52 protein-coding genes and 2 pseudogenes (1 of these 54 running past the window's edge) are annotated in these 57,671 nt (G+C 57.8%); 42 read left to right on the top strand and 12 right to left on the bottom strand.

Features of this window, described 5'->3' with window-relative positions; translation table 11 throughout:
* Positions 1-74: 74 nt before the first annotated feature.
* The 3 genes from NTD86_RS14860 to NTD86_RS14870 all read right to left on the bottom strand — a co-directional run bounded on the left by NTD86_RS14860 (position 75) and on the right by NTD86_RS14870 (position 2,486).
* Positions 75-476: a DNA polymerase III subunit chi gene (locus tag NTD86_RS14860; protein WP_262203295.1), complete on the bottom strand. Its 402-nt coding sequence runs from the start codon at positions 474-476 to the stop codon at positions 75-77.
* 7 nt (positions 477-483) lie between these two features.
* Positions 484-912: a DNA polymerase III subunit chi gene (locus tag NTD86_RS14865; RefSeq protein ID WP_262203402.1), complete on the bottom strand. Its 429-nt coding sequence runs from the start codon at positions 910-912 to the stop codon at positions 484-486.
* Between the two features lie 83 nt (positions 913-995).
* Complete coding sequence (locus tag NTD86_RS14870; RefSeq protein WP_262203297.1) at positions 996-2,486, bottom strand: leucyl aminopeptidase; 1,491 nt, start codon at positions 2,484-2,486, stop codon at positions 996-998.
* A 319-nt stretch (positions 2,487-2,805) separates the two neighbouring features.
* Between NTD86_RS14870 and lptF the strand changes: the two genes are divergently transcribed.
* The 8 genes from lptF to pdxJ all read left to right on the top strand — a co-directional run bounded on the left by lptF (position 2,806) and on the right by pdxJ (position 11,256).
* Positions 2,806-3,924: an LPS export ABC transporter permease LptF gene (gene lptF, locus NTD86_RS14875; protein ID WP_262203404.1), complete on the top strand. Its 1,119-nt coding sequence runs from the start codon at positions 2,806-2,808 to the stop codon at positions 3,922-3,924.
* On the top strand, positions 3,917-4,978 hold the full coding sequence (lptG, locus tag NTD86_RS14880; protein WP_262203299.1) for an LPS export ABC transporter permease LptG: 1,062 nt from the start codon (positions 3,917-3,919) through the stop codon (positions 4,976-4,978). Before lptF ends, lptG begins: the two co-directional genes overlap by 8 nt.
* Positions 4,979-5,123: 145 nt before the next feature.
* Complete coding sequence (gene lepA / locus NTD86_RS14885; RefSeq protein WP_262203301.1) at positions 5,124-6,923, top strand: translation elongation factor 4; 1,800 nt, start codon at positions 5,124-5,126, stop codon at positions 6,921-6,923.
* 5 nt (positions 6,924-6,928) lie between these two features.
* Entirely contained in the window at positions 6,929-7,783 is an 855-nt protein-coding gene (lepB, locus tag NTD86_RS14890; RefSeq protein WP_262203302.1) for a signal peptidase I, read from the top strand.
* A 258-nt stretch (positions 7,784-8,041) separates the two neighbouring features.
* Positions 8,042-8,731 (top strand): ribonuclease III, encoded by a 690-nt coding sequence (gene rnc / locus NTD86_RS14895; RefSeq protein WP_262203303.1) that lies wholly within the window; start codon positions 8,042-8,044, stop codon positions 8,729-8,731.
* Positions 8,724-9,626, top strand: coding sequence for a GTPase Era (gene era, locus NTD86_RS14900; protein ID WP_262203305.1), 903 nt, complete (start codon positions 8,724-8,726; stop codon positions 9,624-9,626). Before rnc ends, era begins: the two co-directional genes overlap by 8 nt.
* 146 nt (positions 9,627-9,772) lie before the next feature.
* Positions 9,773-10,462 (top strand): DNA repair protein RecO, encoded by a 690-nt coding sequence (recO, locus tag NTD86_RS14905; RefSeq protein WP_262203307.1) that lies wholly within the window; start codon positions 9,773-9,775, stop codon positions 10,460-10,462.
* 50 nt (positions 10,463-10,512) lie between these two features.
* Positions 10,513-11,256 carry a pyridoxine 5'-phosphate synthase gene (pdxJ, locus tag NTD86_RS14910; RefSeq protein WP_262203309.1) on the top strand — a complete coding sequence of 248 codons (744 nt, stop codon included), beginning with the start codon at positions 10,513-10,515 and terminating at the stop codon, positions 11,254-11,256.
* Between the two features lie 78 nt (positions 11,257-11,334).
* On the opposite strand, the gene mltF is transcribed toward pdxJ, so the two are convergent.
* On the bottom strand, positions 11,335-12,792 hold the full coding sequence (gene mltF, locus NTD86_RS14915; RefSeq protein ID WP_262203310.1) for a membrane-bound lytic murein transglycosylase MltF: 1,458 nt from the start codon (positions 12,790-12,792) through the stop codon (positions 11,335-11,337).
* A gap of 285 nt (positions 12,793-13,077) precedes the next feature.
* Between mltF and purL the strand changes: the two genes are divergently transcribed.
* Both purL and NTD86_RS14925 read left to right on the top strand, forming a co-directional pair.
* Positions 13,078-16,974 (top strand): phosphoribosylformylglycinamidine synthase, encoded by a 3,897-nt coding sequence (gene purL, locus NTD86_RS14920; protein WP_262203311.1) that lies wholly within the window; start codon positions 13,078-13,080, stop codon positions 16,972-16,974.
* A 4-nt stretch (positions 16,975-16,978) separates the two neighbouring features.
* The gene (locus NTD86_RS14925; RefSeq protein ID WP_262203312.1) at positions 16,979-17,290 is read left to right on the top strand and encodes a YqfO family protein; all 312 of its coding nucleotides are present in this window, start codon (positions 16,979-16,981) and stop codon (positions 17,288-17,290) included.
* Between the two features lie 72 nt (positions 17,291-17,362).
* On the opposite strand, the gene NTD86_RS14930 is transcribed toward NTD86_RS14925, so the two are convergent.
* Positions 17,363-17,929: a murein L,D-transpeptidase family protein gene (locus tag NTD86_RS14930; protein ID WP_262203313.1), complete on the bottom strand. Its 567-nt coding sequence runs from the start codon at positions 17,927-17,929 to the stop codon at positions 17,363-17,365.
* A gap of 35 nt (positions 17,930-17,964) precedes the next feature.
* The gene (locus tag NTD86_RS14935) at positions 17,965-18,522 is read right to left on the bottom strand and encodes an NUDIX hydrolase (RefSeq protein WP_262203314.1); all 558 of its coding nucleotides are present in this window, start codon (positions 18,520-18,522) and stop codon (positions 17,965-17,967) included.
* A gap of 145 nt (positions 18,523-18,667) precedes the next feature.
* Between NTD86_RS14935 and NTD86_RS14940 the strand changes: the two genes are divergently transcribed.
* The 5 genes from NTD86_RS14940 to purT all read left to right on the top strand — a co-directional run bounded on the left by NTD86_RS14940 (position 18,668) and on the right by purT (position 21,911).
* Positions 18,668-19,270, top strand: coding sequence for a CoA pyrophosphatase (locus NTD86_RS14940; RefSeq protein ID WP_262203315.1), 603 nt, complete (start codon positions 18,668-18,670; stop codon positions 19,268-19,270).
* Between the two features lie 41 nt (positions 19,271-19,311).
* The gene (locus NTD86_RS14945) at positions 19,312-19,839 is read left to right on the top strand and encodes a gamma carbonic anhydrase family protein (RefSeq protein ID WP_262203316.1); all 528 of its coding nucleotides are present in this window, start codon (positions 19,312-19,314) and stop codon (positions 19,837-19,839) included.
* Positions 19,832-20,041: a DUF1289 domain-containing protein gene (locus NTD86_RS14950; RefSeq protein WP_262203317.1), complete on the top strand. Its 210-nt coding sequence runs from the start codon at positions 19,832-19,834 to the stop codon at positions 20,039-20,041. The genes NTD86_RS14945 and NTD86_RS14950 overlap by 8 nt, the downstream gene beginning before the upstream one ends.
* 126 nt (positions 20,042-20,167) lie before the next feature.
* Positions 20,168-20,638, top strand: coding sequence for a VUT family protein (locus NTD86_RS14955; protein WP_262203320.1), 471 nt, complete (start codon positions 20,168-20,170; stop codon positions 20,636-20,638).
* 91 nt (positions 20,639-20,729) lie between these two features.
* A complete protein-coding gene (gene purT, locus NTD86_RS14960; protein ID WP_262203321.1) occupies positions 20,730-21,911 on the top strand; it encodes a formate-dependent phosphoribosylglycinamide formyltransferase in 1,182 nt (393 codons plus the stop codon).
* Positions 21,912-21,985: 74 nt separating this feature from the next.
* Here purT and NTD86_RS14965 read toward each other — a convergent pair whose 3' ends face one another.
* The 3 genes and pseudogenes from NTD86_RS14965 to NTD86_RS14975 form a co-directional block, all read right to left on the bottom strand.
* On the bottom strand, positions 21,986-23,302 hold the full coding sequence (locus NTD86_RS14965) for an MFS transporter (RefSeq protein ID WP_262203323.1): 1,317 nt from the start codon (positions 23,300-23,302) through the stop codon (positions 21,986-21,988).
* A gap of 253 nt (positions 23,303-23,555) precedes the next feature.
* Positions 23,556-24,245, bottom strand: a pseudogene (locus tag NTD86_RS14970) (transporter associated domain-containing protein); the annotation flags it as partial.
* A gap of 200 nt (positions 24,246-24,445) precedes the next feature.
* Positions 24,446-25,258, bottom strand: coding sequence for an inner membrane protein YpjD (locus NTD86_RS14975; protein WP_048368180.1), 813 nt, complete (start codon positions 25,256-25,258; stop codon positions 24,446-24,448).
* A gap of 208 nt (positions 25,259-25,466) precedes the next feature.
* On the opposite strand from NTD86_RS14975, the gene ffh reads away from it, so the two are divergent.
* The 12 genes from ffh to NTD86_RS15035 all read left to right on the top strand — a co-directional run bounded on the left by ffh (position 25,467) and on the right by NTD86_RS15035 (position 37,380).
* Positions 25,467-26,843, top strand: coding sequence for a signal recognition particle protein (ffh, locus tag NTD86_RS14980; protein WP_262203324.1), 1,377 nt, complete (start codon positions 25,467-25,469; stop codon positions 26,841-26,843).
* 249 nt (positions 26,844-27,092) lie between these two features.
* Complete coding sequence (gene rpsP, locus NTD86_RS14985) at positions 27,093-27,344, top strand: 30S ribosomal protein S16 (protein WP_047277364.1); 252 nt, start codon at positions 27,093-27,095, stop codon at positions 27,342-27,344.
* Between the two features lie 5 nt (positions 27,345-27,349).
* Positions 27,350-27,889, top strand: coding sequence for a ribosome maturation factor RimM (gene rimM / locus NTD86_RS14990; RefSeq protein ID WP_262203326.1), 540 nt, complete (start codon positions 27,350-27,352; stop codon positions 27,887-27,889).
* A 2-nt stretch (positions 27,890-27,891) separates the two neighbouring features.
* Entirely contained in the window at positions 27,892-28,644 is a 753-nt protein-coding gene (gene trmD, locus NTD86_RS14995; RefSeq protein ID WP_262203327.1) for a tRNA (guanosine(37)-N1)-methyltransferase TrmD, read from the top strand.
* Positions 28,645-28,690: 46 nt separating this feature from the next.
* Positions 28,691-29,041 carry a 50S ribosomal protein L19 gene (rplS, locus tag NTD86_RS15000; protein ID WP_003175895.1) on the top strand — a complete coding sequence of 117 codons (351 nt, stop codon included), beginning with the start codon at positions 28,691-28,693 and terminating at the stop codon, positions 29,039-29,041.
* Positions 29,042-29,136: 95 nt separating this feature from the next.
* Positions 29,137-29,547, top strand: a complete 411-nt coding sequence (locus tag NTD86_RS15005) for an acyl-CoA thioesterase (protein ID WP_262203328.1) — start codon at positions 29,137-29,139, stop codon at positions 29,545-29,547.
* A gap of 197 nt (positions 29,548-29,744) precedes the next feature.
* Entirely contained in the window at positions 29,745-30,641 is an 897-nt protein-coding gene (gene xerD, locus NTD86_RS15010) for a site-specific tyrosine recombinase XerD (RefSeq protein ID WP_262203329.1), read from the top strand.
* A gap of 204 nt (positions 30,642-30,845) precedes the next feature.
* The gene (locus NTD86_RS15015) at positions 30,846-31,577 is read left to right on the top strand and encodes a thioredoxin fold domain-containing protein (protein WP_262203331.1); all 732 of its coding nucleotides are present in this window, start codon (positions 30,846-30,848) and stop codon (positions 31,575-31,577) included.
* A gap of 136 nt (positions 31,578-31,713) precedes the next feature.
* Positions 31,714-33,018, top strand: a complete 1,305-nt coding sequence (locus tag NTD86_RS15020; protein WP_262203332.1) for a homoserine dehydrogenase — start codon at positions 31,714-31,716, stop codon at positions 33,016-33,018.
* A gap of 107 nt (positions 33,019-33,125) precedes the next feature.
* On the top strand, positions 33,126-34,535 hold the full coding sequence (thrC, locus tag NTD86_RS15025) for a threonine synthase (protein ID WP_262203333.1): 1,410 nt from the start codon (positions 33,126-33,128) through the stop codon (positions 34,533-34,535).
* Positions 34,536-34,654: 119 nt separating this feature from the next.
* Complete coding sequence (locus tag NTD86_RS15030; RefSeq protein ID WP_262203335.1) at positions 34,655-36,784, top strand: transporter substrate-binding domain-containing protein; 2,130 nt, start codon at positions 34,655-34,657, stop codon at positions 36,782-36,784.
* Between the two features lie 188 nt (positions 36,785-36,972).
* The gene (locus NTD86_RS15035) at positions 36,973-37,380 is read left to right on the top strand and encodes a response regulator (RefSeq protein WP_262203338.1); all 408 of its coding nucleotides are present in this window, start codon (positions 36,973-36,975) and stop codon (positions 37,378-37,380) included.
* Positions 37,381-37,544: 164 nt separating this feature from the next.
* On the opposite strand, the gene NTD86_RS15040 is transcribed toward NTD86_RS15035, so the two are convergent.
* Both NTD86_RS15040 and NTD86_RS15045 read right to left on the bottom strand, forming a co-directional pair.
* Complete coding sequence (locus NTD86_RS15040) at positions 37,545-38,429, bottom strand: TIGR02285 family protein (protein WP_262203339.1); 885 nt, start codon at positions 38,427-38,429, stop codon at positions 37,545-37,547.
* Positions 38,430-38,470: 41 nt separating this feature from the next.
* Positions 38,471-39,670 carry a CaiB/BaiF CoA transferase family protein gene (locus NTD86_RS15045; RefSeq protein WP_262203340.1) on the bottom strand — a complete coding sequence of 400 codons (1,200 nt, stop codon included), beginning with the start codon at positions 39,668-39,670 and terminating at the stop codon, positions 38,471-38,473.
* A 205-nt stretch (positions 39,671-39,875) separates the two neighbouring features.
* Here NTD86_RS15045 and NTD86_RS15050 point away from each other — a divergent pair, with 205 nt between their 5' ends.
* The 11 genes from NTD86_RS15050 (at position 39,876) to NTD86_RS15100 (ending at position 52,873) form a co-directional block, all read left to right on the top strand.
* Positions 39,876-40,418, top strand: coding sequence for a YaeQ family protein (locus NTD86_RS15050; RefSeq protein ID WP_262203341.1), 543 nt, complete (start codon positions 39,876-39,878; stop codon positions 40,416-40,418).
* Positions 40,419-40,458: 40 nt separating this feature from the next.
* Positions 40,459-42,168 carry a single-stranded-DNA-specific exonuclease RecJ gene (recJ, locus tag NTD86_RS15055; protein WP_262203343.1) on the top strand — a complete coding sequence of 570 codons (1,710 nt, stop codon included), beginning with the start codon at positions 40,459-40,461 and terminating at the stop codon, positions 42,166-42,168.
* A gap of 201 nt (positions 42,169-42,369) precedes the next feature.
* On the top strand, positions 42,370-43,476 hold the full coding sequence (locus tag NTD86_RS15060; RefSeq protein ID WP_262203344.1) for an NADH:flavin oxidoreductase/NADH oxidase: 1,107 nt from the start codon (positions 42,370-42,372) through the stop codon (positions 43,474-43,476).
* 34 nt (positions 43,477-43,510) lie between these two features.
* Positions 43,511-44,233: a tellurite resistance TerB family protein gene (locus NTD86_RS15065; protein ID WP_262203346.1), complete on the top strand. Its 723-nt coding sequence runs from the start codon at positions 43,511-43,513 to the stop codon at positions 44,231-44,233.
* A 181-nt stretch (positions 44,234-44,414) separates the two neighbouring features.
* Positions 44,415-46,037, top strand: coding sequence for a methyl-accepting chemotaxis protein (locus tag NTD86_RS15070; protein WP_262203347.1), 1,623 nt, complete (start codon positions 44,415-44,417; stop codon positions 46,035-46,037).
* On the top strand, positions 46,037-46,552 hold the full coding sequence (locus tag NTD86_RS15075) for a chemotaxis protein CheW (RefSeq protein ID WP_262203348.1): 516 nt from the start codon (positions 46,037-46,039) through the stop codon (positions 46,550-46,552). Before NTD86_RS15070 ends, NTD86_RS15075 begins: the two co-directional genes overlap by 1 nt.
* Entirely contained in the window at positions 46,549-47,826 is a 1,278-nt protein-coding gene (locus NTD86_RS15080; RefSeq protein WP_262203350.1) for a CheR family methyltransferase, read from the top strand. Before NTD86_RS15075 ends, NTD86_RS15080 begins: the two co-directional genes overlap by 4 nt.
* A complete protein-coding gene (locus NTD86_RS15085; RefSeq protein ID WP_262203352.1) occupies positions 47,823-48,509 on the top strand; it encodes a chemotaxis protein CheW in 687 nt (228 codons plus the stop codon). The genes NTD86_RS15080 and NTD86_RS15085 overlap by 4 nt, the downstream gene beginning before the upstream one ends.
* Positions 48,506-50,812 carry a hybrid sensor histidine kinase/response regulator gene (locus NTD86_RS15090; RefSeq protein ID WP_262203353.1) on the top strand — a complete coding sequence of 769 codons (2,307 nt, stop codon included), beginning with the start codon at positions 48,506-48,508 and terminating at the stop codon, positions 50,810-50,812. The genes NTD86_RS15085 and NTD86_RS15090 overlap by 4 nt, the downstream gene beginning before the upstream one ends.
* Positions 50,809-51,819, top strand: coding sequence for a chemotaxis response regulator protein-glutamate methylesterase (locus NTD86_RS15095; protein WP_262203355.1), 1,011 nt, complete (start codon positions 50,809-50,811; stop codon positions 51,817-51,819). The genes NTD86_RS15090 and NTD86_RS15095 overlap by 4 nt, the downstream gene beginning before the upstream one ends.
* Before the next feature lie 52 nt (positions 51,820-51,871).
* Positions 51,872-52,873 (top strand): PleD family two-component system response regulator, encoded by a 1,002-nt coding sequence (locus tag NTD86_RS15100; protein ID WP_262203357.1) that lies wholly within the window; start codon positions 51,872-51,874, stop codon positions 52,871-52,873.
* 252 nt (positions 52,874-53,125) lie between these two features.
* Here NTD86_RS15100 and NTD86_RS24350 read toward each other — a convergent pair.
* Positions 53,126-53,305 (bottom strand): annotated as a pseudogene (locus tag NTD86_RS24350) (transposase); the annotation flags it as partial.
* A 24-nt stretch (positions 53,306-53,329) separates the two neighbouring features.
* Here NTD86_RS24350 and NTD86_RS15110 point away from each other — a divergent pair.
* From NTD86_RS15110 to lysS, 4 genes are all read left to right on the top strand, one after another.
* Positions 53,330-53,581 carry a hypothetical protein gene (locus NTD86_RS15110; protein WP_262203406.1) on the top strand — a complete coding sequence of 84 codons (252 nt, stop codon included), beginning with the start codon at positions 53,330-53,332 and terminating at the stop codon, positions 53,579-53,581.
* 119 nt (positions 53,582-53,700) lie between these two features.
* Entirely contained in the window at positions 53,701-54,363 is a 663-nt protein-coding gene (locus tag NTD86_RS15115; RefSeq protein ID WP_262203359.1) for a GNAT family N-acetyltransferase, read from the top strand.
* A gap of 698 nt (positions 54,364-55,061) precedes the next feature.
* A protein-coding gene (gene prfB, locus NTD86_RS15120) for a peptide chain release factor 2 (protein WP_262203361.1) occupies positions 55,062-56,157 on the top strand; the annotation gives its coding sequence in 2 pieces (ribosomal slippage) (positions 55,062-55,133 and positions 55,135-56,157; 1,095 coding nt in all).
* Positions 56,158-56,270: 113 nt separating this feature from the next.
* On the top strand, positions 56,271-57,671 hold the 5' portion of the coding sequence (gene lysS / locus NTD86_RS15125) for a lysine--tRNA ligase (RefSeq protein WP_262203363.1). It continues 102 nt past the right edge of the window; only the first 1,401 of its 1,503 coding nucleotides appear in the window; its start codon is at positions 56,271-56,273; its stop codon lies beyond the right edge, outside the window.

Raw genomic sequence — 57,671 nt, forward strand, 5'->3', positions numbered from 1 at the left:
TAGGCGCCCAAAAATTTTTTAAAAAAAAAAACGCCCGCCCCCCACCCCCCCGCCTACGGGAATTGCATGTGCCGTCAGTTCTGGTGCTGCGCCAGCAGACGTTCCATGTGCGCATCCAGGCGGCGTTTGATTTCGGTTTCGATGTGCGGGGCGAAGTCGTTGATGACCTCGTGCATGATCGCTTGCGCGGCGTTGCGCAGTTCTTTGTCCAGATGGACGAGCAGCGCGTCCGGGGCTTTTTCGGTCTTGGGTGCTTCTGCGATGCCGACCAACGGTATTTGTGCAGGTTCCGGGTCAGGCTCAGGGGCGACAGTGTCGTCGATGACGTCAGACAGCAGCGGAATCTGCTCACCGTCACGGCCCACCATTTCAGTCAACAGCGGCGGTTGCAGGCCGTCATCGCCCAGCAATTGGCGAATGGATTCAAGATCGTCGAGCAGGTGTGCGGCTTTTTTCGGCGAATTGGAGGTGTCCATCGTGTGCTCAGAGTCGTTGTAACTTGTGATCTTGCAGAGGATAGCCGTGTTCACGGTAGAAGCGAAAACTCTCCCGCGCAGCCAGACGTACGACAGGGTCTTCGACCACGACTTCAGCGACGCGGGCGAAGCGATTGAAAAATTCAGGGACTTTCAGGTCCAGGTTGATCAGTAAATCCTGATGGCTGGCAGGGGCTTGGGTCAGGCCCATGACAACTGTGCCGTCAGGTTGATCTTCGGTGGTGCTGTGGGGCACGAAGCTTTCGCCCTTGAAGCGCCATAAACGCTCGTCCAGGTCCTGGCGTTGTGCCGCGTCACTGCAATGCAGGTAAACCCGGTGGCCAAGGCGCCAGGCTTTTTCAGTGAGTTTGCAGGCAAAGTCCAGCCGCGCAGAAGCCTCGGCGCTGGGCAGGATATAAAAGTCGACCTTGGTCAGCTCGGTATGGGGTTCTGAGGTCATTGCGATTCCTGAATCGGGGTTGCACCGCCTTCAGGCGATGCAACCGTCGATTGTCAGCTTCAAGCGTTGGCGCGGTCCAGCAGGTATTGAGTCAGCAAGGGAACCGGGCGGCCGCTGGCGCCCTTGTCTTTGCCGCCGCTGACCCAGGCCGTACCGGCGATGTCCAGGTGAGCCCAGTGGTAGGCCTTGGCAAAACGTGACAGGAAGCAGCCTGCGGTGATGGCGCCGGCTTTTGGGCCGCCAATGTTGGCCATGTCGGCAAACGGGCTGTCCAGCTGTTCCTGATACTCGTCGAACAACGGCAACTGCCAGGCGCGGTCGTCGGCTTGTTTGCCGGCTTCCAGCAGTTGGCCGATCAGTTCGTCGTTGTTGCCCATCAGGCCCGAGGTGTGAGCGCCCAGTGCGACCATGCATGCGCCGGTCAGGGTGGCGATGTCGATCACCGCCTGTGGCTTGAAGCGCTCGGCGTAGGTCAGTGCATCGCACAATACCAGGCGACCTTCGGCGTCGGTGTTGAGGATTTCAACGGTTTGACCGCTCATGGTGGTCACGATGTCACCCGGACGAGCCGCGCCGCCGCTAGGCATGTTCTCGGCGCATGCCAGGATGCACACCAGGTTGATCGGCAGTTTCAGCTCTAGCACAGCACGCAGGGTGCCGAAGACGCTGGCAGCACCGCCCATGTCGTACTTCATTTCATCCATGCCGGCACCGGGCTTGAGGCTGATGCCACCGGTATCGAAGGTGATGCCTTTACCGACCAGTACAAAAGGCTTCTCGGATTTCTTGCCGCCTGCGTAGTTCATGACGATCAGGCGTGGCGGCTGCTCGCTGCCCTGGCCGACCGCGTAGAACGCGCCCATGCCCAGTTCCTTGATCTTCTTCTCGTCGAGCACTTCGACTTTCAGGCCTTTGTACTGCTTGCCCAGCTCTTTGGCCTGCTCGCCCAGGAAGGTCGGATGGCAGATGTTTGGCGGCAGATTGCCCAGGTCGCGGGTGAACGCCATGCCTGCAGCAATCGCCTGAGCGTGGGTGACCGCGCGCTGCACTTCAGCCTGGGCAGCTTTGATGGTCAGCAGGGTGATTTTTTTCAGGGAGCGGGGGTCGGCTTTCTGGCTCTTGAAACGGTCGAACGTGTATTGGCCGTCGAGCAGGGTTTCAGCCAGCAAGCGGTTTTTGCTGTAGCTGTCGCGACCTTTGACCACCAGTTCGTCGAGGGCGAAGACCGCGTCGCTGCCGCCCAGGCCTTTAAGTGTGTTCAATGCGCCGCTGATGATTTTGCGCAAAGGGCGATCGCCCAGTTCTTCGTCTTTGCCCGTGCCCAGCAGCAGGACGCGTTCGGCCTTGAGGTTTGGCAGGTTGTGAAGCAGCAGGCTCTGACCGGTTTTGCCGGCGATATCACCCCGCTTGAGCACGGCGCTGATGGCGCCACCGGAGAGCTCGTCGAGGGCTTTAGCAGTAGGGCCGAGTTTACGGCCTTCGCTGATAGCGACCACGAGAGTGGCCGTTTTCAACGTGTCTGGGCTGACGCTTTTTACAACCAGTTCCATGTCCGGGTCCCTGAATCAAATGGTCAACGTGCGCACAAACGGTGCGGTTTGCTTGCTTGAAAGATGAAGCGCTGCACCTGGGTGACAGACGGGCATCAAGGCAGGCAGTTTGAACCTCGTCGGCCGGGCCTGACAACCCTCGAATGCTGCCAAATCAGCGCTTTAAAGCCTTGGCTGAGCATGTGCAGTGACAGGCGCGGTCATTCACAGGATAATGCGCCATCTTTTTAAACGACTAGGCTCATCACCATGAGCTAGTGTCGATTCGCTATGCCGCTTGTTTGGCCGCCTTAGCCTGACGACCCCTGGAGTGTCTGGTTTGATCGTCTTCCGTTATCTATCCCGCGAAGTCCTGCTTACATTGAGCGCTGTCAGCGCAGTGCTGCTGGTCATCATCATGAGCGGTCGCTTCATCAAATATCTGGCCCAGGCTGCCTCCGGCGCCATGGACCCCAGCTCGCTGTTCCTGATCATGGGCGTGCGCCTGCCGGGCTTCATGCAGTTGATCCTGCCGCTGGGTCTGTTCCTGGGTTTTCTTCTGGCTTACGGGCGCATGTACCTCGAGAGCGAGATGACGGTCTTGTCGGCGACCGGGATGAGCCAGCAACGTCTGTTGGCCATCAGCATGGTGCCTGCGACCATTGTGGCGCTGATTGTTGCCTGGTTGAGCTTGAGCCTGGCGCCTCAAGGTGCCACGCAGTTTCAATTACTGCTTAACAAGCAAGATGCCCTGACCGAGTTCGATACCCTTGAACCGGGCCGCTTTCAGACCCTGAACGATGGTTCTCGAGTGACCTACACCGAACAAATGACCAATGACCGGACCAATCTGGGGGGCGTGTTTATCACCCAGAAAAACCTCGGTCAGGATGCCAAGGACCGCAGCATTTCTATATTGGTCGCGCAAAAGGGGCGCCAGGAAGTGCGTCCTGACGGCAGCCGCTGGTTGATCCTGGATGACGGTTATCGTTATGACGGTAACCCTGGGCTGGCGGATTACCGCGCCATCAAATACGACACTTATGGCGTGTTGCTGCCCAAGCCCGATGTCAGTAATGAAGTCACGGACCGCGATGCGATGCCAACCAGCAGCCTCATCGGTAATCCGGACGTGCGTGCGATTGCAGAGTTGCAGTGGCGCATTTCCATGCCGCTTCTGGTGTTTATCGTGACCCTGATTGCCGTCCCGCTGTCCCGTGTCAACCCGCGCCAGGGCCGTTTCCTCAAGCTATTGCCTGCCATTCTTCTGTACATGGGTTACGTGACCGCCTTGATTCTGGTCCGTGGCGGCCTCGAAAAAGGCAGCATTTCACCGACGCTTGGCTTGTGGTGGGTGCACGGCCTGTTCCTGGCTATTGGTCTGCTGTTGTTCTACTGGGAGCCGTTGCGCTTGAAGTTGGCAAGTCGCCGTAGCGAGAAGGAGCTGGCTCATGGTTAAGCTCGATCGCTACATTGGTAAAAGCGTATTACTGGCGATCCTGGCTGTGTCCGGGATCATCGTCGGGCTTGCGTCGCTGTTCGCGTTCATTGACGAGGTGAAGAGTCTCTCCAGCACTTACACCATGTCGGATGTGTTCAGCTTTGTAGCGCTGACAGCGCCGCGTCGCCTCTACGATATGTTACCGGTGGCAGCGCTGATCGGCTGCTTGATCGGGCTGGGCAGCCTGGCGAGCAACAGCGAACTGACCATTATGCGTGCGGCGGGTGTGTCCACCGGTCGTATCGTGTGGGCGGTCATGAAGCCGATGCTGGTCCTGATGCTGGTCGGTATTCTGATTGGCGAATACCTGGCTCCCGCGACCGAGTCGGTGGCCCAGGCCAATCGGGCCCTGGCGCAGGGCAGCGGCGATGCGCAAAGCTCCAAGCATGGTATGTGGCACCGCGAGGGGGAGGAGTTCATCCATATCAACGCGGTTCAGCCAGATGGCATGTTGCTGGGGGTGACGCGTTATCGTTTCGATAAAGAGCACCACTTGCTGTCTGCCAGCTTCTCCAGGCAGGCCAACTTCATTGAGGACCACTGGCAACTGAGCGATGTGGCGACCACGGTTTTCCATGAGCGCAGCACAGAAGTCGTGAACCTGCCTGAAGAGCGCTGGGACGTCTCGCTGAGCCCTGAGCTGCTCAACACCGTCGTCATGGCGCCGGATGCGCTGTCGATTTCCGGGCTGTGGGGTTATATCCATTACCTGAAAGACCAGGGCCTGAACAACGGCCGTTACTGGCTGGCATTTTGGGTCAAGGTGTTGCAGCCATTTGTCACGGCCGCGCTGGTATTGATGGCCATTTCTTTCATCTTCGGCCCGTTGCGTTCTGTTACTTTGGGGCAACGAGTGTTTACCGGTGTGCTGATCGGCTTTGCATTCAAGATTGCGCAAGACCTGCTGGGGCCAGCCAGTCTGGTATTTGGCTTCTCGCCGCTGTTCGCGGTGCTGCTGCCAGCCGGTATCTGTGCCCTGGCCGGTTTCTGGTTGTTGCGTAGGGCCGGTTGATCAAACGTCATGGCGTTGATCAAAAAGCCTCTATCGCGTGATAGGGGCTTTTTTGTGAACGTGACGCTTGGCTCAGGGATCAGGTACAATTCCCGGCTATTTTTCGGCGGGCAGTCTGCCTGCGACTTTTTTTGAGTGTTGACCCGTGAGTGATTTGAGTCATATCCGCAATTTCTCCATCATCGCCCACATTGACCATGGCAAGTCGACGCTGGCCGATCGTTTCATTCAGATGTGCGGTGGTCTGACTGCCCGCGAAATGGAAGCCCAGGTACTGGACTCCATGGACCTGGAGCGTGAGCGTGGGATTACCATCAAGGCCCACAGCGTTACCTTGTACTACACGGCCAAAGACGGCAAAACCTATCAGTTGAACTTCATTGATACCCCGGGTCACGTTGACTTCACCTACGAAGTCAGCCGCTCTCTGGCGGCCTGTGAAGGTGCCTTGCTGGTGGTAGACGCGGGGCAGGGCGTAGAAGCCCAGTCCGTTGCCAACTGCTACACCGCTATCGAACAGGGTCTTGAGGTGATGCCGGTCTTGAACAAGATCGACCTGCCACAGGCTGACCCTGATCGTGTGAAGGAAGAAATCGAAAAAATCATCGGTATCGATGCCACTGACGCCGTGACCTGCAGCGCCAAGACTGGCCTGGGTGTCGACGAAGTGCTCGAGCGCCTGGTGCACACCATTCCTGCGCCAACCGGCAATATCGATGATCCGCTGCAGGCGTTGATCATCGACTCCTGGTTCGACAACTACCTGGGCGTTGTCTCCTTGGTACGCGTGCGTCACGGCCGCGTGAAAAAAGGCGACAAGATCCTGGTCAAATCCACCGGCAAGATCCACTTGGTGGACAGCGTCGGTGTTTTCAACCCGAAACACACAGCGACTTCCGACCTCAAGGCCGGCGAAGTGGGCTTCATCATCGCAGGCATCAAGGACATTCACGGTGCGCCGGTGGGTGACACCCTGACCCTGAGCTCGACCCCTGATGTCGAAGTGTTGCCAGGTTTCAAACGCATTCAGCCTCAGGTATACGCGGGTCTGTTCCCGGTCAGCTCCGATGACTTCGAAGATTTCCGTGACGCGCTGCAAAAGCTGACGCTGAACGACTCGTCGCTGCAATACACACCAGAAAGCTCTGACGCACTGGGCTTCGGCTTCCGTTGCGGCTTCCTGGGCATGCTGCACATGGAAATCATCCAGGAGCGCCTGGAGCGCGAATACGACCTGGACCTGATTACCACGGCCCCGACCGTAATTTTCGAGCTGCTGCTCAAGAACGGCGACACGATTTACGTCGATAACCCGTCTAAACTGCCAGACTTGTCGGCCATCGAAGATATGCGCGAGCCAATCGTGCGTGCCAACATTCTTGTGCCTCAAGAGCACCTGGGCAACGTCATAACCCTGTGTATCGAAAAACGTGGCGTTCAGCACGACATGTTGTTCCTGGGTACTCAGGTGCAAGTGACCTACGATTTGCCGATGAACGAAGTGGTTCTGGACTTCTTCGACCGTCTCAAATCCACCAGTCGCGGCTATGCTTCGCTCGATTACCATTTCGACCGCTACCAGTCGGCTAATCTGGTGAAGCTTGATGTATTGATCAACGGCGAGAAAGTCGATGCCTTGGCATTGATCGTTCACCGTGACAACGCCCACTACAAAGGGCGTGCACTAACCGAAAAAATGAAAGAACTGATTCCTCGTCAGATGTTCGACGTTGCAATCCAGGCCGCCATCGGCGGGCAGATTGTGGCGCGTACCACCGTCAAGGCTCTCAGAAAGAACGTACTGGCCAAATGCTACGGTGGTGACGTTAGCCGTAAGCGCAAGCTGTTGGAAAAGCAAAAGGCCGGTAAAAAACGCATGAAGCAAGTGGGTAACGTGGAGATTCCACAAGAAGCCTTCCTTGCGGTGCTCAGGTTGGATAGCTAGGTCCTATGTCACTAAATTTCCCGCTGTTGCTGGTTATTGCTGTCGCCGTCTGCGGTTTGCTGGCGCTGCTCGATCTGGTCTTCCTGGCACCTCGCCGGCGCAAGGCCATTGCCAACTATCAGGCCACTGTTCAGCCGGCTGATGGGCAGGTCATCGAAAAGCTCAACAAGGAACCGCTGCTGGTTGAATACGGCAAGTCGTTCTTCCCGGTGTTGTTCATCGTGCTGGTGCTGCGTTCGTTTCTGGTTGAGCCGTTCCAGATTCCGTCCGGCTCGATGAAACCGACACTGGACGTGGGCGACTTCATTTTGGTGAACAAGTTTTCTTACGGGATCCGCTTGCCGGTGATCGACAAGAAAATCATCGAAGTGGGTGATCCGCAGCGCGGGGATGTCATGGTGTTTCGCTACCCAAGCGATCCGTCCGTCAACTACATCAAGCGTGTAGTCGGCCTGCCGGGCGACAAGATTCGCTACACCAGCGACAAGCATTTGTACGTCAATGACCAACTGGTTGCCGAGCAACTGGTGGGCGTTGAGCCTGGCACCTTGGGCAGTGCAGAGTTGTACAAAGAGAAGCTGGGCGAAGTCGAGCACATGATTCGCAAGGAAATGAGCCGCTATCGCACACCCCCTGACAACGAGTGGACGGTTCCGGCCGGGCACTACTTCATGATGGGTGACAACCGCGACAACTCGAACGACAGCCGTTACTGGGATGATCCCAACATTCCCAAAGATGAGCTGGGCATGGTTCCCGACCAGAACATTGTCGGCAAGGCCTTCGCAGTCTGGATGAGTTGGCCGGAACCCAAGATGAGCCATCTGCCGAACTTCTCGCGGGTGGGTCTGATCAAGTAGCCAAGACGGCGCTGTTAATAACAGCGCCGAATGCTTTTCAGGCGTCCCGATAAATCGGCGCCTGACGGTTCTTACGACCGCCTGCCATGTCGGGCAGAGCGGTCACAGTATTCAGGATGTGGATTTGAACAAAGCGTTAAGTGTGACGGCGGCGAACAGCCAGTTCCCTGTCCATTTGCTATGCGATAAACGAGCATCACTGATCCCTAATATCGGTCCGGTGGTGACATTCGGCCACGAACTCAGCGTGGGTAAATCGTGAGTTTTTCTTTAAGTCGTTTGGAGCGTCAGCTCGGCTACACCTTTAAAGACCAGGAGCTGATGGTTCTGGCACTGACACACCGCAGTTTCGCGGGGCGCAATAACGAGCGTCTTGAGTTCCTGGGGGATGCCATTCTCAATTTCGTTGCCGGTGAAGCGTTGTTCGATCGCTTCCCGTTGGCCCGTGAAGGCCAGTTGTCGCGCTTGCGTGCGCGTTTGGTGAAAGGCGAAACCCTGGCCGTCCTGGCCCGCGGTTTTGAGTTGGGCGAGTATCTGCGCCTGGGGTCGGGCGAACTGAAAAGCGGCGGTTTTCGTCGCGAGTCGATCTTGGCGGATGCCCTTGAAGCGTTGATTGGCGCCATCTACCTGGACGCGGGTATGGAAACCGCCCGTGACCGCGTGTTGGCCTGGCTGGCGGGGGAGTTCGAGACCCTGACCCTGGTCGACACCAATAAAGACCCAAAGACCCGACTGCAAGAATACTTGCAGTCACGCGCCTGTGAGCTGCCACGCTATGAAGTGGTGGATATCCAGGGCGAACCGCATTGCCGCACTTTCTTTGTCGAGTGCGAGATTGTCCTATTGAATGAAAAAAGCCGAGGCCAGGGCGTGAGCCGCCGTATTGCTGAACAAGTAGCGGCCGCCGCAGCACTGATTGCCCTTGGCGTGGAGAATGGCCATGACTGATTCAACTGAAACTCGCTGTGGCTATGTCGCCATCGTTGGTCGACCTAACGTGGGTAAATCCACACTGCTGAACCACATTCTGGGTCAAAAGCTGGCGATCACCTCGCGCAAGCCACAGACCACCCGTCACAACATGCTGGGCATCAAGACCGAAGGCGATATCCAGGCCATCTACGTCGACACGCCGGGCATGCACAAGGGCGGCGAAAAGGCCCTGAACCGTTACATGAACAAAACTGCTTCGGCGGCGTTGAAAGACGTTGACGTGGTGATCTTCGTAGTTGACCGCACCAAGTGGACTGAAGAAGACCAGATGGTCCTCGAGCGCGTCCAGTACGTGACCGGCCCGTTGATCGTGGCGTTGAACAAGACCGACCGCATCGAAGACAAAACCGAACTGATGCCACACCTGACCTGGCTTCAGGAACAACTGCCAAACGCCCAGATCGTGCCGATCTCGGCTCAGAACGGCCACAACCTCGACACCCTTGAGCGCGTGATTGCCGAGCATCTGCCGGAAAACGAGCACTTCTTCCCGGAAGACCAGATCACCGATCGCAGCAGCCGCTTCCTGGCTGCCGAACTGGTGCGTGAGAAGATCATGCGCCAGCTGGGTGCTGAGTTGCCGTACCAGATCACCGTCGAGATCGAAGAATTCAAGCAGCAGGGCAAGACCTTGCATATTCATGCGTTGATTCTGGTTGAACGTGACGGTCAGAAGAAAATCATCATTGGCGACAAGGGCGAGCGCATCAAGCGCATCGGCACTGAAGCACGCAAGGACATGGAACTGCTGTTTGATTCCAAAATCATGCTGAACCTGTGGGTCAAGGTCAAAGGCGGCTGGTCCGATGACGAGCGTGCCTTGCGTTCGCTGGGTTATGGCGATCAGTAAGGGATTGTAATACCTCGCTGTAGTGCAAGATCCTGTGGGAGCGGGCTTGCTCGCGATAGCATCAAATCGGTCTGCCTGCCTTGCCGAGTTGACGTTATCGCGAGCAAGCCCGCTCCCACATTAGACTTCTGATAAAGCTGATCCCTATGTCCAGCAAATCCATCGTCCCTCAGCTCTCCTACGTCCTGCACAGTCGCCCTTACCGTGAAACCAGTGCGCTGGTGGATTTCATCACGCCGCAAGGGCGCCTGCGTGCGGTACTGCGCAATGCGCGGGGCAAGGCGGGTACGCTGGCTCGGCCATTTGTGCCGCTGGAAATCGAGTTTTTCGGCCGCGGCGAGCTGAAAAACGTCGGTCGCATGGAAAGCGCGGGCGTTTCGACCTGGCTTAATGGCGAGGCGCTGTTCAGCGGTCTCTACCTCAATGAGCTGCTGATACGCCTGTTGCCTGCCGAAGACCCGCACCCGGCGGTCTTCGATCACTACGCTGCCACGTTGCTGGCCTTGGCCGAAGGACGTCCGCTGGAGCCGTTGCTGCGGGCCTTCGAGTGGCGACTGCTGGACGATCTGGGCTACAGCTTCTCACTGACTGAGGATATACACGGTGATCCGGTGGAGGCGGATGGCATGTACCGCTTGCAGGTGGACGCCGGGCTTGAACGTGTCTGGTTGTTGCAGCCAGGGTTGTTTCATGGCGTTGAGTTATTGGCCATGGCAGAAGCCGACTGGAGCGCAACGGGCGTATTGTCAGCGGCCAAACGTTTAATGCGCCAGGCATTGGCCGTGCATCTGGCCGGTAAGCCACTGGCCAGTCGTGAGTTGTTTCGCAAGCCCTGAATAGATCGGTATGCTGTGCGCCGAATCTTCAACTCTTCAGGAGAGCCCACGTGACCACTAGCAATCGCATTCTTCTTGGCGTGAATATCGACCACGTAGCCACGCTGCGTCAGGCGCGAGGCACGCGTTACCCGGACCCGGTCAAAGCGGCTCTGGACGCGGAAGAGGCGGGCGCCGACGGCATCACCGTGCATCTGCGCGAAGACCGTCGCCACATTCAGGAGCGCGACGTGTTGCTGCTCAAGGATGTGCTGCAAACGCGCATGAACTTTGAAATGGGCGTGACCGAAGAGATGATGGCCTTTGCCGAGCGCATCCGTCCGGCGCATATCTGCCTGGTGCCGGAAACCCGTCAGGAGCTGACCACCGAAGGCGGTCTTGATGTCGCGGGCCAGGAAGCACGTATCAAGGCCGCTGTTGAGCGTCTGAGCAAGCTTGGCAGTGAGGTGTCGCTGTTCATCGACGCTGACGAGCGTCAGATTGAAGCTTCTCGCCGTGTCGGCGCGCCAGCCATCGAACTGCACACGGGGCGATATGCCGATGCCCTGACGCCGACCGAAGTGGCTCAAGAGCTGCAACGCGTGGCTGATGGCGTGGCCTTTGGCCTGGGCCAGGGGCTGATCGTCAACGCCGGCCATGGTTTGCACTACCACAACGTGGAAGCCGTGGCGGCGATCAAGGGAATCAATGAGCTGAACATTGGCCACGCATTGGTGGCACATGCGCTGTTCGTCGGCTTCAAATCCGCTGTATCCGAAATGAAAGCCCTGATTCTGGCGGCCTCAAAAGCTTAAGGCACATCCCCGATCTGTAGGAGTGAGCTTGCCTCGCGATCTTTTGATCTTTTAAAAGATCGCGAGGCAAGCTCGCTTCTACAGCTGCGGTTCTTCTTTGGGCTTGGTCTTGTCGATGCCAGGAATGTGCAGTTTGCCGTCAGCCACCTGGTCGCCTTCAAGCTGCGGCTGTGTAGCCCAGGTCAGAATGTCGTAGTAACGACGAATGTTGGCCACAAAGTGCACGGGCTCGCCGCCCCGGGCGTAGCCGTATTTGGTTTTGCTGTACCACTGCTTTTGCGCAAGGCGAGGCAGGATCTTCTTTACATCCAGCCACTTGTTGGGGTTCAGGCCTTCTTTGGCGGCCAGTTTGCGCGCGTCGTCCAAGTGCCCGGTGCCGACGTTGTAGGCGGCCAGAGCAAACCAGGTGCGATCAGGCTCTGCAATATCGCCGTCCAATTGGTCCTTGATGTAGGCCAGGTATTTGGCACCGCCCATGATGCTTTGCTTGGGGTCCAGTCGATTGGACACGCCCATGGCTTGTGCGGTGTTTTGGGTCAGCATCATCAGCCCGCGAACACCGGTTTTAGAGGTCACGGCTGCTTGCCACAAGGATTCCTGATAACCCATGGCCGCCAGCAGGCGCCAGTCTATCTGCTCTTTTTTAGCGGCATCCTTGAAGAACAGTTCGTACTTGGGCAGCCGCTGCTGTAAATGCTGGGCAAAGGTGTAGGCGCCCACATAGCCGAGTACGTCCACATGCCCGTAGTAACGGTCTTTCAGGCGCTGCAGTGTGCCGTTCTTCTCGACTTTATCCAGATAGGCATTGATCTCGTTGAGCAGGCTGTTGTCTTCGCCGGCGACCACCGCCCAGCGCTGGCTACGGGCGTCGCCCAAATCAAAGGCCACGCGCACGTTGGGAAAGTACACCTGGTTCATGGCCATTTCGTTGGAATCAACCAGGGTCAGATCGATTTGACCCTCATCGACCATGCGCAACAAATCGACGACTTCAACCGCGTCCGATTCGTCGTATTCGATACCGGGGTACTGTTTCTTGAGTTCGGCCAACTGTTCGGCGTGGGAGCTGCCCTTGAGTACGGTGATCCGCTTGCCGACCAGATCGGCCGCCGTGGTCGGGCGTGATTGCCCGTTGCGGTAAATGATCTGGGGCGTGACTTCGAGGTATGGATGAGAAAACTTGGCTTGTGATAGACGGTTATCGCTGCTGACCAGACCGGCAGCAGCTAGCACCGGGCCGTCAGGTTGGCCCAGTTTGTTGAACAGATCGTCCAGATTGTCTGCCGTTTCGATTTCCAGCTTGACGCCCAGTTCGTCGGCAAAGCGTTTGACCAACTCGTATTCAAAGCCGGTCTCGCCGTTGCGGTCTTCGAAATAGGTGGCCGGGCTGTTACGGGTGATCACCCGCAGTACCCCATCCTCCTTTACGCGCTCAAGGGTGCTGGGTTTTTCAACGCAGGCGCCGAGCATCAGGAAGAGTCCGGTTACGAGCAGCCACTTGGCCCCACGCTGGCGGAATGCAGTTAGAGAAAACATTCGCGCAGTATACGCAAAGCAACGCGGGTGCCATATCTCGACAATCTGTGGGCATTCTGATAACAGCCGTCAAAAACGCTCTAACCCTTACGGAATAGGGGTTGGGCAGGGGTCTAAAGATCATTACCGACCATCTGTTAACCCGCTGATAGCCACAAAGAATAAGAATTTGATCGATTAACGACGTTTGGCGTGCGTCTAGTGTGCCGTTTCGGGTGCCGTCACCGATGGTTTAGGCTAGAATGCCGGGCCTCAAAGCACACCCCTCCCGAGGCTGTCCCGAAGATGTTGATCCTGCGCGGCGCTCCTGCCCTTTCTGCCTTTCGCCACAGCAAACTCCTTGCACAACTGAGCCTGAAGGTTCCAGCTGTCAGTGGTTTGTATGCTGAATTCGCCCACTTTGCCGATGTCACCGGTGATCTGACCAGCGATGAACAGCAGGTACTGGCTCGCCTCCTGAAATACGGCCCAAGCGTGCCGGTCCAAGAGCCAAATGGCCGACTGTTTTTGGTGCTGCCGCGGTTTGGCACCATTTCTCCTTGGTCGAGCAAGGCCAGCGATATTGCCCGTAACTGTGGCCTGAGCAAGATTCAGCGCCTGGAACGCGGTATTGCTTTCTATGTTGCCGGCCAGTTCAGCGACGCTGAGGCCGAGCTGATTGCCGCTGTATTGCATGACCGCATGACCCAGATCGTACTGGGCAACCTGGAGCAGGCCGCCGGTCTGTTCAGCCATGCCGAGCCAAAACAGCTGACCGCCATTGATGTGCTGGGCGGTGGCCGCGCCGCTCTGGAAAAAGCCAACGTCGAGTTGGGTCTGGCGCTGGCTGAAGACGAAATTGACTACCTGGTCAATGCGTTCAACGGCTTGGGTCGCAACCCGCACGACATCGAGCTGATGATGTTTGCCCAGGCGAACTCCGAGCATTGCCGTCACAAGATCTTCAACGCCAGTTGGGACATCGACGGCGAAAGCCAGGAAAAAAGCCTGTTCGGCATGATCAAAAACACCTACGTGATGCACAGCGAAGGCGTTCTGTCGGCTTATAAAGACAACGCCTCGGTGATCGTCGGCAGCGTGGGCGGGCGTTTCTTCCCGAACCCTGAAACCCGCCAGTACGGTGCGGTGCAGGAGCCTGTGCACATCCTGATGAAGGTTGAAACGCACAACCACCCGACCGCCATTGCCCCGTTCCCGGGCGCAGCGACCGGTTCCGGTGGCGAGATTCGTGACGAAGGTGCAACCGGTCGTGGCGCCAAGCCAAAGGCAGGCCTGACCGGCTTTACCGTTTCCAACCTGCAGATCCCAGGCTTTACCCAGCCGTGGGAAGTGCCATACGGCAAGCCGGAACGCATCGTAACGGCACTGGACATCATGATTGAAGGCCCGCTGGGTGGCGCGGCGTTCAACAACGAGTTCGGTCGTCCGGCCCTGACTGGCTACTTCCGTACCTTTGAACAGTCCATCAGCACCCCGCGTGGCGAAGAAGTGCGCGGTTACCACAAGCCAATCATGTTGGCCGGCGGCATGGGCAACATCCGCGCCGAACACGTGAAAAAAGGCGAAATCACCGTTGGCGCCAAGCTCATCGTGCTGGGTGGCCCGGCCATGTTGATCGGTCTGGGCGGCGGTGCGGCGTCTTCGATGGCGACCGGCGCCAGCTCGGCAGACCTGGACTTCGCTTCGGTACAACGCGAAAACCCGGAAATGGAACGCCGTTGCCAGGAGGTGATTGACCGTTGCTGGCAACTGGGTGACAAAAACCCGATCAGCTTCATCCACGACGTGGGTGCGGGTGGTCTGTCCAACGCATTCCCTGAACTGGTCAACGATGGCGACCGCGGTGGCCGTTTCGAACTGCGCAACATTCCAAACGACGAGCCGGGCATGGCCCCGCACGAAATCTGGAGCAACGAATCCCAGGAACGTTACGTTCTGGCCGTCAGCGTTGAAGACTTCGATCGTTTCCAGGCGATCTGCGAGCGCGAGCGTTGCCCGTTTGCCGTGGTGGGCGAGGCGACTGCCGAGCCACAACTGACCGTGACCGACAGCCATTTCGGTAACAGCCCGGTGGACATGCCGCTGGAAGTTCTGCTCGGCAAGGCCCCGCGCATGCACCGTTCGGTGGTACGTGAAGCCGAGCTGGGCGATGACTTTGATCCAGCGTCCCTGAACCTCGGCGAGTGCATCGAGCGCGTTCTGCACCACCCGGCCGTGGCCAGCAAGAGCTTCCTGATCACCATCGGCGACCGTACCATCACCGGCCTGGTTGCCCGTGATCAAATGGTCGGCCCGTGGCAGGTTCCGGTCGCCGACGTTGCCGTCACCGCCACCAGCTTCGACGTGTATACCGGCGAAGCCATGGCCATGGGCGAGCGGACCCCGCTGGCACTGCTGGATGCTCCTGCATCGGGCCGCATGGCCATCGGTGAAACCCTGACCAACATCGCGGCCTCGCGGATTGGCAAGATCTCCGACATCAAATTGTCGGCCAACTGGATGTCGGCGGCTGGCCACCCAGGTGAAGATGCCCGTCTGTACGACACCGTCAAGGCTGTCGGCATGGAGCTGTGCCCTGAGCTGGGTATCACCATTCCGGTGGGCAAGGACTCGATGTCGATGCAAACCCGCTGGAACGATGAAGGCGCAGACAAGAGCGTGACCTCGCCACTGTCGCTGATCGTGACCGGTTTTGCCCCGGTGCTGGATATTCGCCAGACCCTGACCCCTGAACTGCGCATGGACAAAGGCCTGACCGATCTGATCCTGATCGACCTGGGCCGTGGCCAGAACCGCATGGGTGCCTCGATCCTGGCGCAGACTTACGGCAAGCTGGGCAAGCAAGCGCCCGACGTTGACGATGCTGAAGACCTCAAGGCCTTCTTCGCCGTTATCCAGGGCCTGAACGCAGACGGCCACCTGCTGGCCTACCACGACCGTTCCGACGGTGGTTTGCTGACTTCTGTAATGGAAATGGCATTTGCCGGTCACTGCGGCCTGAACCTGACCCTGGATTGCCTGGCTGACAGCGTCGGTCAACTCCCGGCGGTTCTGTTCAACGAAGAACTGGGTGCCGTGATTCAGGTACGTCAGGACGCTACCGCTGACGTGCTGGCACAGTTCAGCGCTGCGGGCCTGGGCGAGTGCGTCGATGTGATTGGTCAACCGCTGAACAACAGCGAAGTCACCATCACGTTCCATGACGAAAAAGTTTTTGCCGGCCAGCGCGGTGAGTTGCAGCGCCAGTGGGCAGAAACCAGCTTCCAGATCCAGCGTATGCGTGACAACGCCGACTGCGCCCAGCAAGAGTTCGATGTGCTGCTGGAAGAAGACAACCCGGGCCTGACCGTGCAGTTGAGCTTCGACGTCAACGCCAATATCAGTGCGCCGTACATCAAAAAAGGCATTCGCCCACAGGTTGCCGTACTGCGTGAGCAGGGCGTCAACGGTCAGGTTGAAATGGCGGCGGCGTTTGACCGTGCCGGTTTCAATGCAATCGACGTGCACATGAGCGACATTCTGGCCGGCCGCGTCGACCTGAACGAGTTCAAAGGTCTGGTTGCTTGCGGTGGCTTCTCCTACGGTGACGTACTAGGTGCTGGTGAAGGCTGGGCCAAGTCGGCCTTGTTCAACGCTCGTGCACGTGACGCCTTCCAGGGCTTCTTCGAGCGCAGCGACAGCTTCAGCCTTGGCGTGTGCAATGGTTGCCAGATGATGTCCAACCTGAGCGAGTTGATTCCGGGCAGCGAGTTGTGGCCGCACTTCGTGCGTAACCGCTCCGAGCAGTTCGAAGCCCGCGTTGCCATGGTTCAGGTGCAAGAGTCCAATTCGATCTTCCTGCAGGGCATGGCCGGTTCGCGCATGCCGATCGCCATCGCCCACGGTGAAGGCCACGCAGAATTCGCCAGCCCTGAAGCGCTGTTGCAAGCCGACCTGTCGGGTACTGTTGCACTGCGTTTTGTCGACAACCACGGCAAGGTCACCGAGAAATACCCAGCCAACCCGAACGGTTCGCCGCGCGGGATCACCGGTCTCACCAGCCGTGACGGCCGCGTGACGATCATGATGCCGCACCCTGAGCGCGTGTTCCGCGCCGTGCAGAACTCGTGGCGTCCAGAAGAGTGGAGCGAAGATGCGCCATGGCTGCGCATGTTCCGTAACGCTCGGGTTTGGGTAGATTAAGGGCGTGTACAAGCTCAGCTTTTTCGTTCCGCCAAGTCATGTCGACGAGGTCAAGCGTGCCGTATTTGCCGCCGGTGGCGGTCGAATCGGCACCTACGACCAATGCGCCTGGCAGACCATGGGGCAGGGCCAGTTTCGAGCGCTGGACGGCAGTCAGCCGTTTATCGGGCAAACCGGCCAGGTCGAATATGTCGGCGAATGGAAAGTTGAGCTGGTCGTGGCAGATGAACTGATTCAGGCCGTGGTGGCTGCGCTCAAGCAAAGCCATCCGTACGAAACACCTGCTTACGAAGTGTGGCGCCTGGCTGATCTTTAGCCTGGCGTTGCATAAAAAAGCCCGCTGGCCCTTATGGGGCAGCGGGCTTTTTAGTGCGCGTGTTTCGGCTGGTCAGGGGCGAATTTCCACTAGGGTGCCGTCCTTGACCATGCTCCACACTTCACGCATTTCGTAGTTTTTCATGGCGATACAGCCATCGGTCCAGTCGAGCGTGTGGAACAGCTCCTCAGGGTTTTCTGCTGAGTCCGGCGTGCCATGAATCATGATCATCGAACCCGGGTTCACTCCGGCACGCCGTGCAGCGGCCGCATCGGTGACGTTGGGGTAGTTGATGTGCATGGCCAGATTGAATTTTTCGCTGCGCTTGCGCCAGTCCACCCAGTAAAGGCCTTCGGGCGTACGCTTGTCGCCTTCCTGTAATTTAGGCCCTTTAGGCTGTTTGCCCAACGAGATGCGATAGGTCCTGATGGCTTTACCATCGCTGATCAGCTCGAGCCTGCGAGCGGACTTTAGTACGAGAATCTTGTCGACTTTTTGGCTGCCACTGGTCCGTTGTGACGCTTGGGGTGGTTTAAGCACCTGATCTTTGTCGACGGGCTTGCCGTTGATAGTCATGACTACAGCGGCTTGGCAAGTAACGGCAAACGACAGGCAAAGTGCAGCAAGCAACCAGCGCATTAGGGAGGTATTCCTGAGGTACAAGGCAAACAACATTATTGTTGAGGTTTTATCAACTCTGGCAGTGGCGGCACCGCTTCGCTGCGCACAGGGTAAGTCTGTGTCGGGCGATCAGAAAAAAAGCATTCTAGGGTACGGCTCACAGTGCGAAAAGCTAACTCTGACCAAGGGATCTCAGCCTCGTCAAACAGCCGCACTTCCAGGCTTTCTTCGCCGGCCGCAAAGTCGAGGCTTTGCAGTTCGGCGCGGTAGAAAATATGCACTTGATTGATGTGAGGCACATCGATCAGCGTGTAGATAGCCAGTTGCTGAACCTGGGCGCAGGCTTCTTCCAGGGTTTCCCGGCGCGCAGCCTGCTCGACGGTTTCACCGTTTTCCATAAAGCCCGCGGGGAGTGTCCAATAGCCTTTGCGCGGTTCGATGGCGCGTCGGCACAGCAGCACTTGCGTGCCCCAGGTGGGCAGGCAACCGGCGACTATATTAGGGTTTTGATAATGAATCGTGTGGCAGTGGTCGCAGACATAACGCAGGCGAGAATCGCCTTGGGGGATATGTTGGCTGACAGAGTTACCGCACTGACTGCAAAATTTCATGCTGTGCTCTCGGGCTGTGGCGCCTATCTTGGGGCTGGGACGGATTTACAGCAAGCCCCACTTTGTGCCCTGCGACAGTCTGGGGCTTGGGTGCCTTGGGCAAATTGGTGCATGATGCCCGATAAGTGACGGATCGAGATGACCTATGCTGGATGAGCTACTTAGCCGTATGAGTCGCTACACCCCTGGGACGCTGGACACAGAGCGCAGCTTCCCGGAGGCGGCAGTATTGTTGCCGGTGACGCGCAGTGACGAGCCTGAATTGATTCTGACCCTGCGTGCCAGCGGGTTGTCGACTCACGGTGGTGAAGTGGCTTTCCCGGGTGGGCGGCGCGACCCGGAAGACCCGGACCTGGTGTTTACCGCGCTGCGTGAGGCCGAAGAAGAAATCGGCCTGCCGCCCGGGCTGGTCGAGGTGATCGGGCCGCTCAGTCCGTTGATCTCATTGCACGGCATACGGGTCACGCCTTATGTCGGGCTGGTTCCCGATTATGTCGAGTACCTGGCCAATGATGCCGAGATCGCTGCCGTGTTCAGCGTGCCGCTGGATTTTTTCCGTCAGGACCCGCGAGAACATACCCACCGTATCGATTACCAGGGGCGCAGTTGGTATGTGCCCAGTTACCGTTTTGGCGTGTACAAGATCTGGGGCCTCACGGCGATCATGATCGTTGAGTTGATGAACCTGCTGTACGACGACGTCAACATCAGTCTGCACACCCCGCCTGAACGTTTTATCAATGTATAGAGCTGTCTGTAGACAGCCACGCCTGCCTTGAGGACATCAGCATGAAATACCGTTTGGGCGACTCCCGCGTCGACACTCATCCCGACAGTTGGGCTGCCCCCAACGCCACTTTGATCGGCAAGGTGCGTCTGGAAGAGGGCGCCAGTGTCTGGTTTAACGCTGTATTGCGTGGTGACAACGAACTGATCCTGATCGGCAAGCACAGCAACGTGCAGGACGGTGCGGTGATGCACACCGACATGGGCTACCCGCTGACCCTGGGCACCGGCGTGACCATTGGCCATAACGCCATGTTGCACGGCTGCACTGTTGGTGATTACAGCCTGATCGGTATTAATGCGGTGATTCTCAACGGTGCCAGGATTGGCAAACATTGCATCATCGGCGCCAACTCGCTGATTGGCGAGGGCAAGGAAATCCCGGACGGTTCGCTGGTCATGGGCTCGCCCGGTAAAGTGGTGCGAGAGTTGACCGAAGAGCAGAAAAAAATGCTGGAAGCCAGTGCCGCCAGTTATGTGAAAAATGGCCAGCGCTATGCTCGTGACTTGGCGGTGCAAGACGATGAGTGATGTCGAGCGTCCGGTCGCCTCACCCTGCGTGAGCGTTTGCGCACTGGATGACGATGACATCTGCACCGGCTGCCAACGTACCGTGGCCGAAATCACCCGTTGGAGCCGCATGACCAACCCCGAGCGCCGCGAAGTACTGGCCCTTTGTCATGAACGGGCCAAATCCAGCGGCGTGATGTGGATGCTGGGCAGCAAATCCTGATCTGTAGGAGCGAGCTTGCCTCGCGATCTTCTGATTTTAAAAAGATCGCGATGCAAGCCGGCGTTCTACAAAAAAGGGCATGACTCAAGTACCCTGTGCGCCTTAATTTGAGGTGTCGCCCTGTCCATGCTGTTTCTTGTCGCTTATATCGCCAGCGTTGTGCTGATCAACTACGCGTTTTCTTCGGCGCCGCACCTGGACATTATCTGGTCCGCGTGGGGCGGTCTGGTGTTTGTGCTGCGCGATATGGTGCAAACCCGCTTCGGTCACGGCGCGCTTTTGGCCATGCTGGTTGCGCTGGTGTTGTCCTACATCACCTCCGACCCTTCCATCGCCTTGGCCAGCGCCACCGCCTTTGCGGTATCCGAATGCATTGACTGGCTGGTCTTCAGCATTACCCGCCGCCCATTGCATGACCGTCTGTGGATCAGCTCGGCGCTGAGCATCCCGATTGATACCTTTATTTTCTTCGGCATGATCGACGCCTTTACTCCCGGCGTGATCATCACCGCGATGGCGTCAAAATTTGCCGGCGTGACCTGTGTCTGGCTGGCCATGGCCTGGCGTTTGCGCAAAGCCAACCAAGCTAAGGCCTGATGCGCCGGATCATGTAAAATGCCGACCTTTCTTCCCGGCAGGCGCTAGCGTTGCAAGCGCCTTCGATGATTTGCTTCCTTGAGGACCTGAAATGACCCGTATCGGAACTCCACTGTCGCCGACTGCGACCCGCGTAATGCTGTGTGGCTGCGGCGAGCTGGGTAAAGAAGTTGTCATCGAATTGCAGCGCCTGGGCGTTGAAGTGATTGCCGTTGATCGCTATGAAAATGCCCCGGCCATGCAGGTTGCGCACCGCAGCCACGTGATCAACATGCTGGACGGCGCAGCGCTGCGTGCCGTCATCGAGCTGGAAAAACCGCATTACATCGTTCCTGAAATCGAAGCCATCGCCACCGCGACCCTGGTGGAGCTGGAAGCCGAAGGCTTTACCGTGATCCCGACCGCGCGTGCCACGTCGCTGACCATGAACCGCGAAGGCATCCGTCGCCTGGCCGCCGAAGAGCTGGACTTGCCGACCTCGCCGTACCACTTCGCGGACACCTTTGAGGATTACAGCCAGGCGGTTCAAGACCTGGGCTTCCCTTGTGTCGTCAAGCCAGTGATGAGCTCCTCGGGCAAAGGCCAGAGCCTGCTGCGCAGTGCCGACGACGTACAAAAGGCCTGGGACTACGCACAGGAAGGCGGTCGTGCGGGCAAGGGACGCGTCATCATCGAAGGCTTCATCGACTTCGACTACGAGATCACCTTGCTCACTGTGCGCCACGTTGGCGGCACCACTTTCTGTGCGCCTGTCGGGCATCGTCAAGAGAAGGGCGACTATCAGGAGTCCTGGCAGCCACAGGCTATGAGCCCGATCGCGCTGGCGGAATCCGAGCGCGTGGCCAAGGCGGTGACCGAGGCGCTGGGCGGTCGTGGCCTGTTCGGCGTTGAGCTGTTTATCAAAGGCGATCAGGTGTGGTTCAGCGAAGTGTCGCCGCGTCCGCATGACACCGGTCTGGTCACGTTGATTTCACAGGACCTGTCGCAGTTTGCACTGCATGCTCGCGCCATTCTGGGCTTGCCGATTCCATTGATCCGTCAGTTCGGCCCGTCGGCTTCGGCTGTGATTCTGGTGGAAGGCCAGTCGACTCAGACCGCATTCGCCAACCTGGGCGCCGCTCTGAGCGAGCCTGATACCGCGCTGCGTTTGTTCGGCAAGCCGCAAGTCAATGGTCAGCGCCGCATGGGTGTCGCCCTGGCCCGTGACGAGTCGATCGAAGCGGCCCGCGCCAAAGCGACCCGCGCCGCCCAAGCGGTTGTTGTAGAGCTGTAACTCGACCTGTAGGAGCTCGTCTCGCGATCTTTTGAGCTTTAAAAGATCGCGAGGCAAGCTCGCTCCTACAGTTTTTATGCGACCTTGTTCAGGTCCGCTTCTCTGGTTTCTTTCAAGCACAGCACAGCGATCAAACTGAGCACAGCTGCGCCCGATACATACCCGCCTACCCAACTCAAACCACCCATGGCCACCAGCTTCTGAGCAAAGAACGGTGCGGCCGAGGCACCCACAATCCCGCCCAGGTTATAGGCCGCAGAAGCGCCGGTGTAACGCACGCGGGTCGGGAACAGCTCCGGCAACAGGGCACCCATGGGGGCGAAGGTCACGCCCATCAAAAACAACTCGATGCACAGGAACAGCGCCACGCTCCAGGTTGAACCCTGGGTGAGCAACGGCTCCATCAGGAAGCCGGATAAAATCGCCAGTATCCCGCCGACCACCAGCACCGGTTTGCGCCCATAGCGATCACTGGCCCAGGCCGACAGCGGTGTGGCCGCTGCCATGAACAGCACGGCAAAGCACAGCAGGCCCAGGAATGTTTCGCGGGTGTAGCCCAGGGTGGCCACGCCATAACTCAACGAAAACACCGTTGAGATGTAAAACAGTGCATAGCAGACCACCATCGAGGCGGCGCCCAGCAGCATCGGTACCCAATATTGCGCAAAGAGCTCGAAGATCGGCATTTTTACGCGTTCGTGTTGCGCCACGGCTTTGGCGAAGACCGGCGTTTCTTCCAGCTTCAGGCGCACATAGAGGCCGACCATCACTAACGCTGCGCTCAACAGGAACGGGATTCGCCAGCCCCATGAGCGGAATTGTTCATCGCTGAGGGCCATTGCCAGCACCAGAAACAAACCGTTGGCCGCCAGAAAGCCGATCGAAGGGCCTAGCTGCGGGAACATACCGAACCAGGCGCGCTTGCCTTTGGGGGCGTTCTCGGTGGCAAGCAACGCCGCGCCGCCCCATTCACCACCCAGCCCCAGGCCTTGGCCGAAACGCAGCACGCACAGCAGAATCGGGGCCCAGGCACCGATAGTGGCGTAACCCGGCAGCACGCCGATCAGGGTGGTACATACACCCATCAATAGCAGAGATGCCACCAGCGTCGATTTACGTCCGACCCGGTCACCGAAGTGGCCGAACAGAAATGAGCCCAGTGGACGGGCCAGAAAGGCAATGCCAAATGTCAGAAAGGCCGACAGCATTTGTGCGGTGCCTGACGTTTGCGGGAAGAAGACCGGGCCAATGACCAGTGCCGCCGCCGTGGCATACACATAAAAGTCATAGAACTCGATGGCTGTGCCAATAAAGCTGGCGGTGGCCACGCGGGTCGTGGAGTTGAGCGGTTTGTCGGACGAGGCTTCGCCGTAGGCGGTACTGGAAGTCATGCGCGTATCCCTGACAGTTATGAGCTCCTGGTTGCTATCTGCCTGGGTGGCGAGATCTACCTGAGCAATTGTTATGGTCGTTTAGCCCTGAGGCTGGGTGTAGACGCGGTTCGGGATGGGAACAAGCGCTGGTCATGTATAAAGCCGCCCGCTGACAGCGCAGGGTGCGGGTAGCACGCGTGTCGGCGGGGCTTGGATAAGCGCTTTGATTATAGGGAGGCCGACAAGAATGTAACAAGGCCTTACATGGTGATCAGGCAGCGGGCTTGACGCTGTCGTGCCAGATCAATACGCGGCTGACGCGATTATCTTCGGTGGCGAGGATTTCCAGGCGGTAGTGGCCGATCTTCAGGCACACCATGCTTTCCGGAATGGTTTCCAGCGCTTCGGTAACCAGCCCGTTGAGGGTTTTCGGGCCATCGCTGGGCAAGTGCCAGCCCAGGCTTTTATTCAGTTCGCGCAGGCTGGCCGCGCCATCCACTACAAAGCGCCCATCGGGAAGCGGCTCAATGTGGGGGTTGTCGAGGTTTTGCTCGTCCTCGAACTCGCCGACGATCTCTTCAAGAATGTCTTCAAGTGTGACAATGCCGAGCACTTCGCCATATTCATCGACTACCACGCCGATTCGGCGCTGCTGCTTGTGGAAATTCAGCAACTGCAGGGGGAGCGGGGTGCTTTCCGGGACGAAGTACGGCTCGTGGCAAACTGCTAGCAAGGCCTCTTTGGTCAAGCTGGCATCCGCCAGCATGTGCTGAATATGGCGGGTGTTAAGGATGGCTTCGACCTGGTTGATGTCGTTGTGAAACACCGGCAGGCGCGTGCGTTTGGTCAGGCGCAGTTGCTCGATCAGGTCTTCTATCGAGTCATCCAGATTCACGCCTTCTACTTCGCTGCGCGGGATCAGAATGTCGTTGACGGTAATGTTGTCCAGCGCCTGGATGCCTGACAGCAGGGAAGGGCGGCTGTTGGCCTGCTCGACTTCTCGGGCAGGCACTTCGCTGGGTGATTGCGGCGGGGCGTCGCGATGCTTTTTGGCGCCAGCCTTGCGCGACGTCTTGCCAATAAAGAACCCTAACCCGAGAAACAGCAGGGCCAATACTGCGAGCACTGGACCGTGGGGCAAGCTATCCATATTCATCGCCGTCAGATATGCAGAATGTATTCACGAACCAGTTTGCTGCCAAAGTAGGCCAGCATTAACAGGCAGAAACCGGCCAGGGTCCAGCGAATGGCTTTGTGCCCGCGCCAGCCGAGGCGATTACGCCCCCACAGCAGTACGCTGAAGACGATCCAGGCCAGGCAGGCCAGCAGCGTCTTGTGCACCAGATGCTGGGCAAACAGGTTGCCCAGAAATACCCAGCCAGAAATCAGCGACAGTGACAGCAGCGACCAGCCCGCCCACAGGAAGCCAAACAGCAGGCTTTCCATGGTTTGCAACGGCGGGAAGTTTTTGATCAGGCCCTTGGGATGCTTGTGCTTGAGTTGGTAATTCTGCAAGGACAACAGCAGCGCCTGGAACACGGCGATCGTGAACATGCCGTAGGCCAGAATCGATAAAAGAATGTGCAGCAGGATGCCCGGCTCTTCATCGACTACCTGAACGGTACCGGCGGGGGCGAACTGCGACATCAATACCGTGAATATCCCAAGCGGATACAGCAGTAGCAGCAGGTTCTCGACCGGAATGCGTGCACAGGCCACCAGTGTCACGATAATCACCGCCACGGCAATCAGGCTCGCAGCGCTGAAAAAGTCCAGCTCAAGGCCTGCCGGTGTCAGCAAATGGGTAAAGAGGCTCGCGGCGTGAGCGATCACGGCAAGAATGCCGAGCGTCACCAATAGGCGTTTGTTGGCCTTGGCGCCCTGGCGCAGGCATTTGCCTTGATAGAAGGTCGCAGCGGCATACAAGCAAGCGGCGGCGAGGCTGGGTAGCAAGCTGGGTGACAAGGGGAGCATAAATCCTGTTAGGCAAGCCCGAAAGGGCTGAGTTTGGCATACAACCGGCCGTACACGAAAGACCACATAAGCCGACGGCAAGGTGTCCGCCGCGGCCAGTCTTCGCTATAATCCGCGACCTGCCCACGCCGCAGGCTCGCCGAGCATCAGTTTTACACGGGCTGGGCCGCAATTACCCCGGTCTACTTTGGGCCTGAAAGGATCGCGCATGTTTGAAAATTTAACCGATCGTCTCTCGCAGACGCTGCGCCATGTCACCGGCAAGGCCAAGCTGACCGAAGACAATATTAAAGACACCCTGCGTGAAGTACGCATGGCGCTGCTGGAAGCCGACGTAGCTTTGCCAGTGGTCAAAGACTTTGTCAGCTCGGTCAAGGAGCGTGCGGTCGGCACAGAAGTGTCGCGCAGCCTGACACCGGGCCAGGCGTTTGTGAAAATCGTCCAGGCCGAACTCGAAAGCCTGATGGGCGCTGCCAACGAGGACCTGACCCTCAACGTTGCGCCACCTGCCGTGGTCCTGATGGCCGGTTTGCAGGGGGCGGGTAAAACCACGACGGCTGGCAAGCTGGCGCGCTTCCTTAAAGAGCGCAAAAAGAAAACCGTAATGGTGGTCTCGGCCGACGTATACCGTCCGGCGGCGATCAAGCAGCTGGAAACCCTGGCGGGCGAAGTGGGCGTTACGTTCTTCCCGTCCGATATCAGCCAGAAGCCGGTGGCGATTGCGCAAGCCGCTATTAATGAAGCCAAGCTCAAATTCATCGATGTTGTGATCGTCGACACCGCCGGTCGCCTGCACGTCGATGCTGAGATGATGGCCGAGATCCAGGAGCTGCACGCGGCCGTCAAACCGGTCGAAACCCTGTTCGTGGTTGATGCCATGACCGGTCAGGACGCGGCCAACACGGCCAAGGCCTTCGGTGATGCGCTGCCGCTGACCGGTGTGATCCTGACCAAGGTCGACGGTGATGCCCGTGGCGGTGCGGCCCTGTCCGTGCGCTCGATCACTGGCAAGCCGATCAAGTTCATCGGTATGGGCGAGAAGAGCGACGCGCTCGAGCCGTTCCACCCGGACCGTATCGCTTCGCGCATCCTGGGCATGGGCGACGTGCTCAGCCTGATCGAGCAAGCCGAACAGACGCTCGATAAAGACAAAGCCAACAAACTGGCTAAAAAGCTCAAAAAAGGTAAGGGCTTCGACCTCGAAGACTTCCGCGACCAACTGCAACAGATGAAGAACATGGGCGGCCTTGGCGGCCTCATGGACAAACTGCCGAACATGGGCGGTGTGAATCTGGCGCAAATGGGCAATGCCCAGGGCGCCGCTGAAAAGCAGTTCAAGCAAATGGAAGCCATCATCAACTCCATGACTCCGGCCGAGCGTCGTGACCCTGACCTGATCAGCGGTTCGCGCAAGCGTCGTATTGCCATGGGTTCCGGTACTCAGGTGCAGGACATCGGCCGCTTGATCAAGCAGCACAAGCAGATGCAAAAGATGATGAAGAAGTTTTCGGCAAAAGGCGGAATGGCCAAAATGATGCGCGGCATGGGCTCGATGTTGCCCGGCGGCGGCATGCCAAAAATGTAAATTACCCGCCCGCACGCTTGCGTGCGGGTAACTCGCAGCCTTGCGAGACACCTGGCAAACCCGTGTTATGCGGGAGCCAATCTGTCGCCATTCGTGGCGGCCTTATAGCAAATCTGCATGGCAGGTCCATAGGCGCCTGAAAAAGACATTTGCAAAAGTCCGGATATTCCTTAGAATATGCGGCCTTTCGGGCACCCATGCCCGCTGTGCATTTAGATTTGCAGCACCGACTACAGGAACGATGTTCACATGCTAACAATCCGTCTTGCCCTTGGCGGCTCCAAAAAGCGCCCGTTTTACCACTTGACCGTTACCGACAGCCGTAACCCACGTGACGGTTCTCACAAGGAACAAATTGGCTTCTTCAACCCGGTTGCCCGTGGTCAGGAAGTTCGTTTCTCCGTTAAAGAAGACCGCCTCGCTTACTGGTTGAGCGTTGGTGCACAAATGTCTGAGCGCGTTGCTCAGCTTGTGAAGGTCAATGCCAAGGCTGCGGCCTGAGCAATATGAGCGTGACGCCAGAAGTTGCTGATGATTTGATCGTTATCGGCAAGATTTTTTCGATTCATGGCGTTCGCGGCGAAGTGAAGGTGTACTCCTTTACGGATCCAATTGACAACCTGCTGGATTACAAAAAAGTCACGCTTCGGCGTGGTGCTGATGTACGGCAGGCAGAGCTGGTCAGTGGTCGTTCCCAGAACGACAAGTTTCTGGTTGTGAAGATCAAGGGTCTCGATGACCGTGATGAAGCAGGTCTTCTTCGCGAATTCGAAATCTGCGTGCCACGCAGCCTGTTTCCTGAACTGACCGACGGCGAGTACTACTGGTACCAGCTGGAAGGCCTCAAGGTCATCGACACAGAAGGGCAATTGCTCGGAAAGATCGATCACCTGCTAGAGACTGGCTCTAACGATGTGATGTACGTCAAACCTTGCCCTGGTAGCCTGGATGACCGTGATCGCTTGTTGCCCTATACGGAGCAATGCGTGTTGAACGTCGACCTGGAAGCCGGCGAGATGAAGGTGGATTGGGATGCGGACTTCTAAGCGTGGCTAAATTACGCGTAGAAGTGATCAGTTTGTTTCCCGAAATGTTTTCCGCCATCAGCGACTATGGCATCACCAGTCGCGCGGTGAAACAAGGGCTCTTGCAGCTCACCTGTTGGAATCCGCGGGACTACACAACAGACCGGCATCACACTGTGGATGATCGCCCATTTGGCGGTGGTCCGGGCATGGTGATGAAGATCAAGCCTCTGGAAGATGCGCTGGTTCAGGCCAGAGAAGCAGCCGGAGAGGCGGCGAAGGTGATTTACCTGTCGCCCCAAGGCCGCCAGCTGAAACAGTCGGCGGTACGCGAACTGGCGAATGAGGAAGCATTAATCCTTATTGCAGGTCGTTATGAAGGCATTGACGAGCGTTTTATAGACGCTTATGTCGATGAAGAGTGGTCGATTGGTGACTATGTACTCTCCGGTGGTGAACTGCCGGCGATGGTTCTGATTGATGCGGTTACACGACTGCTGCCCGGAGCTTTAGGGCATGTGGACTCCGCGGAGGAAGACTCCTTCACGGACGGTCTGCTGGATTGCCCGCACTACACCCGACCGGAGGTGTATGCGGATCAGCGTGTTCCCGACGTATTGCTAAGTGGCAATCATGCACACATCCGGCGTTGGCGTTTACAGCAGTCCCTTGGGCGGACCTATGAACGACGCGCCGATCTTCTGGAAAGCCGCTCGCTTTCTGGAGAAGAGAAGAAGCTGCTTGAGGAATATATCCGCGAGCGGGACGATAGTTAACAACGTATCGATGGTAGATCCAGACGATCTACCTTAGGAGCACAGCATGACTAACAAAATCATCCTTGCACTCGAAGCAGAGCAGATGACCAAAGAGATCCCTACCTTTGCCCCGGGCGACACCATTGTCGTTCAGGTGAAAGTGAAGGAAGGCGACCGTTCGCGTCTGCAAGCTTTCGAAGGTGTAGTGATTGCCAAGCGTAACCGTGGCGTGAACAGTGCTTTCACTGTTCGTAAAATCTCCAACGGTGTTGGCGTAGAGCGTACTTTCCAGACCTACAGCCCGCAAATCGACAGCATGGCTGTGAAGCGTCGCGGTGACGTTCGTAAAGCCAAGCTGTACTACCTGCGTGACCTGTCCGGTAAAGCAGCTCGCATCAAGGAAAAACTGGCTTAAGTCCAGCTTCCCGATGCAGAAAAAAGCAGCCTTCGGGCTGCTTTTTTGTTGCCTGAAATTTGTCAGACCTTTGTCCAGTTGTAGGTAGTAAAAGCATGACTTTGCGTGAGCAAGAGATTCAACGTCGTACCGAGTTATCCGTTACCCGCATTACCAAAGCGGTATTCCCTTCTACCACCAACCACCACAACACCTTGTTTGGCGGCACGGCGCTGGCCTGGATGGACGAAGTCTCGTTCATCGCCGCGACCCGTTTCTGCCGCTTGCCGTTGGTGACCGTTTCGACCGACCGTATCGACTTCAACCACCCGATTGCGGCGGGTTCAATTGTGGAATTGATTGGGCGTGTGGTGAAAGTCGGCAACACCAGCCTCAAGGTTGAAGTTGAAGTGTATGTCGAGAGCATGAGCTGTGATGGGCGTGAGCTGGCGATCCAGGGCCTGTTCAGTTTTGTAGCGATTGATGACGACAAGCGCCCGGTGCCGGTCCTGCCAGGGTTTGCGTGACAGGCAGAGCGAGCTGTCTACTCAGAACAGCACAAAACATGATCATCTCCCAATCAGTGCCTTTTCCTGGTGGGGGAGTGCAAGGTCGCCCATGAAAACTGATGGTTTATCACGTCAGCGTCCTATGAAAGACTACGGTCGATTTTCCACTTCCCATTAATTGATGCATGCGCGTAAGCCGTGCTGTACGAGTGCCAATGCCTGCCATCGACAATCCGCTTATCGATCGCTTTCTGGACGCCTTGTGGCTGGAGAAAGGTTTATCGGACAACACCCGGGATGCTTATCGCAGTGATCTGGCGTTATTCAATGGCTGGTTGCAGGAGCGAGGCATTGAATTGATCAATGCCGGGCGCGAGTTGATCCTGGATCATCTGGCCTGGCGTCTCGAACAGGCCTATAAACCGCGTTCAACGGCGCGCTTTTTGTCCGGCGCGCGTGGTTTTTATCGCTATTTGCTGCGTGAAAAGCTCATAGCCGTCGACCCGACCTTGCAGGTCGACATGCCGCAGTTAGGCAGGCCGTTGCCCAAATCGTTGTCAGAAGCCGACGTTGAGGCCTTGCTCGCCGCGCCTGACTTGAGTGAAGCCATCGGTCAGCGCGATCGTGCCATGCTGGAAGTGCTCTATGCCTGCGGCTTGCGCGTGACCGAGCTGGTCAGCCTGACCTTGGAACAAGTCAACTTGCGTCAAGGCGTACTTCGGGTGATGGGCAAGGGCAGCAAGGAGCGCTTGGTGCCGATGGGCGAAGAAGCGATTGTCTGGGTTGAACGCTACCTGCGCGATGGCCGGGCAGAGCTGTTGAACGGCCGCCCCAGTGATGTGTTGTTTCCCAGCCAGCGTGGTGAACAGATGACGCGCCAGACCTTCTGGCACCGGATCAAGCACCAGGCCATGGTGGCCGGGATCGAGAAGTCACTGTCCCCCCACACCTTGCGCCATGCGTTCGCCACCCATTTGCTCAACCATGGCGCGGATTTGCGCGTGGTGCAGATGCTGCTGGGGCATAGCGATCTGTCTACGACCCAGATTTACACCCATGTGGCCCGGGCGCGTTTGCAAGACCTGCATGCCCAGCATCATCCGCGGGGCTAGGGGCTTTCTCCCCTTTGGGGCGCGTGTAGAGTTTAGCCAGTGACGCGGCTTGTAATGAAACGGGAACAGGCCCAGTGCGTCAGTTGGGCGTCGGTCATACGGGCCATCTGTGGTAGGCTTTGCCGGTTTCGAAAGCGAGCCGCCAAAACCCGTTTTTACACCGTGTTATCAGGCTTGGCCGTTTGTCCGCCTTCAGGAGTTCCCATGCGCGTGACCCAGATTTTCGCCGCCGCAGCCATTGCGTTGGTCAGTACCTTTTCATTCGCCGACACCGGCGCCGAACAAGCCATTCGCAAGAGCCTTGATACGCTGCAACTGGATGTTCCGGTCGAGAGCATCAGCGCAAGCCCGATGGCGGGCCTGTATGAAGTCAAGCTCAAAGGCAGCCGCGTTCTGTATGCCAGCGCCGATGGCCAGTTCATCGTTCAGGGCTACATGTTTCAGCTCAAGGATGGCAAGCCGGTCAACCTGACCGAGAAAGCCGAGCGCGAAGGCGTTGCCAAGTTGATCAACGGCATCCCGGTGGCAGAAACCGTCGTTTACCCTGCCATTGGTGAAACCAAGTCGCATATCACGGTGTTTACCGACACCACGTGCCCGTATTGCCATAAATTGCACGGCGAAATCCCTGAATTGAACAAAATGGGGATCGAAGTGCGCTATGTTGCGTTCCCGCGCCAGGGCCTTGGCTCGCCGGGTGACCAACAGTTGCAGGCCGTCTGGTGTTCCGCGGACAAGAAAAGCGCCATGGACAAGATGACCGACGGCAAAACCGTCAACGCACCGAAATGCGCCAACCCGGTTGCCAAGCAATTTGCCCTAGGGCAGTCGATCGGGGTCAACGGTACACCGGCTATCGTGCTTGCCGATGGTCAGGTGATTCCGGGTTATCAGCCTGCTGCGCAGGTTGGCAAGCTGGCACTCAGTGTTAAATAATCCTGTGTCGTTACGCTAAGCCGGTAACGATCATGGTCGGGCAATTCAACTGCCCGGCTATTAATAGAGAACCGTGGTTGTCCACGGTTGTTTTCCACGGCCGACCTTGAGTCGGCCGTTTTATGGGGAGTTCAGCGTGAATCCGGTCAAAGTAGGTATCTGTGGGCTCGGGACCGTCGGTGGCGGTACCTTTAACGTACTTAAGCGTAACGCCGAGGAGATTGCCCGTCGTGCCGGGCGTGGCATCCAGGTTGCGCAAATTGCTCTGCGTACGCCAAACCCTCAGTGCGACATTACCGGTACCCCCATTACCAACGATGTTTTCGCTGTTGCCACCAACCCTGAAATTGACATCGTTATCGAGTTGATTGGTGGTTACACCATCGCCCGTGAACTGGTGCTCAAAGCCATTGAAAACGGAAAGCACGTGGTCACCGCCAACAAGGCGCTGATTGCTGTGCACGGTAACGAGATCTTCGCCAAGGCCCAGGAAAAGGGCGTGATCGTGGCGTTCGAAGCCGCTGTTGCAGGCGGTATCCCGGTGATCAAGGCCATTCGTGAAGGCCTGTCGGCCAACCGTATCAACTGGGTAGCGGGCATCATCAACGGCACCGGTAACTTTATCCTCACCGAAATGCGCGAGAAGGGCCGTACGTTTGAAGACGTGCTGGCTGAAGCGCAAGCCCTGGGCTATGCCGAAGCCGACCCGACCTTCGACGTTGAAGGTATCGATGCAGCTCACAAACTGACGATTCTGGCGTCGATCGCCTTCGGTATTCCTTTGCAATTCGACAAGGCCTACACCGAAGGCATCACGAAGCTGACCACCGCTGACGTGAACTACGCCGAAGCCCTGGGCTATCGCATCAAGCACCTGGGTGTTGCACGCAGCACGGCTAGCGGCATTGAGTTGCGGGTGCACCCGACCCTGATCCCGGCTGACCGTCTGATCGCCAACGTCAATGGCGTGATGAACGCTGTGATGGTCAATGGCGATGCAGCAGGTTCAACTCTGTTCTACGGTGCTGGCGCCGGCATGGAACCGACAGCGTCCTCGGTGGTTGCTGACCTGGTCGACGTAGTTCGGGCCATGACCTCCGACCCTGAAAACCGCGTCCCGCACCTGGCCTTCCAGCCGGACTCGCTGTCGGCTCACCCGATCCTGCCGATCGAGGCCTGTGAAAGTGCTTATTACCTGCGCATCCAGGCCAAGGACCATCCGGGCGTCCTGGCTCAAGTGGCCAGCATCCTGTCGGAGCGCGGTATCAACATCGAGTCGATCATGCAGAAAGAAGCCGAAGAGCATGACGGTCTGGTGCCAATGATTTTGCTGACTCACCGTGTTATCGAGCAGCACATCAATGACGCCATCACTGCGCTTGAAGCGTTGCAAGGCGTTGTGGGTCCAGTCGTTCGCATCCGCGTAGAAAGTCTTAATTAATGAAGCAGCGGCAAGCTTCACGCGCAAACTGCAAGTCAAAAGCCACTCTGCCTTTACTTGCCGCTTGCCACTGAACGGCTTGCCGCTCAAACCGAAGGTTTGCACCCATGCGCTATATCAGCACCCGTGGCCAGGCACCGGCCCTGAATTTTGAAGATGTCCTGTTGGCCGGTCTGGCCAGCGATGGCGGTTTGTATGTGCCAGAAAACCTGCCGCGCTTCACCCAAGAAGAAATCGCTTCCTGGGCAGGCCTGCCGTATCACGAGTTGGCATTCCGGGTGATGCGCCCGTTTGTCACTGGCAGCATTCCCGATACCGATTTCAAAAAGATCCTGGAAGAAACCTACGGCGCTTTTGCCCACAATGCGGTAGCACCGCTGCGTCAGCTCAATGGCAACGAGTGGGTGCTTGAGCTGTTCCACGGCCCAACGCTGGCGTTCAAGGACTTTGCCCTGCAGTTGCTGGGGCGTCTGCTGGACTACGTACTGGCCAAGCGTGGCGAGCGTGTGGTCATCGTGGGGGCTACGTCGGGCGATACCGGCTCGGCTGCCATCGAAGGCTGCAAACACTGTGAGAACGTAGATATTTTCATCCTGCATCCGAACAACCGGGTGTCGGAAGTACAACGTCGGCAAATGACCACGCTGTTTGGCGACAACATCCACAACCTCGCTATCGAAGGCAACTTCGATGACTGCCAGGAAATGGTCAAGGCCAGCTTCGCCGACCAAGGTTTCCTCAAGGGCACGCGTCTGGTAGCCGTGAACTCGATCAACTGGGCGCGGATCATGGCCCAGATCGTTTACTACTTCCATGCCGCCCTGCAACTGGGTGGGCCGCATCGTTCGGTGTCGTTCTCGGTGCCAACCGGCAACTTCGGCGATATTTTCGCAGGCTACCTGGCGCGCAACATGGGCTTGCCGGTCAATCAGTTGATCGTTGCCACCAACCGTAACGACATCCTGCACCGCTTCATGAGCGGCAACCAGTACGCCAAGGAAACCCTGCACGCGACCCTGTCGCCGTCCATGGACATCATGGTTTCTTCCAACTTCGAACGTCTGCTGTTCGACCTGCACGGTCGCAATGGCGCAGCGGTTGCGGGGTTGATGGACTCGTTCAAGCAAACCGGCACCTTCAGTGTTGAAGATGATCGCTGGACCGAAGCACGTCGCCTGTTCGATTCGCTGGCTGTCAACGACGAGCAAACGTGTGAAACCATTGCCCAGGTGTTTGCCCAAACCGGCGAGGTACTGGACCCGCACACTGCCATCGGCGTGAAAGCTGCTCGTGAGTGCCGTCGCAGCCTTGATATTCCAATGGTCATCCTTGGGACAGCGCATCCGGTCAAGTTCCCTGAGGCCGTTGAAAAAGCTGGCGTAGGAAAAGCTCTCGAGCTGCCTGCTCACCTTTCGGATTTGTTCGCACGAGAGGAGCGTTACACCGTTTTGGCCAATGATCTCAAGGCCGTGCAGGCCTTTGTCAGCCAGCATGGCAATCGTGGGAAAGCCCTTTAAAGGTCTTTTTCTTACGTACTTTTAAGCCCGTCATCTGACGGGCTTTTTTGTGGGTGCGTGGCACACTTGCTCCGTTTTCGCCTCCTTATGCTGGCGAGTAGTCGGTCAAGGAGACTGTCATGCCACGTTTTGTCCGCGTGCTGAAATCATGGATGTTGCTGGCGCTTTTCATCGCCCCGATGAGTCTCAACACCTGTGTCCAGGCTGCCCAGGGCCTACCGTTCAAGCTGCCGCAAAGCTTTGTCGAGCTCAAACCGCTCACGCTTGATCAAGAGCAACGGCAATGGCTGGAGGAGCGCGGGCGGTTGCGCGTAGGTATCTCGATTGCCGATTACGCCCCCATGGACATTGCGAGCGAACGCAACCGCTATCAGGGTATCAGCGCCGATTACCTGAGCCTTGTGCGCGACAAACTGGGGGCCAAGATCGAAGTGCTGGGCTTCAGCAAACGAGATCAGGCAGTGGCAGCGCTGCTCGCGGGCAAAATCGACATTCTGACCAGCGCGACCGGTTACGAGCGCGGTATAGAGGGGCTACTGTTTTCGACCGACTACATGACGGATCGCTCGGTGATGGTCGGCAAAGACGATGCAGCGCCAGAGGGGAGCTGGGACGGCAAGAAAATCGGCTTTCTCGACGGCGAAGTCGATGCGCACGTTGCCGATGCGTTTTACCCACGCAGTGAAATCCTCCTGACGCCCACCTTGCACAGTGCCCTCGAAGCGCTCGATGAGGGCGATATTGATGCATTGATTGCCCATGAAATGATGGTCCGGGCCTTCAAGACCCTGCGGCCTTACTCGAGTCTGCGTATTTTGGGGCAGAGTGCCTTGCCGGAGTCGGGCTTCGCCTTTGCGGTACGCCGTGCTGATCCTCAGTTGCAGGCCTTGATTGAGCACGCTTTGAGCAGTCTGGATGACTCCATGAATCAGGTGATCCTTTCGCGCTGGACCACAGGGCTGGCCGACGGTATTGGCCAACAGCGCATTAAGCTACTGCCTCGGGAACAAGCCTGGATCAAGCAGAACCCGGTGGTCATCGTCGCCTCGCAGCAATACCCGCCGTATATCTTCAAAAACGGTGAAAAACGCTGGGAAGGATTGAACGCCGATATCCTGGCCCGTATTTCTCGCATGACCGGGCTGCAGTTTGTCCATGAGGAAAGCCCGTCAACGGCGCGAACCCTGGAGATGATCAAAAGCGGCAAGGCGCAAATGAACACAACCTTATCCAAGAATGCCGAGCGCAAGTCATTTCTCAACTTTACCTACTCCTATGGAGGCGCTCCCTGGGTCTTCGTGGTACGCAGCAATGACTATCGCCTGAGCTCCCTCGACCAGCTTGCGGGCAAGGTGCTGGCCCTGCCAGCTCGGCATGCACTGGAATCCATGGTGCGCAGCGACTACCCAGAGATCATTGTGCGCAATGTCGAGAACTACGTGCAGGCACGTGAACTGGTTGAGCAAGGGGAGGCGACTGCCACGATCCAGAACGAAATTCAGGCTTATCTACATACGGCCAGGCGCTTGAAAGTGGGGCGAAGCGTCGATGGTCGCTGGTCCACGGACAACTTTAGTGTCTCGGACCAGTTCCCGGAGCTGCTCGACATACTGAACAAGGGGCTGGAGGCCATCCCCATGGCCGACATGCAGGCGCTGCGCCAAAAGTGGCTGCATGAGCTCAGTAAAATGCCAGCCGAGACACACACGGCCATTTCCCCGTGGGCCTACGTGGGCCTGGCGGGCGGCATGGGCCTGGCGGGCGTGCTGGTGATATGGAACCGGCGGCTGGCCAGCCGGTTGCGGCATGGACGCTTGGTTGAGGGCGCATTGAACGCTCAATTGGCGTTTGGGCAACGCTACTTTGATGCGATTCCACATCCTGTTTTTGTGAAGGGGCTGGGAGGGCAAATCATCACGTGCAACCGCACCTACGAAGATTTTTTTTCGACCCGACTCGAACTGATCCATGGGCGTGTCATGACTGAAGCCGCATTTTTATCCGATCAAACCACTGAGCAGCTTCAAGGGGAACTCCTGCAAGTTCTTCGCAATAGAAAGCCTTATTACCAGAAGCGTAACCAAGCGTTTAAAACAGCCAGTGGTGAAATCTATTGCTGGATGGTGCCGTTTTACTCTGATTCGGGGCATTTGGCAGGTGTGGTCGGAGGCTGGTCTGACCTGTCAAAAGAGAAAAAATGGGAGTCAGTGAGTAGCGTTTCCACGCCGGGTATGTCCAGTCGTCACTGACTCTGGCGTTTTGATAAGGCCGTTGTAATGTGCGAAGCCCGCTTTCTAGCGCAGGGATGGCTGCCACGCAGTGCTTGGTGTTGTCGTTGCCTACATCAATTTAGGATTATTCCTATGTCGATTTTTATGCAATCGCACTAAAGTCAGTCCCCTTGCCGATACTGTGCGCACTCATTTCAAGGCCCTTTATGCGCTCATTGAAAGTTCTGATTCTCGAAGACAACCCTTTTCAGTTGATGGTGTTGCACCAGATGTTAAATGCCTTCCGCGTTTTTGACGTGTTGGCTGCCGAGAGTGTTGAGTCTGCCCGTTGTTCATTGGCCAAGTGCGAGGGCATTGATCTGGCCATTTGTGATCTTTACCTCGAAGGTTTGTCCGGGCTGGAGTTGATACGCGAGCTGGCGGTCAAGCGCGAGGCCCAGGCGCTGATTATTCTCAGTTGTGCCGCGCCCCACGTCATAGAAAGTGCAGTCAGTACGGCACGCGAGGAAGGTCTGGAAGTGTTGGGGTATTTGCCCAAACCCGTTACGGTCAACGGCCTGGGACAGTTACTGGAGGCTTACCGCTCGCGGGCGACGGCATTAAATCAAAATTGATTGCCCACCCCGGGAACCTTTGTCGTGTTCGCTGTGTCAGATTTTTTGTCAGCAAGAGCAAGTCTATTGCTCCGAGACTTGTCGCTTGCTGAGCAGGTCATCATGACCTTGTTAAACCCCGAGTTGTCTCCCCACTGCTCGGGGTTTTTTTTGTGCATTTTTTGTCAGTGGGCTGCCGGGGTTTGATCCGGGACTGGGGCATGGGCTTGGCCATCATCTGCCTGACTGGTCTGTGTCCAGTAGGCCTGAGCTGACGCCAATGAATCGCGCGGCAGATTACCCAGCACCTTATTGATGTCGGCAATGGCCTTTTGCCCTTTCGGGTTTTTTGTGCACCCTGCATAAATGGTCTGGTAGGCGGGGGCGCCCTCAACCGGATAAAACGCCAGATCTTTGGATGAAAGACCATGCTGTTTGGCCTTTGACTGTATCTCGGGCCAGTACCCCAACAGTGCCGGCAAGCGGCCTACGTGCTGCATTTGTAAAAGGCTGCCGATGGCATCGTTGCCGTAATGAGTAAAGAGAGGGTTGGCCGGGCTTTTGGACAATTGATCATCAATCCAGACGCCGTAACTGCGTTTGGCGACCAGGCCGAGCTTGACCGACTGCGCTGCCAGCATCGCAGGTAGGTCGACAGTCTGATCGTGGACGAACGGCGCGATTAGCGGTTCATCCACGCGGCGAATGACCAGCCCATTACTGCGCAGACCGAGGATCGGGCTTGAATAGACAATGCTCAGGGCGCGCGTGGGGTTCCAGACCAGCATCGGATCACAGGCCAGGTCGGGCCCTTCAAGCACTTGCAGGGCGCGCGCCCGGTTGACCCGCTGGATGACGTGTTCGTACTGCGGCATGTTGGCGATTAAAACCGGCAGCAACTGATCAATGATGCCCTGATCCTTATACGGCCCATCGTGCACCGCCAGTGGCGGCAAGTCGCGCACCAGCCAGACGATTTTTTCAGCGGCCAGGGCGCCCGGCGCCGACAGAAGCATCGCCGCGATCATCAACCCTGCGCACATGCCTCGCCATTTCCAGCGATCAGTCATTGGGCGGGTCTCCTTCGGCAGTCAAAAGAACGGATAAACGGTTAAATTGCGCCTGACTGCTTCAATTTAACGATGGCGCTGGTGTCGTAGCCTAAACCGCTCAAGACCTCCTCATTATGGGCGCCCAATTGCGGTCCAACCCATTGCGCCGAACCGGGGGTGTCTGACAGTCGGGGTACGATGCCGGGCATTTTGAACGCTTTGCCGTCTGGCAGTTTGGCCTGCAAAAACATTTCGCGGGCTAAGAACTGTGGATCGTTGAACATGTCTTCTGCCGAGAAGATACGGCTGGCCGGGACATCTGCCGTGTTCAGGTGCTCGAGCACGGTTTGAAGTGGCAGCGAGGCGACCCAGCGGTCAATCACGCCATACAGCTCGTCACGGCGGGCATCCCGCCCGTCATTGCTGGCCAGTTGCGGGTCATTTGCCAAGTCTTCGCGGCCAATGATCAGCATGAAGCGTTTGAAAATGGCGTCCCCATTCGCGCCAATCTGTACGTGTTTGCCATCTTGGCTGGTGTGAATCGAAGAAGGCGTGATGCCCGGCATGATGTTGCCTGTGCGCTCGCGAATAAAACCGAATACATCGAACTCGGGCACCATGCTTTCCATCATCGCGAAAATGGCTTCGTACAGGGCCACATCCACCACTTGGCCCTGACCGCCATTCACCTCGCGATGACGCAATGCCATCAACGCACCGATCACACCCCACAGCGCGGCAATCGAATCGCCAATCGAGATGCCGGTGCGCACAGGAGGCCGGTCTTCAAACCCGGTGATGTAGCGCAGCCCGCCCATGGATTCACCGACCGCGCCAAAGCCCGGTTGATCCTTCATCGGCCCTGTCTGGCCAAAGCCAGACAAACGCACCATGACCAGTTTTGGATTCAGGGCATGCAGTACATCCCAGCCCAGACCGAGTTTTTCCAGGACGCCTGGGCGGAAATTTTCGATCAAGATGTCAGCTTCGGCCAGCAGTTGCTTGAGGATGTCCAGGCCATCCGGGTGCTTGAGGTTCAGCGTCAGGGACTTTTTGTTGCGTGCTTGAACGAACCACCACAGCGACGTCCCCTCGTACAGCTTGCGCCATTTTCGCAAAGGATCGCCGCCATCCGGTGACTCAACCTTGATCACATCGGCGCCGAACTCGGCGCAAATTCGCGATGCAAAAGGGCCAGCGATCAGGGTACCCAGTTCGATAACCTTGAGGCCCGAAAGTGGTTTGTTGGCGAGCGACATGCTGAGTCCTTGTGCTGAGCGAGCGAGAACAGCGTTTTAACATAGGTAGTGGCACTACGTCCTGTGGGAGCGGGCTTGCCCGCGATAACATCACCGCGGTGATTCAGATAGACGGCGTTGTTTGCATCGCGAGCAAGCCCGCCCCCACAGAGCATGGACGGATCGGTTAGACTTGCCGTCTTTCTCCGTATCAAGAAGCCCGTTCATGGCCCAGCCGTCCACGACCTACAAGTTTGAACTCAACCTCACCGATCTCGATCGTGGGGTCTATGAAACCGTTAAGCAAACCATTGCCCGCCACCCTTCCGAAACCGAAGAACGCATGGCCGTACGCCTTTTGGCTTACGCCCTTTGGTACAACGAGCAACTGTCTTTTGGCCGTGGTCTTTCAGATGTAGACGAACCAGCGCTGTGGGAAAAAAGCCTGGATGACCGTGTTCTGCACTGGATTGAAGTTGGTCAGCCCGACGCTGACCGCCTGACCTGGTGTTCGCGTCGTACCGAACGCACCAGCTTGCTGGCCTATGGCAGCTTGCGCGTCTGGGAAGGCAAAATCATTCCGGCCATCAAAAACCTGAAAAACGTCAATATTGCCGCCGTCCCGCAAGAGGTGCTGGAAACCTTGGCCCAGGACATGCCGCGCGTGATCAAGTGGGACGTGATGATCAGTGAAGGCACCGTGTTCGTCACCGACGACCGTGGCCAGCACGAAGTCCAGCTTCAGTGGCTGCAAGGCGAACGCGGTTAATTCACTCGGCTCAACACTTTAAGAGAACGTCCCCCCGGTTATGCGCATCGAACCCCGTCCACTGCCCGAAACCCTGCCTTTTTTGGGCGAAATGCCGACACTGCTGACGCGTTTGTACGCGGCGCGGGGGGTGCAATCACAAGCTGAGCTGGACAAGAGCCTGGCGCGGTTGATCCCGTTCCAGCAACTCAAGGGCATTGACGCGGCGGTGGACTTGCTGGTGGTGGCGCTTGAACAGCGCCAGCGCATCCTGATTGTCGGCGACTTCGACGCCGACGGCGCCACGGCCAGCACGGTGGGCATGCTGGGTTTGCGCCTGTTGGGCGCTGCCCATGTCGACTATCTGGTGCCCAACCGTTTTGAGTACGGCTATGGCCTGACGCCCGAAATCGTCGAAGTGGCGCTGACCCGTTCGCCGCAGTTGTTGATCACCGTCGATAACGGAATCTCCAGCGTCGAGGGCGTGGCAGCGGCGAAAAAGGCCGGGCTGAGCGTGCTGGTCACCGACCACCACTTGCCGGGCAACGAGCTGCCGGCGGCCGATGCCATCGTCAACCCCAACCAGCCGGGCTGCGAGTTTCCGAGCAAGGCGCTGGCAGGGGTCGGGGTGATTTTCTACGTGCTGATCGCCTTGCGCGCGCGCTTGAACAGCCTGGGCTGGTATCAACACGTCAAGGCGCCAAACATCGCCGAATTGCTCGATCTGGTGGCGCTGGGCAGCGTGGCAGACGTGGTGCCACTGGACGCCAACAACCGAATTCTGGTGCATCAGGGGCTGGAGCGAATCCGTGCCGGACGAGCGCGGCCAGGGCTCAAGGCGATTCTTGAGGTCGCCAAGCGTGACCATTCACGCATCACCTCAACCGACCTGGGCTTTATCCTCGGGCCGCGCTTGAACGCAGCCGGGCGGCTGGATGACATGAGCCTGGGGATCGAATGCCTGCTTACCGATGACCCGAACGCTGCGCGCGAAATGGCGGCCCAGCTCGATGAAATGAACCAGGACCGCAAATCCATTGAACAGGGCATGCAGCGTGAAGCGCTGGCCCAGCTCAAGGACCTGACGCTGGACAACATGCCGTTTGGCCTGTGCCTGTTCGACCCGGAGTGGCACCAGGGTGTGATCGGGATTCTCGCCTCGCGCCTCAAAGAGCGTTACTTCCGCCCGACCTTCGCCTTTGCCGATGCCGGTGACGGCATGCTCAAGGGCTCCGGACGTTCAGTACCGGGCTTTCATATCCGTGATGCGCTCAGCGTGGTCGCCGCTCAACACCCGGACCTGATCAGCAAATACGGCGGGCACGCCATGGCGGCGGGTCTGACATTGCCTGAAGCCAACTTTCCGCTGTTTTCCCAAGCCTTTGACGAAGAAGTCCGACGTCAACTGCGTGAGGAAGACCTGACCGGGCGACTGTTATCTGACGGCAGTTTGACGATTGAGGAGTTCCACCTGGAGCTGGCGCGAGCCCTGCGGCATGCCGGACCTTGGGGGCAGCACTTCCCGGAGCCGCTGTTCCATGGGGTGTTTCAACTGGTCGAACAGCGCATTGTCGGTGAGCGGCATTTGAAAGTAGTGCTCAAGACTGAGTGCGGCAGCGTCAAACTGGACGGCATTGCCTTTGGTGTAGACCGCGAAGTGTGGCCTAACCCGACCATTCGCTGGGTCGAACTGGCCTACAAACTCGACCTCAACGAGTTTCGCGGCAACGAAACTGTGCAACTGATGATCGCCCATATCGAACCGCGCTAGCGCCCGCCGATCCTATCTAAAGATCGCAAGGCAAGCTCCTGCAGGTTTTGCGCCTGTCGTAAATCTGATGAGCTTGTCTCGCGATTTTTTGATTTTTAAAAGACCACCGCCTGCATCCTCATTTGAACCCCACCTCATCCAGTGTTGTCGACTAGTCTCTAAGAAGTGCCTGGAGCTACCCACTGGAATGAGAGGTGACCCATGAGTCTGCTGCTCGAACCCTACAGCCTGCGCCAACTGACCCTGAACAATCGCATTGCGGTTTCGCCGATGTGCCAATATTCCAGCGTCGATGGGCTGGCCAATGACTGGCATTTAGTTCACTTGGGCAGCCGGGCCGTTGGCGGCGCCGGGCTGATCTTTACCGAAGCCACTTCCGTCACCCCTGATGGCCGCATCACCGCCCAAGACCTGGGGCTGTGGAACGACGAACAAATAGAACCGCTGCAACGTATCACCCGCTTCATTCGCGCCCAAGGTGCAGTGGCGGGTATTCAACTGGCGCATGCCGGGCGCAAGGCCAGTACTCATCGTCCGTGGTTGGGCAAACATGGCAGCGTCAAGGTGGACGAGGGCGGCTGGGTGCCGGTCGGACCTTCGCCGATAGCTTTTGACCCGAATCACACCGCGCCCAGACAACTGGATCCAGAACAGATCCAGGGCATTGTCCAGGCATTCCGTGATGCCGCCAAACGCTCCCTTGAAGCCGGTTTCTCGGTGGTTGAAGTGCACGCTGCCCACGGTTACCTGCTGCATCAATTTCTTTCGCCGCTGAGCAATCAACGCCTCGACGAGTACGGTGGTTCATTCGAGAATCGCATCCGCCTGGTGCTGCAAGTGACCGAAGCGGTGCGTGAGGTTTGGCCAAAAGAACTGCCGGTCTTTGTTCGCGTCTCGGCCACGGATTGGGTAGAGGACGGCTGGAACCCCGACGAAACGGTAGAGCTGGCGCGGCGCCTGAAAGCGCTGGGGGTTGATCTGATTGACGTGTCGTCGGGCGGTACGGCGGCTTCGGCAGAAATCCCGGTGGGGCCGGGTTACCAGACCCGATTCGCCGAGCGCGTGCGCAAAGAGGCGGCCATTGCGACCGGCACGGTCGGGATGATCACCGAACCCGCGCAAGCCGAGCATATTTTGCGCACGGGCCAGGCTGACCTGATCCTGTTGGCTCGTGAGCTGCTTCGCGATCCGTACTGGCCGCTGCATGCCGACGATGATCTGGGCGGCAGAAAAGCGATCTGGCCGGCCCAGTACCAGCGTGCGACCCATCGCGATCAGCCGATTCATGAATCGGACCTTCGCGACTAAAACCCGACCTGAACCCGTTACGAGGAGGTTGCTGATGAGCACCCGTGGATTGCTCGATCAATTGCTGAAGTCTGGCCAGGAACTGCTGGAGAAAAAAACCGGTGCGTCAAACGACGCCTCTGGCGCCAGTGCCAATACAGGAGGATTGGGTAATGTGCTGGGTGCGGGTGGGCTCGGCGGCCTGCTCTCGGGGGCGGGAGGTGGAGCGATGGCTGCCAGCGTGCTGGGCCTGTTGCTGGGCAGTAAACGCGGGCGCAAGTTCGGCGGCCAGGCTTTGACCTATGGTGGCCTGGCAGCCTTGGGCGTGCTGGCCTACAAAGCCTACGGCAACTGGCAGGCGAGCCAGGGCAAGGCCCCCGAACACCCGCCACAAACCATTGATCGTGTCGAGCCGGTGCAGGTTGAGGAACACAGTCAGGCGATTCTCAAAGCCCTGGTCGCGGCGGCCAAGGCGGATGGGCATATTGATGAGCGTGAGCGGCAGATGATCGAGGGTGAGCTGAGCCAGCTCAAGCAAGACCCGCGGCTGCAGCAATGGCTCCAGAACGAACTGAACAAACCGCTGGACCCGGCCGAAGTCGCCAGCGCGGCCACCACCCCGGAAATCGGCGCAGAAATGTACTTGGCCAGCCTGATTCTGGTCGATGAAGAAGCGTTCGGTGAACGGGCTTACCTGGATGAACTGGCCAGGCAACTCAAGCTGGAGCCGGGCCTGAAGGCCGAGCTTGAGGCGCAGGTTAAACAGGCTCAGGTTTAACCGTCTTGTAGGTGCTAGCTGGCCTCGCGATCTTTTAAACATTGAAAAGATCGCGAGGCAAGCTCGCTCCTACACTGTTAGTTGTGTTGTTGCTGTAAGAACAGTCTCAACGTCCGTGAGAATCCTTGCTGGCCCTCGGCTATACTCCTGCATCATTTGAATCGGCCCCCGAGGATTGCCTGTGAAGAACTGGACGTTACGCCAACGCATTTTGGCGAGCTTTGCGGTGATCATCGCCATCATGCTGTTGATGGTTGTCGCGTCTTACTCCCGTTTGCTTTCGATTCAGTCGAGCGAAGAGACCGTTCGGACCGATTCGATTCCCGGCGTCTACTACAGTTCGATGGTGCGCAGTGCCTGGGTCGACAGTTACGTCTTGACTCTGCAACTGGTGGGCTCGGCCACCCAGCGTGATCTGACCAGCGAAGACCGCAAGCTCTACGCCAGCTACGAAGAGCGAATGAACCGCGAGCTGGATAACTACCGTTCGACGATTTTTGACGATCAGGATCGCAAGGAATTCGAAGAATTCGAGAGCATCCACACTCAATACACCAAGGCATTGGCCAGCGTCCTGCAGTTTTACGATGACAAGAAAACAGAGCAGGCCGAAGCCGCGATCAACGAGCAATTGGCCCCGCTGTGGACAGCCGGGCGCAAACAGCTCAACGCCATCATTGAAACCAATCGCACCGGCGCCGATCACGCAACGCAAACCATTGCCGATGCGGTGACCACGGCCAAGATCAGCATGATCGTTTCGCTGGTCATTGCCGTGCTGGCTGCCGGGCTCTGCGGCTACCTGTTGTTACAGGCCATCATGTCGCCCATGCAGCGTATTGTTTCGATCCTGGAAACCATGCGCTCCGGTGACCTGAGCACGCGCTTGAACCTGGACCGCAAAGATGAGTTCGGTGCAGTCGAAACCGGCTTCAACGACATGATGACCGAACTCACCGCGCTGGTGTCCCAAGCCCAGCGTTCCTCGGTGCAAGTCACTACCTCGGTCACCGAGATAGCCGCCACGTCCAAACAGCAGCAAGCCACCGCCACGGAAACCGCCGCCACCACCACGGAAATCGGCGCGACGTCTCGGGAAATCGCCGCCACCTCACGTGATCTGGTGCGCACCATGACCGAAGTGACCTCGGCTGCCGATCAAGCTTCGATCCTCGCCGGGTCCGGGCAGCAAGGCCTGGCTCGCATGGAAGAAACCATGCATTCGGTGATGGGCGCTGCCGATCTGGTCAACGCCAAGCTGGCGATTCTCAATGAAAAAGCCGGCAACATTAACCAGGTGGTCGTGACCATCGTCAAAGTCGCGGACCAGACCAACCTGTTGTCGCTCAACGCTGCTATCGAGGCCGAAAAAGCCGGTGAGTATGGCCGTGGGTTTGCGGTGGTTGCCACCGAAGTCCGCCGTCTTGCCGACCAGACCGCGGTCGCCACGTATGACATTGAGCAGATGGTGCGCGAGATTCAGTCTGCGGTGTCTGCCGGCGTGATGGGCATGGACAAGTTCTCTGAAGAAGTGCGCCGTGGCATGGCCGAGGTGACGCAAGTCGGTGAGCAATTGTCGCAAATCATCCATCAGGTTCAGGCCTTGGCGCCGCGCGTGCTGATGGTCAACGAGGGCATGCAGGCACAGGCCACAGGAGCCGAGCAAATCAACCTGGCGCTGGTGCAGTTGGGCGATGCCAGCAGTCAGACCGTAGAGTCCTTGCGTCAGGCCAGTTTTGCGATCGACGAACTCAGTCAGGTTGCCGTTGGACTGCGCAGTGGCGTGTCGCGTTTTAAAGTCTGATGAGCGAGCTTTTAACCCAGCGGTCGGCCGCCGTTACGCCGAGCAACCGCCTGTTTCTGGTGTTTTATATTGCCAGGGAACGCTATGCCTTATCGGCCACGGATGTGGTCGAGGTGCTGCCGCGTTTACCGCTCAAGCCGATTGCTCGCGCGCCCGTCTGGGTGGCCGGGGTGTTTGCGCACCGTGGTCAGATGGTGCCGGTGATCGATATCAGCGCCATGGCTTTTGGCCACGAAGCCGTCGCCCGCACGAGCACCCGGCTGGTGCTGGTCGATTTTCGCGGCAAACTTCTGGGGTTGATGCTGGAGCAGGCCAACGCGACGTTGCGCTGCGATCCGAATGACTTTCAGCCCTATGGCCTGGATAACCGCGACGCCCCGTACCTGGGGCCTGTGCGTCAGGACGCGCAGGGCCTGTTGCAGTGGGTTCGGGTCGACGATCTGTTGAGTCCGGCCGTGTGTGAACTGCTGTTTCCTCGCAGCCCGGATGACGGCAGTGCCCAGGGGCTGACATGAGTGATGACCAGCGGTTTTTCGATTTTCTGAAGCAACGCATTGGTCTGGATGTCGCGTCCGTGGGCCTGGCGATTATCGAGCGCGCCGTGCGCCAGCGTTGCCTGGCGTTGAACATGCACGACAACGATCACTACTGGCAGCGCCTGATCAGTTCGCCCGATGAACAGCAGGCGTTGATCGAGTCGGTGATTGTCCCCGAGACCTGGTTTTTTCGTTACCCCGAATCGTTTGCCACCTTGGGTCGCCTCGCCAGGCAACGCTTGGCCGAGACGGGCCTTCACCGCACCCTGCGGATCTTGAGCTTACCGTGCTCCACCGGCGAAGAACCGTATTCGATTGCCATGGCCCTGTTTGATGCTGGCCTTGCCGGGCATCAGTTCAGGGTAGAGGCTCTGGATGTCAGCCCGTTGTCGGTGGAACGGGCGCAGTCTGCGCTGTACGGCAAAAACTCGTTTCGCGGCCAGGAAATCGATTTTCGTGAGCGTTATTTCACCCCGCTCAATGACGGTTATCAGTTGGCCGAGCGTGTGTGCGAGCAGGTCAACTTCAACGTCGGCAACTTGCTAGACCCCATGCTGCTCAGCCATCACGTGCCGTACGACTTTGTGTTCTGTCGCAACCTGCTGATCTATTTCGACCTCAACACGCAGCATCAGGCGCTGGATGTTCTCAAGCGATTGACCCGTGAAGACGGTGTGTTGTTTATCGGCCCGGCCGAGGGCAGCCTGCTGAACCGGCTGGGTATGCGCTCCATCAGTGCGCCGCAATCGTTTGCCTTTTGCCACAGCCAAGAGCCGCTGCCTGTTGCGCGGCCTTTGCCGGCCGCGTCCACACCGCCGCCCAAACCCTTGCCACGGCCGGTGCCGCCGACCACGGTGCGGCCTTTTGCACCGCGCGCGCCAGCGCCGGTTCCTGTGCCCCCGCCAGCGCAACCAGGCACTGGCGCAGCCTCGGCACTGCTGGCGCATATTGCTGCATTGGCCAATGAAGGCAAAAGCACTGATGCCCGCCAGGCCTGCGAGCAGTTTTTGCAGCAACATGGCCCGCACGCTCAGGCGTTCTACTGGCTGGGCCTGCTCAGTGATGTCGAAGGCCAGGCCGCACAGGCGCAAAGTTTTTATCGCAAGGCGTTGTACCTGGAACCCCAGCATTCAGAAGCGCTGGCGCATCTTGCCGCTTTATTGGCGTCTCAAGGTGACGTGGCAGGCGCCCAGCGCTTGCAGGAGCGCGCTGCCCGTCATGAACGTTCGAGTCACAGTGAGCGCAAACAATGAGTGGTTTATTCGCCCAAGGCTTGATCCATGACGAAGCTCAGGTCATTGATGACTGCTGGAATCGCATCGGCATCTATGGGGACAAGTCCTGCCCGCTGTTGCCCGAGCATATTCATTGCCGCAATTGTGCCGTGTATTCCGCAGCGGCCACGCGTTTACTGGATCGCTACTCGTTTGAGCAAGAACTCCAGGAACACTACGGCCAGCATGATGCCGAACAACAAATCGCGACTCGCTCCCTGGTGGTGTTCCGCCTGGGCGGCGAATGGCTGGGCCTGAACACGGTCTGCCTGGATGAAGTAGCACGCATGCAAGCCATTCACTCCTTGCCGCATCAGCGCTCGCGGGCTCTGCAAGGGGTGGTTAACGTGCGCGGTGCCCTGGTGCCGTGTCTGTCGCTGGTTGACCTGCTGGGGCTGGACCCCACGGTGACCCTGACGCCTTCGCAGCGAGTGATGCCGCGCATGCTGATCGTGGCCGCACACGGCGGCCCGGTGGTGTTGCCGGTGGATGAAGTCGACGGCGTGCATAACATTGAAGAACGTGCGCTGAATGCGGCTTCCCTCTCGGGCGAGCATGCTGGCGCGAAATACACCCGGGGTGTGCTGGCGTGGAAAAATCGCAGCTTGCGCTGGCTGGATGAAGAACAACTGCTTGGCGCAATTACCCGGAGCCTGACATGACCCCCGAGCAAATGCGCGATGCCTCGTTGCTGGAGTTGTTCAGTCTTGAAGCCGAAGCCCAGACCCAGGTCTTGAATGAGGGCTTGCTGGCGCTTGAACGCAACCCGACCCAGGCCGACCAACTGGAAGCCTGCATGCGTGCAGCCCATTCGCTCAAGGGCGCGGCAAGAATTGTCGGGGTGGACGCCGGGGTCAGCGTTGCCCACGTGATGGAAGATTGTCTGGTCAGCGCACAGGAAGGACGCTTGCGCCTGCATCCCGAGCACATCGATGCCTTGTTGCAGGGCACTGATTTGTTGATGCGCATTGCCACGCCGGGCAGTGACAACGTCGGCCCGGCCGATATCGACGCCTATGTCGCGCACCTCAACGAACTGCTGAATCCTTCCGGGCGAGTGGCGCCACGGGCTGCTCCGATGGAGTTCGACGTTTCGCAATTGTTGCTGGCTCCCGAACCATTGATTGAGCCCGAGCCAAGGCTGCAACCTGCGCCCGAAGCCACTGCGCAAGCGGCCCCCGAGCCCGCGCGGCGACCACAGCGCCTGACTGAAAGTGGCGAACGGGTGCTGCGTGTCACGGCCGAACGGCTTAACAGCTTGCTCGATCTGTCGAGTAAATCGCTGGTCGAAACGCAGCGCCTCAAGCCTTATCTGACGGCCTTGCACCGCCTCAAGCGGATGCAAAGTACCAGTCTGCGGGCGCTGGATACTCTCAACGAACAACTCAAAGTGGTCGGCCTGACCCATGAAGTCGAAGAGGCCTTGAACGAAGCCCGGCGCGTACTTTCGGAGTCGCAGCACCTGCTCAGCGAACAGACCGCCGAGTTGGATGAGTTTGGCTGGCAGACCAGTCAGCGTGCGCAATTGCTCTATGACACCGCGCTGGCTTGCCGCATGCGGCCCTTTGCCGATGTGCTGGTGGGCCAGGAGCGCATGGTCCGTGATTTGGGCCGGGCCCTGGGTAAACAGATTCGCCTGGAAATCGAAGGCGAGAAAACCCAGGTGGACCGCGATGTGCTGGAAAAGCTCGAAGCGCCGCTGACGCACTTGTTGCGCAACGCCGTTGACCACGGGATCGAGTCGCCAGAACAACGTGTACTGGCTGGCAAGCCGCTGGAAGGCACGATTCGCTTGCGGGTGTCGCATCAGGCCGGGTTGTTGGCCGTCGAACTGAGCGACGATGGGGCTGGGGTAAACCTGGACCGTTTGCGCCAGAGCATCATCGAGCGTCAGTTATCGACCGCCGAAACCGTGGCGCAACTGAGCGAAGAAGAACTGCTGACGTTCCTCTTTCTGCCGGGATTCAGCCTGCGCGACACCGTGACGGAAGTGTCCGGACGCGGCGTCGGGCTGGATGCGGTGCAGCACATGGTGCGTTTGTTGCGCGGCGCAATCGTGCTGGAACAGAAGGCAGGGCAGGGCAGTCGCTTCCTGCTGGAAGTGCCGTTGACCCTGTCGGTGGTGCGCAGCCTGGTGGTTGAAGTGGCCGATGAGGCGTATGCCTTCCCGTTGGCGCACATCGAACGCATGCGCGACCTGTTGCCGGATGACATCGTGCAAATCGAAGGTCGCCAGCATTTCTGGCATGAGGGGCGGCACGTCGGGTTGGTGGCCGCCAGCCAATTGTTGCAACGCCCGCCCAGTCAAAGCGATGACGACACCCTCAAGGTGGTGGTGATCCGTGAGCGCGACGCCGTGTATGGCGTGGCCGTCGAGCGTTTTATCGGTGAACGGACCCTGGTGGTCTTGCCGCTCGATCCGCGTCTGGGCAAGGTGCAGGACATCTCGGCCGGGGCTCTGCTCGACGATGGCTCGCCGGTGTTGATCGTTGACGTTGAAGATATGCTGCGCTCGGTCGATAAGCTGCTCAACACGGGGCGTCTGGAACGAATTGATCGGCGTAACCGGCACACCGCAGAACTGGCACGCAAACGAATTCTGGTGGTGGACGACTCGCTGACCGTGCGTGAGTTGCAACGCAAACTGCTGATCAATCGCGGCTATGAAGTGGCCGTGGCGGTTGATGGTATGGACGGCTGGAACGCCTTGCGCGCCGAGCATTTCGATTTATTGATTACCGACATCGACATGCCACGCATGGATGGTATCGAATTGGTCACGCTGTTACGGCGTGACAATCGGCTGCAATCCATGCCTGTAATGGTGGTTTCCTACAAAGATCGGGAAGAAGATCGTCGGCGTGGCCTGGATGCGGGAGCCGACTATTATCTAGCCAAAGCCAGTTTCCATGACGACGCCTTGCTTGATGCCGTGGTTGAACTCATTGGGGGAGCCCAAGCATGAAAATCGCCATCGTCAACGACATGCCCTTGGCCGTTGAAGCGTTGCGTCGGGCGTTGGCCTTTGAGCCTAGCCATGAAGTGGTGTGGGTTGCACAAAATGGTGAAGAAGCGGTCCGAAAATGCGCTGAGTTCACCCCTGACCTGATTCTGATGGACCTGATCATGCCGGTCATGGACGGGGTGGAAGCCACGCGGCAGATCATGGCGCAAAGCCCTTGCGCCATCGTGATTGTGACCGTAGACCGCGAGCAAAATGTACATCGCGTGTTCGAAGCCATGGGCTTTGGCGCGCTGGACGTGGTCGATACCCCCGCATTGGGGGCGGGCAATGCCAAGGAGGCGGCGGCGCCGTTGTTGCGCAAGATCCTCAACGTGGGCTGGTTGATGGGCCAGAGTGACAAGCGGGTACGCCCGGTGTCTGCTCAGCCGCGCGCCCTGGGCTTGCAGCGCGGGCTGGTGGCGATTGGCTCGTCCGCTGGCGGGCCAGCGGCCCTGGAAACATTGCTCAAAGGGCTGCCCAGAGACTTCCAGGCGCCCATCGTATTGGTACAGCACGTCGACCAGGTCTTTGCCGCAGGCATGGCGCAGTGGTTGAGTTCCTCGTGCGGGCTGGACGTACGGTTGGCCCAGGAAGGCGAGGTACCGCAGGCGGGGACGGTGTTGCTGGCGGGCACCAACCACCATATACGGCTGTTGAAAAACGGCACCCTGGCCTACACGGCAGAACCGGTCAACGAGATTTACCGGCCCTCGATCGATGTGTTTTTTGAAAGTGTGGCCCGTTACTGGAAAGGTGACGCGGTGGGAGTGTTGTTAACCGGCATGGGGCGTGATGGGGCTCAGGGACTTAAACTCATGCGCCAACAGGGGTTCCTCACCATCGCTCAGGACCAGCACAGCAGCTCGGTGTACGGCATGCCCAAAGCGGCTGCGGCCATCGATGCAGCGGTTGAAATCCGCCCCTTGGACAAGATTGCGCCACGCTTGCTGGAGGTATTTGGCAAATGACCGACAAACTTCCGCAGGGCTGGCATGAAGGCAGTAATTCAGGTGAACGCGCATGAGCGATTTACAGTTGGACGACGTTAAAACAGACGAAAACGCCGCCATGGTGCTGCTGGTAGACGATCAGGCAATGATCGGCGAAGCCGTGCGCCGCGGTCTGGCGCTTGAGCAGAACATTGATTTTCACTTCTGCGCGGACCCGCATCAGGCGATCGCTCAAGCCATCCGCATCAAGCCGACAGTGATTTTGCAGGACCTGGTCATGCCGGGTCTGGACGGTCTGACGTTGGTGCGCGAATACCGCAATCACCCGGCGACTCAGAATATCCCGATCATTGTGCTCTCCACCAAAGAAGACCCGCTGATCAAAAGCGCGGCCTTCTCGGCGGGGGCCAATGATTACCTGGTCAAGTTGCCCGATAACATCGAACTGGTGGCGCGCATCCGCTATCACTCGCGCTCCTACATGACTCTGTTGCAGCGTGACGCGGCCTACCGGGCGCTGCGGGTGAGCCAGCAACAATTGCTCGACACCAATCTGGTGCTGCAACGGCTGATGAACTCAGACGGCCTGACCGGTCTGTCAAACCGTCGTCACTTTGACGAATACCTGGAACTGGAATGGCGCCGTGCCTTGCGTGAACAGACCCAGTTGTCGTTGCTGATGATTGACGTCGACTACTTCAAATCATTCAACGACACCTTTGGCCATCTGGATGGTGATGAAGCACTGCGCAAAGTGGCGTCGACCATCCGCGAGGCCAGCAGTCGTCCGTCAGACTTGCCGGCGCGTTATGGCGGCGAAGAATTTGCCATCGTATTGCCCAACACCTCTCAGGGTGGAGCGCGATTGGTGGCAGAAAAACTGCGCCTGGCCGTAGAAACGCTCAAAATTCCGCATACCCAGCCGGTCGAAGGCAGCAGCCTGACCATCAGCATTGGTCTGGCGACCCTCACGCCCCAGCAAAACGGCAGCTCACGCCAACTGGTCTCGGCGGCTGACAAAGGGCTGTACCTGGCCAAGCACAACGGGCGTAACCAGGTCGGGATCGAATAACGACGCGCACACCACGCCCTATGTAGCCGCTGCCCAGGTGCGAAGTCGGCGATCTGTTTAACGATCTACCGAACTCAGCTAGCGGCAGCGCCCACATAGGGCTGGCTTTTTAGACGGGTGTAGCGCTATCCAGCAACGAATCCATCCCCGCAGGACTACTCGGTGCTTAACAGCAGCAGTGAGCCCTCTATCAAGGCACCTTGTATGCGTGCTTTCGGTATGTCCGCTAAATCGGCCGCCGTGTCTTGGCGCAGCATCCTGGTCCAGATGCAGTCCCGAAAACTGGCGCACGATAGTGGTCTGGTAGAGAGCTCCCTCCATCGCCGGATCGCTATAGCCGAACCAGTTCTGCACCAGATGAGCCCTTAACATCGCCAGCAACGGATACACCGGACGATCACCTTCGCCTTTTCGATGATACGGCTTGATCAAAAAATCAGCGGTGCGCCAGGCAGCATGCAATTTGTCCTTCAGGCGCTGGAAATGCAGAAGCCACACGCCCAGCGCTCCTGGGTTGAGCTTTCAGAGATGATGAATCTTTTGATAACCCACTGTGCAGTGATGGTTGCCGGCGGGCATCATAGTGGTGCGCAAACGCTGTTGCCCGGCCGTAAACCGGGCTACTTAAGCAACCTTCCCGATCCCTTGAAGGAAAAAATGGCTACAGAGACCTTATGCAGGCAGTTGATGTGCCTCTGGCAGACCTGAGGATGAATGGCGGAGTACGTTTAGGATCCAATTTACAGGGGCAAGCCGGCATTCAGACCATGAATATCGAGCCCTCAGGAAGCGCATTTAAATATCCAATCAGGTTTTAGGTGGTGCACATGACAGGCGAACAAAAATCAAACTGGCAAAAGTTGTCCACGCTTAATCATATTTTAAATTGGCCTTCCGGCTACATTGTTGAAGAGTTACAAAGCCTGGAGGTTGATGAGCTTATTGATAAAATCCATCAATGGAACCCTCTGGGTGTCGCAGGGGAAGCACGTCGCTTCGTTGACAACAAGTTCTATGATGAAAAAATATTTGTTGGAAAAGATGAAGCAGTCGACACGCAAATCTATATTGGAAAGTTTGGTGGCGATATCGCCTTCATGTTTTGTCTGGAACATGATCCCAGCACCCGCACAATGCACGGCAGTTATGGTGTGGTCGCACCGGAACATCAAAAATCAGGTATCGGTGTAATAACGGTACAAGTTATTGAACATCAAGCTGCTGCACTGGGCTGCTCGGTTATTTCCAGCTATGCGACCCTACGCCATCCTTACGTCCAGCGGCTGCTTGAGCAACGCGGATATAAGCCGGTTGGAATATTTCCTGACAGGGATCTTGAGGTTGACGCGCAAACCGGCGCCACAGTCAGAGTTACGGAAGTGCTTTATGTCAAGCAACTCGACTTTCCGGAAGAGCCTGTTTCTCCGGACTTTAAAAATATGACGCCAGCAGTTCTTGCACTGCACCGTTTGATTTTTACTGGAAAATAAATAATTAAAGAAGGGGGCGTATTTTAATATGCGCTTCCCTTTTTGTATTTGTATCACTGTTAGTGGTTCGTGAGGTGTGTCCAGTAATATGCATGGAATCCTCTCACCGAAAAGCGTGTGAAATATATATGTGTCATCTTTTAATTTCTTAAAGGAACACCCTCGAATAGGAGGGTGCCCCCAGTCAGTGAAATCCATTGAGGCTTATTCTAATTATCCATGGGGTGACCGGAATATTTCATTCCCTCGCCATTTTTATCATCATGTGGAAGCCGTGATCTGAGGGACGTTCGCCATTGACGAAGACCAACCCCTATTTCTTAAATCTTCCTAAGCTTCAGTTTTGCTGGATCAGTGATTCCACAAGGATAAATGGTTGCAATACGCGCCTTTTTAACTTCTTCAGGCTTTGCTTTGGTCAACGGCGTAATGATTTCTGGGCATCCCAACAATGCCCGCCATGTTTTTATCGATCTTTAAAAGATCGCGAGACGAGCCCGCTACAGGGTGCGAGCAGCGCACATGCCGGTTGGCTGTCCCCTTGAGGCCGTTACCTGCAGCAACGGATATGTACGCCAGCGAAGCCACGCCCTATCAAACCTGATCAACAGCCAAACCCCGCCAGGCGGGCTACTGCTGACCCCTGTTTACGGTATACTCACCGGCTTTGTAAAAATCGCCTACGAGTGCCGCCAGCCATGGAAATCAACCCGATCCTTAACAGCATCAAGGACCTGTCAGAGCGCTCCGAAACTATTCGGGGGTATCTTTGACTACGATCAAAAGCATGAGCGTTTGATCGAAGTCAGTCGCGAGCTTGAAGATCCGAGTGTCTGGAACAACCCTACGTACGCTCAGGAGCTGGGCCGCGAACGCGCCCAACTGGCGCAAATTGTCGAAACCCTGGACGAAATGCACTCAGGTCTGGCCGACGCCAAAGACCTGCTGCTGATGTCAGCCGAAGAAGAAGACCAGGCCGCTGTCGATGACGTCGCCGCCGAAGTCGAGCGTCTGCGCGAAGCTCTTGAAAAACTCGAATTCCGCCGCATGTTCAGCGGTGAGATGGACGCCAACAACGCTTACCTGGACATTCAGGCAGGCTCTGGCGGCACCGAAGCGCAAGACTGGGCCAATATCCTGCTGCGGATGTATTTGCGCTGGGCCGACAAGCGCGGCTTCGATGCCACCATCATGGAACTGTCTGCCGGTGAAGTCGCCGGGATCAAGGGCGCCACTGTCCACATCAAGGGTGAATACGCCTTTGGTTGGTTGCGTACCGAAATTGGCGTCCATCGCCTGGTGCGTAAAAGCCCCTACGACTCGGGCAACCGTCGTCACACCTCGTTCTCGGCGGTGTTCGTCTCGCCAGAGATCGACGACAACATTGAAATCGACATCAACCCGTCGGACCTGCGAATCGATACCTATCGCTCCTCCGGTGCGGGTGGTCAGCACGTAAACACCACCGACTCGGCCGTGCGGATTACCCACGTACCGACCAACACCGTGGTGAGCTGCCAGAACGAACGTTCCCAGCATGCGAACAAAGACACCGCCATGAAAATGCTGCGGGCCCGTCTTTACGAGCAGGAAATGCAGAAGCGCAACGCGGCGTCCCAAGCCCTGGAAGACACCAAGTCTGACATCGGCTGGGGCCACCAGATTCGCTCGTATGTACTCGACGCCTCGCGTATCAAGGATTTGCGTACCAATATCGAGCGCAGCGATTGCGATAAAGTGCTCGATGGCGATATCGACGAATACCTGGTAGCCAGCCTGAAACAAGGGCTGTAAGTCGCGCAATAACCGTAAGAGCGCAGCCAATGCGATGCCTTGAGGCGCGCTGAAGGCCCGCCAACCCCTGCCGCAGGGCAGGGGCAACGAACCTGTGATGGAATTTTTAAGACATGAGCGACCAACAACTCGACCCCCAAGACCTGCAACAGGAAGAAAACGCCCTGATCGCCCAGCGCAAGGAAAAACTTGCTGCCGAGCGCGCCAAGGGCAACGCCTTCCCGAATGACTTCCGTCGTGAAAACTACTGCGCTGACTTGCAGAAGCAGTACGCCGACAAAACCAAGGAAGAGCTGGCTGAAGCGGCCATTCCGGTCAAGGTTGCGGGTCGCATCATGCTTAACCGTGGCGCGTTCATGGTGATCCAGGACATGACCGGTCGCATCCAGGTGTATGTCAACCGCAAGACCCTGCCAGAAGAAACCCTGGCCGCCGTGAAAACCTGGGACCTGGGCGATATCATCGCCGCTGAAGGCACCCTGGCCCGTTCCGGCAAAGGCGACCTGTACGTTGAAATGACCAACGTGCGTCTGCTGACCAAATCCCTGCGCCCGCTGCCAGACAAGCACCACGGCTTGACTGACACCGAGCAGCGTTATCGCCAGCGTTACGTTGACCTGATCGTCAACGAAGACGTGCGCCACACCTTCCGTGTGCGTTCGCAGGTGATTGCGCACATCCGCAGCTTCCTGATGGCACGCGACTTCCTCGAAGTTGAAACCCCGATGCTGCAAACCATCCCGGGTGGTGCGGCAGCCAAGCCATTCGAAACTCACCACAACGCGCTGGACATGGAAATGTTCCTGCGGATCGCGCCTGAGCTGTACCTCAAGCGTCTGGTGGTGGGCGGCTTTGAAAAAGTGTTCGAGATCAACCGTAACTTCCGTAACGAAGGCGTGTCGACTCGTCACAACCCAGAATTCACCATGCTTGAGTTCTACCAGGCGTACGCCGACTACGAAGACAACATGGACCTCACCGAAGAGCTGTTCCGTGAACTGGCGCAACTGGTACTGGGCAGCACCGACGTGCCTTACGGCGACAAGGTGTTCCACTTCGGCGAGCCGTTCGCACGCCTGTCGGTGTTCGACTCGATCCTCAAGTACAACCCTGAGCTGACGGCCGATGACCTGAACGACATCGACAAGGCGCGCGCCATTGCCAAGAAAGCCGGCGCCAAGGTGCTGGGCTTCGAAGGCCTGGGCAAGCTGCAGGTGATGATTTTCGAAGAGCTGGTCGAGCACAAGCTGGAACAGCCGCACTTCATTACCCAGTATCCGTTTGAAGTGTCGCCGCTGGCGCGTCGTAACGACGACAACCCGAACGTGACTGACCGCTTTGAACTGTTTATTGGTGGTCGTGAAATCGCCAACGCCTACTCCGAGTTGAACGACGCGGAAGACCAGGCCGAGCGTTTCATGGCTCAGGTAGCGGACAAGGACGCCGGTGACGACGAAGCCATGCACTACGATGCTGACTTCGTACGTGCGCTGGAATACGGCATGCCGCCAACG

The sequence above is a fragment of the Pseudomonas sp. 7P_10.2_Bac1 genome (assembly GCF_025465935.1).
GTDB lineage: Bacteria > Pseudomonadota > Gammaproteobacteria > Pseudomonadales > Pseudomonadaceae > Aquipseudomonas.

Coding starts and splice junctions, on each gene's coding strand:
- NTD86_RS14860 (WP_262203295.1), bottom strand. CDS start 476: ATGGACACCTCCAATTCGCCGAAAAAAGCCGCACACCTGCTCGACGAT.
- NTD86_RS14870 (WP_262203297.1), bottom strand. CDS start 2,486: ATGGAACTGGTTGTAAAAAGCGTCAGCCCAGACACGTTGAAAACGGCC.
- lptG (WP_262203299.1), top strand. CDS start 3,917: ATGGTTAAGCTCGATCGCTACATTGGTAAAAGCGTATTACTGGCGATC.
- lepB (WP_262203302.1), top strand. CDS start 6,929: ATGTCACTAAATTTCCCGCTGTTGCTGGTTATTGCTGTCGCCGTCTGC.
- era (WP_262203305.1), top strand. CDS start 8,724: ATGACTGATTCAACTGAAACTCGCTGTGGCTATGTCGCCATCGTTGGT.
- recO (WP_262203307.1), top strand. CDS start 9,773: ATGTCCAGCAAATCCATCGTCCCTCAGCTCTCCTACGTCCTGCACAGT.
- mltF (WP_262203310.1), bottom strand. CDS start 12,792: ATGTTTTCTCTAACTGCATTCCGCCAGCGTGGGGCCAAGTGGCTGCTC.
- purL (WP_262203311.1), top strand. CDS start 13,078: ATGTTGATCCTGCGCGGCGCTCCTGCCCTTTCTGCCTTTCGCCACAGC.
- NTD86_RS14930 (WP_262203313.1), bottom strand. CDS start 17,929: ATGCGCTGGTTGCTTGCTGCACTTTGCCTGTCGTTTGCCGTTACTTGC.
- NTD86_RS14935 (WP_262203314.1), bottom strand. CDS start 18,522: ATGAAATTTTGCAGTCAGTGCGGTAACTCTGTCAGCCAACATATCCCC.
- NTD86_RS14940 (WP_262203315.1), top strand. CDS start 18,668: ATGCTGGATGAGCTACTTAGCCGTATGAGTCGCTACACCCCTGGGACG.
- NTD86_RS14945 (WP_262203316.1), top strand. CDS start 19,312: ATGAAATACCGTTTGGGCGACTCCCGCGTCGACACTCATCCCGACAGT.
- NTD86_RS14950 (WP_262203317.1), top strand. CDS start 19,832: ATGAGTGATGTCGAGCGTCCGGTCGCCTCACCCTGCGTGAGCGTTTGC.
- NTD86_RS14955 (WP_262203320.1), top strand. CDS start 20,168: ATGCTGTTTCTTGTCGCTTATATCGCCAGCGTTGTGCTGATCAACTAC.
- purT (WP_262203321.1), top strand. CDS start 20,730: ATGACCCGTATCGGAACTCCACTGTCGCCGACTGCGACCCGCGTAATG.
- NTD86_RS14965 (WP_262203323.1), bottom strand. CDS start 23,302: ATGACTTCCAGTACCGCCTACGGCGAAGCCTCGTCCGACAAACCGCTC.
- NTD86_RS14975 (WP_048368180.1), bottom strand. CDS start 25,258: ATGCTCCCCTTGTCACCCAGCTTGCTACCCAGCCTCGCCGCCGCTTGC.
- ffh (WP_262203324.1), top strand. CDS start 25,467: ATGTTTGAAAATTTAACCGATCGTCTCTCGCAGACGCTGCGCCATGTC.
- rpsP (WP_047277364.1), top strand. CDS start 27,093: ATGCTAACAATCCGTCTTGCCCTTGGCGGCTCCAAAAAGCGCCCGTTT.
- rimM (WP_262203326.1), top strand. CDS start 27,350: ATGAGCGTGACGCCAGAAGTTGCTGATGATTTGATCGTTATCGGCAAG.
- rplS (WP_003175895.1), top strand. CDS start 28,691: ATGACTAACAAAATCATCCTTGCACTCGAAGCAGAGCAGATGACCAAA.
- NTD86_RS15005 (WP_262203328.1), top strand. CDS start 29,137: ATGACTTTGCGTGAGCAAGAGATTCAACGTCGTACCGAGTTATCCGTT.
- xerD (WP_262203329.1), top strand. CDS start 29,745: ATGCCTGCCATCGACAATCCGCTTATCGATCGCTTTCTGGACGCCTTG.
- NTD86_RS15015 (WP_262203331.1), top strand. CDS start 30,846: ATGCGCGTGACCCAGATTTTCGCCGCCGCAGCCATTGCGTTGGTCAGT.
- thrC (WP_262203333.1), top strand. CDS start 33,126: ATGCGCTATATCAGCACCCGTGGCCAGGCACCGGCCCTGAATTTTGAA.
- NTD86_RS15030 (WP_262203335.1), top strand. CDS start 34,655: ATGCCACGTTTTGTCCGCGTGCTGAAATCATGGATGTTGCTGGCGCTT.
- NTD86_RS15035 (WP_262203338.1), top strand. CDS start 36,973: ATGCGCTCATTGAAAGTTCTGATTCTCGAAGACAACCCTTTTCAGTTG.
- NTD86_RS15040 (WP_262203339.1), bottom strand. CDS start 38,429: ATGACTGATCGCTGGAAATGGCGAGGCATGTGCGCAGGGTTGATGATC.
- NTD86_RS15045 (WP_262203340.1), bottom strand. CDS start 39,670: ATGTCGCTCGCCAACAAACCACTTTCGGGCCTCAAGGTTATCGAACTG.
- NTD86_RS15050 (WP_262203341.1), top strand. CDS start 39,876: ATGGCCCAGCCGTCCACGACCTACAAGTTTGAACTCAACCTCACCGAT.
- recJ (WP_262203343.1), top strand. CDS start 40,459: ATGCGCATCGAACCCCGTCCACTGCCCGAAACCCTGCCTTTTTTGGGC.
- NTD86_RS15060 (WP_262203344.1), top strand. CDS start 42,370: ATGAGTCTGCTGCTCGAACCCTACAGCCTGCGCCAACTGACCCTGAAC.
- NTD86_RS15065 (WP_262203346.1), top strand. CDS start 43,511: ATGAGCACCCGTGGATTGCTCGATCAATTGCTGAAGTCTGGCCAGGAA.
- NTD86_RS15075 (WP_262203348.1), top strand. CDS start 46,037: ATGAGCGAGCTTTTAACCCAGCGGTCGGCCGCCGTTACGCCGAGCAAC.
- NTD86_RS15080 (WP_262203350.1), top strand. CDS start 46,549: ATGAGTGATGACCAGCGGTTTTTCGATTTTCTGAAGCAACGCATTGGT.
- NTD86_RS15085 (WP_262203352.1), top strand. CDS start 47,823: ATGAGTGGTTTATTCGCCCAAGGCTTGATCCATGACGAAGCTCAGGTC.
- NTD86_RS15090 (WP_262203353.1), top strand. CDS start 48,506: ATGACCCCCGAGCAAATGCGCGATGCCTCGTTGCTGGAGTTGTTCAGT.
- NTD86_RS15095 (WP_262203355.1), top strand. CDS start 50,809: ATGAAAATCGCCATCGTCAACGACATGCCCTTGGCCGTTGAAGCGTTG.
- NTD86_RS15100 (WP_262203357.1), top strand. CDS start 51,872: ATGAGCGATTTACAGTTGGACGACGTTAAAACAGACGAAAACGCCGCC.
- NTD86_RS15110 (WP_262203406.1), top strand. CDS start 53,330: ATGCAATTTGTCCTTCAGGCGCTGGAAATGCAGAAGCCACACGCCCAG.
- NTD86_RS15115 (WP_262203359.1), top strand. CDS start 53,701: ATGACAGGCGAACAAAAATCAAACTGGCAAAAGTTGTCCACGCTTAAT.